Genomic DNA, 57,671 nt, shown 5'->3' on the forward strand with positions numbered 1-57,671 from the left:
AGCTTCTCAGCGCCGATGGTAGTTGGGGGTTCTCCCCCTGTGAGAGTAGGACGCCGCCGGGCAAGGAAGAACATCTGGTAAATTCCAGATGTTCTTTTTTTTTACATAAATATTCTGTATAATTTAACAATCGACAATAAGGATAGATTGCAAGGTTTCAATCCCTCGTAATGAGGAAAACCTTAAACAAGGGTTATTTTATTGTGCAAACAGTATGACGGTGTGTACAGCAAAGACGATAACTAGACAGGGAGTGTACAAATGCTTCATAATAGCTATGCCATGATAGTAATCATTCTACTCATCAATATAGTGTATGTTACGTTCTTTACGATTCGTATGATCCTCACTCTAAAAGGGCAGCGGTATTTGGCTGCGTTTATCAGCATTATAGAGGTAGTGATATATGTAGTAGGTCTCGGCCTTGTGCTTGAGAATCTGAATGAGATACAGAATCTCATTGCGTACGCCATCGGTTATGGGATCGGCGTATTGGTGGGAATGAAAATCGAGGAAAAACTCGCGCTCGGATATATAACAGTTAACGTGATCACAAAGGAGTATGATAAAGAACTACCCAAACTTCTAAGGGAAAAAGGTTACGGAGTCACAAACTGGGCAGCAAACGGACTGGAAGGGGATAGGATGGCCATGCAAATCCTGACTCCAAGAAAGTATGAATTGAAGCTGTACCAGACAATCAAAGAATTGGACCCGAAGGCGTTTATCATTTCTTATGAGCCAAAAACCATCCACGGAGGGTTCTGGGTAAAGACGGTCCGGAAAGGAAAGCTGTTTTCATGAGCAAACCAAAGAAAAAGATATTTGAAGTGCTCGACAATGAAACGATTGATGATTGCCTCGACAGAATTAAAAAAGAAGGCTACATTCCTGTCAGAAGAATGGAAAAGCCCATTTTCAAGGAAATGATAAATGACGGATCTTTAGAGTACGAACCGGCTGGCCGACAGATCGTGTTCGAAGCAAAATTAGACATGAATTGAAAACCCGAACAATAGTTTTTGATTTAGATAAATCGTTCGCCAATTGGTTGACAATCTAATGGAATAGTTGTTAATATGGTTATGTTGATAATAGATGATATTTCCTTCGTATAATAATGGGGATATGGCCCATGAGTTTCTACCCAATAACCGTAAATTATTGGACTATGAGGGAGAGTAGTCGGAATTTTAAAAGGCAACCATTACAATCATTCGGAATCCGGGGTATCCCACAGGATCCGAATGGCTATTGAATGGTATTCCCTTTTTCACGCGCCCGGACAAACTACTTTCTCTTTAAATAGAGACGTAGTTTGTCCGTTTTTATTTTTACAAATATTTGATTCCGGAGGAAATGTAATGAAGGCACAAGTGGCAGTAATCATGGGAAGCAAGTCCGACTGGGAAACGATGAGGCATACATGCGACATGCTTGATCAATTGGCGATTCCATACTTAAAAAAAGTGATTTCTGCACACAGGACACCAGACTTGATGTTTCAATTCGCGGAAACCGCAAGAGGTGAAGGAATTAAAGTGATTGTTGCCGGGGCGGGCGGAGCCGCCCACCTACCAGGAATGGTCGCAGCGAAGACCACACTTCCGGTGATAGGGGTACCAGTTCAATCAAGAGCACTGAATGGGCTCGATTCACTGTTGTCCATCGTACAAATGCCGGGCGGGGTGCCGGTTGCAACGGTTGCTATTGGCAAGGCCGGCGCTACTAATGCGGGGCTCCTGGCCGCTCAAATTTTATCCGTATCTGATGAGCAAGTAGCCAAGAATCTGGAGAAACTAAGAGTTGAAACAAAAGTGTCAGTATTGGAGAGCAGTGATGATCTTGTCTGAGAAAATGATTTTACCTGGACAAACAATTGGTATAATCGGCGGAGGGCAGCTGGGCAGAATGATGGCTATGGCTGCTAAAGCCCGGGGATTCCGGATTGCCGTTTTGGATCCTGTGGACGATTGTCCGTGCGGCCAGGTAGCGGATCAGCAAATCATTGGTGAGTACAATGATTTACAGGCAGTCCAAAAGCTGGCCCAAATCAGCGACGTAGTGACATATGAATTTGAAAATATAGATGCCGACGCACTTTCCTGGCTGGAACTGAACGCATATGTTCCGCAGGGCACATCTTTATTGCGAATTACACAGGATCGGATCAGTGAAAAACAGGCAATACAAAAAGCAGGAATACCGGTCGCTGATTATGAAATCATTGAACATTTAGAAGATGTTTATGTCGGCTTGGCGAAACTGGGTTACCCGGCGGTATTAAAAACCGCCAGGGGGGGCTACGACGGAAAAGGGCAGCTCGTCATCCGTGATGAAGAAGATATAGCGAACGCGGCGGAATTGCTGTACATGGGCAAGTGTGTTCTGGAAAAATGGATACCATTCAAAAAAGAAATCTCCGTCATTGTTTCAAGAAATATGTCAGGTGAAACTACAGTATTCCCGGTTGCGGAAAATATTCATCGAAATAATATCCTTCACCAGACCATTGTCCCGGCAAGAATCAGCAAACAGGCCGAATCGGAGGCAACTAAGTTAGCCACGCAGCTTGCAGTCTCCCTTGACCTGGCCGGTACACTGGCTGTCGAAATGTTTTTGACCGAACAAGATACAATTCTAATTAATGAGCTGGCCCCGCGGCCACACAATTCCGGACATTTTACGATCGAAGCCTGTGTGACTTCACAGTTCGAACAGCATATCCTTTCAGTCTGCAATTGGCCGCTTGGAAGCACTGAACTGTTAACACCTGCGGTGATGGTGAACATCCTTGGCCAGCACCAGGCACCGGTCATCAGCAGGCTAAAAGAACTTAAGGACTGGAAAATCCACCTGTATGGAAAAAAAGAAGCGAAACCGAACCGCAAAATGGGCCATGTGACAATTCTGCGCAGTTCGGTAAGTGAAGCAATTGAAGAGGCTGACCAAAGTGGCATCTGGGAAAGAACGACAGAACAGATCGGAGGACAAAGCAAATGATAGATAGATACACGCGCCCGGAAATGGGAGCGATTTGGACGGAAGAAAACAGGTTTAAAGCATGGCTGGAGGTTGAAATTGTTGCCTGCGAAGCATGGGCTGAGCTGGGCGCAATACCTAAAGAGGATGTCAATAAAATCCGTGAAAAAGCCTCGTTTGATATTGACAGGATCAAAGAAATAGAAGAAGCAACAAGGCACGATGTGGTTGCATTCACAAGGGCGGTTTCCGAAACACTTGGACAGGAACGGAAATGGGTCCATTACGGCCTCACCTCCACTGATGTAGTGGACACAGCTTTATCCTACCTGTTAAAACAGGCAAATACGATACTTTTAAATGACATCGAACGTTTTATCGAGATTTTAAGAAATAAGGCGCAGGAACACAAGTACACCGTGATGATGGGCCGGACGCATGGAGTCCATGCCGAGCCTACAACATTCGGGCTGAAGCTTGCCCTTTGGCATGAGGAAATGAAGCGGAACCTTGATCGCTTCAAACAGGCGGCCGCAGGCGTTGAATTTGGAAAATTATCCGGTGCGGTTGGAACCTACGCGAATATAGATCCTTTTGTTGAACAGTACGTGTGTGAGAAGCTGGGCCTTCAGCCGGCTCCCATTTCGACTCAGACGCTCCAAAGGGACCGCCATGCCTTTTATATGTCGACACTTGCGTTGATCGCAACCTCCATCGAAAAGTTTGCCGTGGAGATCCGCGGGCTGCAAAAGAGTGAAACGAGGGAAGTCGAAGAGTTGTTCGCTAAAGGCCAGAAAGGATCATCGGCAATGCCGCATAAGCGCAATCCGATCGGCTCTGAGAATATGACAGGTTTGTCGAGGGTCATCCGGGGTTACATGTTGACAGCTTACGAAAACGTGCCGCTTTGGCATGAACGCGATATTTCCCACTCTTCTGCGGAAAGGATCATTTTGCCGGATGCAACAATTGCGCTTAACTATATGCTGAACCGTTTTGGCAATATCATTAAAAACCTGACAGTGTTCCCCGAAAATATGAAGCGCAATATGGACCGAACCCTCGGGTTGATTTATTCCCAACGGGTGCTGCTCGCTTTGATCGATAAAGGGATGTCCCGTGAAGAAGCTTACGATACCGTCCAGCCGAGGGCAATGGAAGCGTGGGAAAAACAGATTCCATTCCGGGGCCTTGTTGAGAGCGATCAGATGATCACGAAGCTATTATCACCTGCTGAAATTGAGGATTGCTTTGATTACAACTATCACATCAAGCACGTCGATACTATTTTCAGCCGTTTAGGTTTGTAACATGGCGGGCAAGTCGATCCTTGCCCGCTATGAAGAAAATTCCCAATCTTTTTACATGGAAACGGGGGCTTTAAAAATGGAAAAACTGGAACTGCTCTATGAAGGAAAAGCAAAACGCGTGTACCGGACCGATGACGACAGCACTGTCTGGATTGAATACAAGGATGCCGCAACGGCCTTCAACGGGGAAAAGAAAGCACAGATTGAAGGTAAGGGACGCTTGAATAACGAGATTGCTAGTTTGCTGTTTTTAAAGCTTCAAGAACGGGGAATTACCTCGCATTTTATTAAGAAAATCTCAGAAACAGAGCAGCTTGTCAAAAAGGTGGAGATTATTCCTTTGGAAGTCGTGGTTCGCAATATAGCTGCCGGATCAATGACAAAGCGGCTCGGCATCGAAGAAGGCCGCCCGCTTAGCCGGCCAATTGTTGAATTTTACTACAAAAATGATGAGCTTGGCGACCCGCTTATTACCGAAGACCATATCGTTGAGCTTCAATTGGCAGGTGGGGTAGAACTCGAATTGCTCAAAACAAAAGCACTGAAAGTTAACACTGTTTTAACAGGCTTTTTTGATGAAATTGGCATCCGCCTGGTCGATTTTAAACTTGAATTTGGAAAAGACGATAATGGTGACATATTGCTGGCCGACGAAATATCGCCGGACACTTGCCGCCTCTGGGATAAAAACACCGGCGAGAAGCTTGATAAAGATGTTTTCCGCCGGGATTTAGGAAACCTTACCGATGCTTACAACACAATTTTAGCCAGATTGGGAGGACAACCAGCATGTACAAAGTAAAAGTGTATGTCACGTTAAGAGAAAGCGTACTGGATCCGCAAGGGACAGCCGTAAAAAATTCATTGCAGACACTTGGATATCAAGGCATCAATGATGTCCGCATCGGCAAATATATGGAGCTGACACTTGAAGATACAGGCAGGAGCGTTGAGGAAGCTGTAGAGGAAATTTGCAGCCGCGTCCTGGCCAATACGGTGATTGAGGACTACCGCTACGAAATCGAGGAGTGTGTTGCCAAGTGAGGTTTGCGGTGATTGTGTTTCCGGGATCCAATTGCGATGTCGACATGTACCATGCTGTGAAAGATGAACTTGGTGAAGAAGCCGAATATGCGTGGCATGATGCTGAAAACCTTGATGGGTACGACGGTATCCTGCTTCCTGGCGGATTTTCGTACGGCGACTATTTACGGTCAGGTGCAATCGCGCGTTTCAGCAACGTGATGAAAGAAGTCGTCAAGGCTGCCGAAGCCGGAAAGCCGGTGCTCGGTGTATGCAATGGGTTCCAGATTCTATTGGAAGCGGGCCTCTTGCCGGGGGCTATGCGCCGGAATGAAAGCCTGAAATTTATCTGCCGGACTGTCGGGCTGAAGGTCCAAAACAATGAGACGATGTTCTCCTCAGGATACAAAAAGAACGAAATTATAAACATTCCCATTGCACATGGCGAAGGAAATTATTACTGTGACGAAAAGACTCTTGATAAATTGAAAACGAATAACCAGATTGTGTTTACCTATAACGGCAACAACCCTAACGGTAGCCTTGAGGATATTGCAGGGATTATCAACGAACGCGGAAACGTGCTTGGAATGATGCCTCACCCTGAGCGCGCGGTCGATGCGCTGCTCGGCGGAGCGGACGGGCTGAAGTTGTTTCAATCAATCGTAAAACAATGGAGGGAAACTCATGCGGTTAAAGCTTGAACCAGGTCCGGAGCAAATTAAAGCGGAGAAGATCTATCAACAGATGGGTCTGTCCGACGGGGAATTCAGCATGATTGAAAGCATTCTTGGACGTCTGCCTAATTATACGGAGACCGGGCTTTTTTCCGTCATGTGGTCCGAACATTGCAGCTATAAAAACTCCAAGCCTGTACTGAAAAAATTCCCTGTAACAGGCGAGCGTGTCCTGCAGGGGCCGGGTGAAGGAGCAGGAATCGTTGATATAGGCGATAGCCAAGCTGTCGTCTTTAAAATAGAAAGCCATAACCACCCGTCGGCAATTGAGCCGTACCAGGGCGCAGCGACTGGGGTTGGAGGCATTATCCGCGATGTATTTTCGATGGGAGCACGGCCGATCGCACTATTAAATTCACTTCGGTTCGGCGAGCTTGATTCCCCGCGGGTCCGTTATTTATTCGAAGAAGTTGTAGCAGGCATCGCCGGGTACGGAAACTGTATCGGCATCCCGACAGTCGGCGGCGAAGTCCAGTTTGACGCCGCTTATGACGGCAATCCGCTCGTGAACGCGATGTGTGTCGGCCTGATCGACCATAAGGATATTAAAAAAGGCCAGGCACATGGTGTCGGGAACACGGTCATGTACGTTGGCGCCAAAACTGGACGGGACGGAATCCACGGGGCGACATTCGCTTCTGAGGAATTGACAGAACAGTCGGAAGAAAAACGTCCGGCTGTCCAGGTTGGTGACCCATTTATGGAAAAATTGCTGCTGGAAGCCTGCCTTGAGCTGATCCAGTCCGATGCTCTTGTCGGCATACAGGACATGGGGGCTGCCGGGCTGACAAGCTCTTCGGCTGAAATGGCAAGCAAGGCCGGGTCAGGCATTGAAATGAACCTCAATCTTGTGCCACAGCGGGAGACCGGCATGACGGCATATGAAATGATGCTCTCTGAATCACAGGAGCGGATGTTGATTGTTGTAAAAAAAGGCAGAGAACAAGAAATCGCTGACTTATTTTCAAAATACGGGTTAGAAGCTGTTGCAATCGGCAAAGTGACAGATGATAAAATGCTGCGCTTGACGCATGACGGCGAAACTGTGGCTGAAGTGCCTGCAGACGCGCTCGCTGAGGAAGCGCCAGTGTACAAAAAGCCATCACGTGAGCCTCAATATTTCCGTGATTTTCAGGCAATGGAAAATGAGATCCCGGCAATCGAAAATTATGAAGAAACACTGGTAAAACTGCTCAAGCAACCGACAATTGCAAGCAAGGAATGGGTTTATGACCAGTATGACTATATGGTCCGCACCAATACAGTGGTGTCCCCGGGCTCCGACGCTGCGGTCGTGCGTATCCGCGGTATGGAAAAAGCACTGGCGATGACTACTGACTGCAATTCACGCTATATCTATCTTGATCCTGAAACAGGCGGCAAAATCGCCGTGGCGGAGGCAGCCAGAAATATCGTTTGCTCAGGTGCAGAGCCACTGGCCATCACAGACTGCCTTAACTTCGGGAACCCTGAGAAGGCGGAAATTTTCTGGCAGCTGGAGAAAGCGGCAGACGGCATGAGTGAAGCATGCCGTACCTTGGAAACACCAGTGATCGGTGGGAACGTATCACTTTACAATGAAACAAATGGCACCGCTGTTTATCCAACTCCTGTTGTCGGGATGGTTGGGCTTGTCCATAAGCTAGACCATGTGACGACACAAACATTTAAACAGCCGGGAGACCTCGTTTACATGCTTGGAGACACAGCCGCTGAGTTTGGCGGAAGCGAGCTGCAAAAGCTTGTTTATGGACGGATATTCGGAAAAGCGCCGGCCCTTGACCTTGAGAAAGAAAAAAAATACCAGCAACAGGTGCTTACGGCCATTCAGTCCGGTTTAATCCAATCGGCGCATGATGTTTCAGAAGGAGGAACAGCTGTGGCACTTGCGGAGAGCCTGTTTGGTGGAAACGGCCTTGGAGCGAATATAGAGTTAAATGGCGATAAAGTGTCAGCTCTTTTCAGCGAGTCACAGTCCCGGTTTATTTTATCGGTGAAAAAAGAACAAAAGCAGCAGTTTGAAAGCTTGACAGACGCGGTTCTGATCGGCGAAGTAACGGCCGAGCCGGTCCTGGAAATTTCTGTTGACGGTGATACAGTTGTCTCTGCTGAAATTCAAAAACTGAGAGAAGCCTGGAAAGGAGCCATTCCATGCTTGCTGAAATAAAAGGATTAAACGAGGAGTGCGGAATCTTTGGCATATGGGGCCATACCGATGCAGCGCAAATTACTTACTATGGTTTGCACAGCCTGCAGCACAGGGGCCAGGAAGGAACAGGGATTGTCATTACAGACGGTACCGAACTGAAAGGCAAAAAAGGGGAAGGCCTTGTAACGGAAGTATTTACTGCGGAAGTAATGCAGGAATTATCCGGAAAATCGGCGATCGGCCATGTCCGTTACGCAACTGCGGGCGGCGGCGGGTATGAAAATGTCCAGCCCCTCCTGTTTCATTCACAAAGCGGCAGCCTGGCACTTGCCCATAACGGGAATCTGGTCAATGCCGACGGACTACGGCATCAGCTTGAAGCGCAGGGCAGTATTTTTCAGACAAGTTCTGACACAGAAGTGCTGGCCCATCTGATCAAACGGAGCGGATTCCCGCTTTTGAAGGACCGTGTGAAAAATGCCTTGAGCATGCTGAAAGGGGCTTACGCGTTTTTGATCATGACCGAGACAGAGATGATGGTGGCGCTGGATCCTCACGGCTTGAGGCCGTTGTCACTGGGGAAGTTGGGGGATGCCTATGTTGTGGCATCAGAAACATGCGCATTCGATATTATCGGGGCGGAATTTGTCCGTGATGTCCTCCCAGGTGAGCTGCTGATCATCGACAATGCGGGCTTGCGGTCTGAAATGTACTCATTCAATTCGAACACAGCCATTTGTACAATGGAATATATTTATTTTTCCAGGCCTGACAGCAATATTCATGGCATAAATGTTCATACCGCCCGGAAAAACCTTGGTAAAAGGCTTGCGCTGGAAGTCCCGGTCGAAGGCGATGTTGTAACAGGCGTTCCGGACTCCAGCATTTCCGTTGCAATCGGATACGCTGAGGCATCAGGAATTCCTTATGAAATGGGCTTGATCAAAAACCGGTATGTGGGCAGGACATTCATCCAGCCATCCCAGTCATTAAGGGAGCAGGGTGTGAAAATGAAACTGTCACCGGTCCGCGGGGTAGTAGAAGGAAAGCGGGTCATTATGGTGGATGATTCGATCGTTCGCGGGACGACAAGCAGGCGGATTGTTTCGATGCTGAAGGAAGCAGGGGCAACCGAAGTCCATGTTGTCATTAGCTCGCCGCCGATAAAAAACCCATGCTTTTATGGGATTGATACATCGACAAAAGACGAACTGATTGCCGGAAACCATTCGGTCGAGGAAATAAGGCGAATGATCGGAGCCGACACTTTGACGTTTTTGAGTGTGGAAGGGATGCTTGAAGCAATCGGCAGGCAGGACAACGGAGAAACGCGAGGCCAGTGCCTTGCATGTTTTACCGGAAAGTATCCTACTGAAATATACCCAGGCGCACTCCAAAGTGCGGAAAAATGCTAGATTAGAAACTGCTTAAAATGATTAACAGCGGGGGATGAATGCAAATGGCTAATGCCTACAGGCAAGCAGGTGTCGATATAGAAGCAGGTTATGAGGCGGTTGAACGCATCAAAAAGCATGTAAACAGGACCACCCGCCCGGGAGTATTTGGAGGCATAGGCGGTTTTGGAGGCATGTTTGACCTATCTTCCCTCAGCTTGAAAGAACCGGTCCTTGTTTCCGGAACCGACGGAGTCGGGACAAAGCTGATGGTCGCTTTTATGGCCGACCGCCATGATACGATCGGGATTGACGCTGTCGCAATGTGTGTTAATGATATCGTTGTCCAGGGGGCAGAGCCTTTATACTTTTTAGATTATATTGCATGCGGAAAAGCCGAACCGGAAAAAATCGAACTGATTGTAAAAGGGATCGCCGACGGGTGTGAACAGGCTGGCTGTGCCCTGGTTGGCGGGGAAACTGCCGAAATGCCGGGCCTATACGATACCGATGAGTACGATTTGGCTGGTTTTTCGGTCGGTGCCTGTGAAAAATCAAAAATAATCACAGGGGAAACGATCCGGCCGGGCGACAAATTAATCGGACTGGCATCGAGCGGCATCCACAGCAATGGTTATTCACTTGTACGCAAGCTTTTTTTGGAGGAAGCTGGCTGGAGTCTTGACCGATATGTGGAACAACTTGAAACAACGCTTGGGGAAGAGCTGCTTAAGCCTACAAAGATTTATGTGAAACCAGTGCTGTCAGCCCTGCAGCAATTCGAGGTCAAAGGATTGGCCCATATTACCGGCGGCGGATTTATCGAGAACATTCCAAGGATGCTGCCGGCGGCACTAGGTGCTTTGATTGAAGAAGGCAGTTGGCCTATCCCCCCTGTTTTTGCGTTGATGGAGGACATCGGCAAGCTTGACAGGAAAGAGATGTACAATATTTTTAATATGGGCATTGGCATGGTCGCTGTTGTTTCACCTGAAACCGCTCCGCGTATCCTCGCGCATTTCGAGGCGTGCGGAGAAACAGCTTTTGAAATCGGCGCAGTGACTGAAGATGGGGACATTACGATCGAGCCAGCCGGAGGACGGCCATGAAAAAGATAGCCGTATTTGCATCAGGCAGCGGCAGCAATTTTCAGGCCATAGCCGATGCCATCAAGGCAGGCAAGCTAAATGCAAAAATCGGTTTGCTCGTCTGTGACCGGCCGGAAGCCTTCGTGGTCGAGCGCGCCGGCGTGGAGCAAATTCCCTTATTTGTTTTTACCCCGGGGGACTATCCGGGAAAAAAGGCTTACGAAGAAGTAATTTTGCAGGAATTAAAGGGAAAGGAAATAGACTTTATCGTTCTCGCAGGGTATATGCGTTTAGTCGGCGCCACACTATTGAACGCTTACGAGGGCAGGATTGTGAATATACACCCCTCCCTTTTACCGGCGTTTCCGGGCAGGGACGCGGTGGGACAGGCAATAGCTGCCAAGGTAAAGGTTTCGGGCGTCACTATACATTACGTCGATGAAGGCATGGATACCGGGCCCATTATTGCCCAGCAAGCAGTTCAGATTTCAGATGAAGAGACGAAATCTACACTTCAGGACAAAATTCAGCAGGTAGAGCACCGGCTTTACCCTGAGGTACTTGAACAGATTATGAATAAAAAAATTGGATTTTTACCTAGGGCGTAGAGCCGTTGGGGAGACAATCAGAAAAGCGGAAGCGCCTAAGATACCGGAACGCCGACTAAGAACGCCACGTCATGTGGCAACATCGACGTCAGCACATCCTGTGCAATTCCGACAGGCGTAAGGGGAACGCCGCAGGAAGGCGCTTTTTTGCCTTCTGGAGGATTTTGACTTACGACCTAAGGAGTTAGGCGCTGGAGCTAGACAGGGAGGCAGCAAGATGACGAAGAAGCGGGCATTGATCAGTGTTTCAGATAAAGCAGGGATTGTGGACTTTGCAAAAGAACTGGCAGAACTCGGTTTTGAAATCATTTCAACCGGCGGGACGAAGAAAGCACTTCAGGACGGAGGAGTTCCAGTAATTGGCATCAGTGATGTAACCGGATTTCCAGAAATCCTTGAAGGCCGGGTAAAAACACTTCATCCGAACATCCATGGCGGGCTGCTTGCCAAAGCAGGTGAAGCAGGGCATCTTCAGCAGCTTGAAGAACATGGTATCGTTCCCATTGAGTTAGTATGTGTTAATCTTTATCCATTCCAGGCTACCATAGCGAAACCCGGGGTTTCGGTAGAAGAAGCGATCGAAAATATTGATATTGGCGGTCCGGCCATGCTCCGGGCTTCAGCCAAAAATCATGAGTACATCACTGTGCTGGTTGACCCTGAGGACTACCCGGCTGTACTCGACGAATTCAGGAAACACGGCAAAACAGAGCCTGAAACACGCCGGAGGCTTGCTGCCAAGGTTTTCCGTCATACAGCTGCTTATGATGCGCTGATTGCCGAATACATGACAGGGCTGTCAGGTGAAGAGCAGCCTGAAAAATTGACGGTCACATATGAACTGAAGCAGGCTCTCCGCTATGGAGAAAACCCGCATCAAAAAGCAGCATTTTATCGAAAACCGCTGGGCTCGGCTTTCTCGGTAGCCAACGCAAAGCAGCTTCACGGCAAGGAATTATCGTACAACAACATCAATGATGCGGAGGCAGCCCTGCAGATCGTCAAGGAATTTACGGATCCGGCAGCCGTAGCCGTCAAGCATATGAATCCATGTGGTGTTGGAACAGGTTCAACTGTATATGAAGCATTTTTGAAAGCATTTGAAGCTGACCCGGTATCGATTTTCGGCGGGATCATCGCATTTAACCGGGAAGTGGATGCTGAGACCGCGCGGAAGCTTTATGAAATTTTCCTAGAAATCATTATCGCCCCGTCCTTCAGCGACGAAGCCTTGGCGATTTTATCAGGGAAAAAGAATTTACGGCTGCTGACTGTTCCTTTTAAAGAAGCTGATAAAAAGGAAATGCAGCTCTCTTCAATAGAAGGCGGCCTGCTTATTCAGGAGCAGGACACCTTTGGACTTGAGGATGCAAACGTCACGGTGCCAACACGACGGGAGCCTACCGAAAAAGAGTGGCAAGCGTTAAAGCTGGGCTGGAAAGTCGTAAAACACGTAAAGTCCAATGCGATTGTCGTCGCCGGGAAGGATTCGACACTTGGAATCGGGGCAGGGCAGATGAATCGCGTCGGCGCGGCAAAGATTGCGCTGGAGCAGGCTGGCGATAAAGCAAATGGTGCCGCATTGGCATCTGATGCCTTTTTCCCGATGGACGATACGGTTGAGGCAGCGGCTAAAGCGGGAATTACAGCAATCATCCAGCCAGGCGGATCGGTCCGGGACGAAGACTCCATCAAGAAAGCGGACGAATATGGCATCGCAATGGTCTTTACAGGCGTGCGCCATTTTAAACATTAATACACGGAGGTGCTTCGGATGAAGGTACTGGTTATAGGAAGGGGAGGCCGGGAGCATGCGGTCTGCCGCAAAGTAAGTGAAAGCCCGTTAGTGTCCCGTGTTTACGTGGCACCAGGGAACCCGGGGATGGAGAGCTGCGCGGCACGGGTCAATATTGATGAAGGCAGCCACGGCGATCTTGTTCAATTTGCGAAAGCAGAACAGATTGAATTGACGATCATCGGCCCTGAAGTTCCTCTTTTTGAAGGGCTGGCTGACCAGTTCATCGCCGAAGGACTGAAGGTATTCGGCCCTGGCAGGTCAGCGGCTATCATTGAAGGCAGCAAGTCTTTTGCAAAGGACCTCATGAAAAAATACGATATTCCAACCGCCGAATTCCAGGTGTTTTCGGACTATGCCCAAGCACGGGCCTATGTTGAGAAAAAAGGGGCACCTATTGTTATAAAAGCAGATGGATTGGCTGCGGGAAAAGGGGTTACCGTTGCTTTAACTGACGAGGAGGCCCTGACGGCTCTTGAAGAAATGATGCTTGGTGCTAAATTTGGTGATGCCTCGTCAAGTGTCGTCGTGGAGGAATTCCTGGAGGGGGAAGAATTTTCATTGATGGCGCTTGTCAACGGTGAAACTGTTATGCCGCTCGAAATCGCCCAGGACCATAAGCGTGCATTTGACGGTGATCAAGGCCCTAATACCGGGGGGATGGGCGCCTATTCTCCAGTTCCGCATATCGGAGAACAAACAGTGGCAGAGGCAGTAGAAACCGTTCTTAAACCGGCAGCCAGAGCAATGGTGCAAGAGGGCAGGAGCTTTACAGGCATCCTCTATGCAGGCTTGATCAAAACGGAGCAAGGGCCGAAAGTGATTGAGTTTAATGCTCGCTTTGGCGACCCAGAAACCCAGGTGATCCTCCCGAGGATGAAAACAGACCTGATCGAGGCTATTTTGCAGCTGCTTGACGGCAAAACTCCTGTTATTGAATGGGATCAGGAAGCAATGGTTGGAGTTGTCGTCGCATCAAACGGATATCCGGAGGCATATGAAAAAGGGTATGTACTGGACGGAATCGGCAGTCTTTCTGATGAGGCTTATATTTTCCATGCAGGCACAGCAAGGAACAGCGACGGACAGTTCATAACGGACGGGGGCCGTGTATTGCTGGCTGGCGCAAAAGCTCAATCGCTGAAGGCAGCCCGTGATATAGTTTACCGTGAACTTGAGAAGTTGCACTGCGATGGTGCTTTTTACCGAAAAGACATCGGACATAGAGCCATTAATGATTAATTTCTGTTTCTATCGCCCCCGTAATGGGGGCTTTGTTTTTGGATGTGAATTAGTGTTGACTAAATTCCATGGCCTAATATCGTCCAGCTCATCTTAAAGCGATCATGACCAATTGGACTGGCTGTTATGTTCCTCTTTTGCGCTTCCCCTGCTATAGTGGTTTTCTGCTTTTCCTTCGCCATTTTCCATATCTTTGCCTTTTTCATAAAGGGCAGTTAAAGGGCAGTAGCGGAGAATCCCTTCAGCCACTTTCATTCCGCCGAGAAGCGCGATGATTTTATAGGAACCGCGCCGTGGCTTCTTGGCCATTCTCGCGGTCGTCCAGGATAAAACTGCAAGGCCAATGGTGATCCGAATAAACGCATTCAGGATCCCAATGTTTTGTTTCACTTTCATTTTCTCCAGCTCCTTTCCAATTTTTCATTAATTCTTTAATGCGTTAAACAGTTAATTATGGTAAGATAAAATTTGTAAATGTAAGTGCTTTCTTTACCCTGGTTATAGAATAAGACCGGATTGAACCGGAAAGAGCATCCTGGAGGGGAACATGGTGATGGAACAACGTTACCGCTGGAAAAACAAACAATTGCGCAACCAAGCTGCTGTATTGGACGGTGCCCTGCCTCCCACAATTCTGTTAAAAAATGCAGTCTATTTAAATCAAACATTCCGAAAATGGATGACGGCGAATATTTGGATATATGAAGACCGGATCGTTTATGTCGGGGATCAACTGCCAGCCATGGCAGACAGCTGTGAAATCATTGATTGCAGCGGACAGATGCTGGTTCCCGGCTATATTGAGCCACATGCACATCCATATCAATTATATAATCCCCATACGTTTGCCAGCTATGCATCACAGCATGGCACGACAACACTAATCAATGACAATATGATGCTTGCTTTGCAGCTGAATAAAAAGAAAGCGTTTTCCTTGCTGCGGGAGCTGCAAAATTATCCGGCAACGATGTATTGGTGGTGCCGGTTCGATGCCCAGACAGAAATCCGGGACGAAGAAGTTGTTTTTTCAAATGGGAACATAAAGTCCTGGCTTGAGCATGAAATGGTGGTCCAGGGCGGAGAGCTCACCGGCTGGCCAAAGCTGTTGGCAGGCGATGATTTGATGCTTCACTGGATGCAGGAAACAAAACGGATGCGAAAACAGATCGAAGGACATTTTCCCGGAGCATCGGAAAAAACACTGGCTAAAATGATGCTGTTTGGAGCAGACTGCGACCATGAAGCCATGACCGGAAAGGATGTACAGAACCGCCTCATGCAGGGCTATATGGTGTCATTGAGGCATTCATCCATTCGTCCGGACCTGCCGCGGCTGCTCGATGAAATCCTTGAGATGGATATCGCAGTCTATGACAGATTCCTGATGACAACGGATGGGTCCACGTCTTCGTTTTATGAAAAAGGTGTTTTGGATCAAATGATCAGGATTGCGATTGAAAGAGGCGTCCCGGCCATTGATGCATATAATATGGCAACAATCAATCCGGCCCGCTATTATAATCTGGGCCATCTCCACGGAAATATAGCCACTGGAAGAATGGCGGATATCAACTTTCTTTCAGATGAAAAAAATCCTGAGCCGGTTTCAGTTTTGGCGAAAGGAAAATGGGTCAAGAGGGACGGAAAAGCACTGGACAGTTTTGCAAGCATAGATTGGGATCGTTTTGGCTTTGAACCTTTACAGCTTGACTGGGATCTTGGTATGGACGACCTTCAGTTTTCGATGCCTTTTGGGATAAAGATGGAAAACTCGGTGATCACCAAGCCATATTCTATTTCGATCGATGTTTCACGGGATGAACTGTCGATGGAACATGACCAGTGCTTTTTTATGCTGCTTGACAGAAATGGAAAATGGCGCATCAACACGGTTTTAAAAGGTTTTGCTACTTCTTTGGCGGGCCTTGCCAGCTCCTTTTCCAATACCGGGGATATTATTCTGATTGGGAAAAGGAAAACCGACATGCTTGCTGCTTTTAATCGGATGAAGGAGATGGGCGGCGGGATTGTCACCTGTGAAAATGGGGTGACTGTCAGGGAAATCCCATTGCCGTTAAAAGGCTTGATGTCAAATCAGCCTGTAAACGAATTAATTGAACAGGAGAAACGGCTGCTTGCCTATTTAAAGGAAAAAGGATATCAGTTTTCGGATCCTATATATTCACTGTTGTTCTTCTCATCGACCCACCTGCCGTATATCCGGGTAACCCAGCAGGGGATCTATGATGTCATCAAGAAAATGATACTCTTTCCAACAATAATGCGTTAAACTATAAAAGAACTTACAGAGATAAAATAATTGGGAGTTTTACTGGGGTGTTTTCATGCTAAAAAAATGGGTTGCTGCTTCAGCGGCAGTTATGCTGCTGGTGTCTGGCTGTGCAAAAAAAGAAGAGATAAACAAACATAAGCCACGGGTAGTTGAAAATGCAGTTAAAGAGGTAAAAGAGGAGCCGTTTCCGTATCAGTTTCCGCTTACGGGGATTGGTACAAAGGCAGAAGCTTCCGGCCGGGCTGTTGCCGTCATGGTCAATAACCATCCGCTTGCACGTCCGCAGTCTGGGCTTCACAAAGCTGACATCGTGTACGAAGTGCTTGCCGAAGGCGATGTTACGAGGTTTTTGGCGATCTTCCAGAGCGAAAAGCCGGAAAACATTGGTCCGGTGCGAAGTGCAAGGGATTATTATATGGAGCTGGCGAAGGGCTATGACAGCTTTTTCGTTGCCCACGGTTACAGTCCCGAAGCCCAGGACATGATTAAAAGAGGATTTATTGATAATATTAACGGGATGCAATATGATGGTACCCTGTTTAAAAGGGCGGACTTCCGTAAAGCGCCACACAATTCATATATCACCTATGAAAATATTCTGGCCGGGGCAGAGAAAAACGGTTACGAAATGGCTGATGTACCAGAAGCCTTGCCATTTTTGACGGAAGCGGATGCCGGAAAGCTGGCCGGTGCTGCAGCGAAGTCTGTTAATGTTTCATACACGAGCACTGAATTTGACGTTCAATATCAATATGATGATGAAAAACAAAAATACCGCCGCTATACAGGCGGGCAAGAAACAACAGACCTTGATTCGAAGGAATCGGTGCTGCTGGACAATCTTTTCATCGTTGAGGCGGACCACAGGGTTATCGATGAAGCAGCCCACAAGGAGATCGATTTAACCTCCGGCGGGAAGGGCTGGCTCATTCAAAAAGGCGTTGCGAATGAAGTGCAGTGGAAAAATGTTGACGGCAAAATCCTGCCTTATGTGAATGGGGCGGCAGCGGGATTGCTCCCGGGCAAAACGTGGATCAATGTGATTCCATCCAAGCCGGGGATAAGCCAGCTTGTTACTTTCGGTGCTGAATAAATCGATCATTAAAAGGAGTATTGATACATGCAAATTGACAAGTTAAGAGGAAAAGAATTGGATCAGCTTTTTAAAGCGGTCCTGTCCTTGAAAGATTTAGAGGAATGCTACCGGTTTTTCGATGACCTTTGCACAGTAAATGAAATCCAATCCCTCGCGCAGCGCCTGGAGGTTGCCAGAATGCTCCGTGAAGGTAAAACCTATCATAAAATTGAAACCGAAACAGGCGCGAGCACTGCTACCATCTCCCGAGTTAAGCGCTGCTTAAATTACGGAAACGATGCCTATGAAATGGCACTGGAAAGAGTGAAAGAGCAGGAAACAAGCACAGCGACTGAATAAAACCGAAGCCCGCGCTTCGGTTTTTTTCTTGTTCATTGGCAAGTTAATTTAACATTTAGCTGCTGGTAAAATATCTGAAATTACCGGGATAATAATTCGAGTTACCGGAAAAAACGAACAGTTACCGGAATATATCATTTTTTTAATCAAGACGCTGCCGAGGTACAAGGCAGGAAGGCGAGGATTACACTGCGGTCACGAACTGGAAGTTACTGTTCATGTGAGTTTTCCTTCATAAAAAATGATATAATGGTTAAATGGAATAAAACTGATAGATTTTTGCCTGCAGGAGGACGTTTTCCTTCTGAAAAGCTGCTGAGGCCCCGGTGGCACAAGCGGCAGGGCCGGAGTGAAGAATGGGAGGCATTCTTGAATGTACGATGTGCGCGAGTGGCGGCATGTGTTTAAACTCGACCCGAATAAACAAATTTCGGATCCGGATCTCGAGAGGTTATGTGAATCCGGAACAGACGCAATCCTCATAGGCGGCTCGGACGGGGTGACACTGGAAAATGTCCTCGATTTAATGGCGCGGGTCCGCCGATATACTGTGCCTTGCATACTTGAAGTTTCGACGATTGAATCGGTTACGCCCGGATTTGATTTATATTTTATACCGACTGTTTTAAACAGCCGCGATCCTAAATGGGTGGCGGGATTGCATCATGAGGCCGTAAAGCAGTACGGGGACCTGATGGATTGGGATGAAATTATCGTAGAAGGCTATTGTATTTTAAATGCCGATTGCAAGGCAGCCGTTTTGACGGATGCAAACACTAGTCTCACAACAGAAGACGTTACCGCTTATGCAATGATGGCGGAAAAAATGTTCCGGCTTCCAATTTTCTACCTGGAGTACAGCGGCACATACGGCGACCCCGGCCTTGTTCATGAAGTAAAAAAAGTCCTTAAAGAAACGGCCCTGTTTTACGGCGGAGGAATCCAAACTGCAGACCAGGCCCGGGAAATGTCTGCCGAAGCAGACGTGATCGTCGTTGGAAACGCGGTCTATCAAAACATAGAAGAAGCTATCAAGACAGTAGATGCAGTAAAAATATAATTCTGCCATTGCCGCAGAGTATGAAAATACGATAAAATAAGAACAAATGTTTGTATGGTGGTGACGGTCAATGCAATTTCTTACAGATAAATTATTAAACGGGCTCAACCCCGAGCAGCAAAAAGCAGTGAAAACGACCGACGGGCCGTTATTGTTAATGGCAGGCGCGGGCAGCGGAAAGACCAGGGTACTCACCCACCGGATCGGATACCTGATTGTCGAAAAGGGTGTAAACCCATATAACATTCTCGCGATTACTTTTACAAATAAAGCAGCCCGGGAAATGAAGGACAGGATCGGGAAGTTGATGGGAGGCGCCGCAGAGGAAATCTGGATTTCCACTTTCCACTCAATGTGTGTTCGGATTTTAAGGCGGGATATCGACCGGATTGGATTCAGCCGCAATTTTACCATTCTAGATACGACTGACCAGCAATCGGTGATAAAGGGAATTTTAAAGGATAAAAATATCGATCCGAAAAAATTTGACCCCCGTGCGATCCTTGGCACAATCAGCAGTGCCAAGAATGAACTCATCACGCCCGAGGAGTTCTCAAAAACAGCAGGCGGCTACTTTGACCAGGTCGTCAGCGATGTTTATGAAGAGTACCAGCGGAGGCTGCGCAAAAACCAGGCGCTTGATTTCGATGATTTGATCATGTCCACGATCCTGCTGTTCCAGCGCGTTCCTGAGGTGCTTGAATACTACCAGCGCAAGTTTCAGTATATCCATGTAGATGAGTACCAGGATACAAACAGAGCACAATATATGCTGGTCAAGCTTCTGGCGAACCGGTTCAAGAATCTCTGTGTCGTCGGTGATTCCGACCAGTCCATCTACCGTTGGCGCGGGGCTGATATCGCCAACATCCTTTCTTTTGAAAAAGACTACCAGAATGCAAATGTCATTTTGCTTGAGCAAAACTACCGATCCACAAAAAAAATCCTCCTGGCAGCGAACCAGGTCATCCAGAATAACCTGAACCGCAAACCGAAGAACCTGTGGACCGAAAATCCCGATGGAAATAAAATTGTCTATTACCGGGCTGACAGTGAGCAGGGCGAATCCCAGTTTGTGGTCGGCAAAATCCAGGAGCTTGTCAGAAGCGGGCGCAAATATTCCAATATCGCAATCCTGTACAGGACAAACGCCCAGTCCCGTGTGATCGAGGAAGCGTTCCTGAAATCCAATATTGAGTATTCCATTGTTGGGGGCATTAAATTCTATGACCGGAAGGAAATTAAAGATATTCTTGCCTACCTCAGGCTGATCGCCAATCCGGATGATGACATCAGCCTGCAGAGGGTGATCAATGTGCCGAAGCGCGGCATCGGCGCAAGCTCGGTTGACAGGATTGCCGATTTCGCGGCCATGCATGATCTGTCCATGTACGAGGCACTTCAGAGTCTGGAAATGATCGGCCTCAGCCCGAAAATTGAAAAAGCAGCCGCTGAGTTCAGGGATTTAATTAAAAATTATACGCAGATGCAAGAATTCCTGTCCGTTACCGAACTAGTCGAGGAAGTGCTCGAAAAATCGGGGTACAGGGAAATGCTTAAAGCAGAAAAGTCTCTTGAAGCACAGAGCCGGCTTGAAAACTTGGACGAATTCCTAACTGTAACGCAAAGCTTTGAAGAAAGCAGCGAGGATAAAAGCTTGATCTCATTCCTGACCGATCTTGCCCTGGTTGCCGATATTGACCGGCTGGACGATGACGGGCAGAAAACCGACAGCGTTGTCCTGATGACCCTCCACTCCGCAAAAGGGCTGGAATTTCCGGTGGTTTTCCTGATCGGCATGGAGGAAGGTGTGTTCCCGCATAGCCGTTCATTGATGGAAGAGGCTGAAATGGAGGAAGAACGCCGGCTCGCTTATGTCGGCATCACCCGGGCTGAACAAGAGCTTTATATTACAAATGCCCGGATGAGGACATTATTCGGGCGAACCAGCATGAATCCCGAATCGAGGTTTATTAAGGAGATACCGCAAGAGCTTATTGAAGAGGCGGTTCCGAAACAAAAAGCTCCATCACCATTTGGTTCATCCTCATTTGGTTCGCCATCAGCAAGGCCTGCGCAGCAGCTGCGAAGGGCGGCAGTCCGTCCGGCAGCGGCGGCAACCGGCGGCGACGAAATTGACTGGAAGGTCGGAGACAAAGCTTCACATGGAAAATGGGGTGTCGGCACTGTTGTCAGTGTGAAAGGGCAAGGTGAAGGAACGGAGCTGGACATTGCGTTTCCAAGCCCGACCGGTATTAAACGGCTGCTGGCAAAATTTGCACCGATTCAAAAGGCATAAAAGAGGTTTCCAATACAGTTTTAAACGTTAATCTTTTTTGAAAGGGCTGGGTTTATGGACCTTCAGACGGCTGAAAAAAGAGCCAGAGACTTGCAAAATATCCTTAATCAATATAACTACGAATACCATGTTCTCGATAAACCTTCAGTTCCGGATGCGGAGTATGACCAGTTAATGAGGGAACTGATCGAGCTTGAAAATACATTTCCAGAGCTAAGGACGCCCGAATCACCTACCCTGCGTGTAGGCGGCGACATCCTGGATATGTTCAATAAGGTTGAGCACCGGGTTCCGATGCTGAGCCTCGGCAATGCCTTTAATGAACAGGATTTAAGGGATTTTGACCGGCGGGTCCGGCAGGCGGCAGGCAGAGATGTTTCATATGTTTGCGAACTGAAAATAGACGGCCTTGCGGTTTCGCTAAAATACACCGACGGTCTGCTCGTCCAGGGAGCCACAAGGGGAGATGGAACGATCGGGGAAGATATTACGTCTAATTTAAGGACGATCCGGTCGCTTCCAATCAGGCTGAAGGAACCAGCCAGCATTGAAGTTCGCGGTGAGGCGTTTATGCCGAGGCGTTCATTCGAGGCTTTAAACCGTGCCCGTGCCGAACGGGGGGAAGAGCCATTTGCGAATCCGCGCAATGCGGCCGCAGGTTCATTGCGGCAGCTTGATCCCAAAATTGCCGCCTCCAGGAATCTTGATCTATTTTTATACGGGATAGGCGATGTTGGGGAAACCGGGATCGAATCGCACAGCGAGGGCCTTGATTACCTCGAGAAGCTAGGCTTTAAAACGAATAAAGAGCGCAGGAAAGTTTCTGATATTGAGGGTGTGATTGAATTTGTCAGCGGCTGGGTGGAACGTCGCCCGGACCTGCCCTATGATATTGATGGCATCGTCATCAAGGTAGACTCCCTCAGCCTGCAACGCCAGCTTGGAACAACAGCCAAAAGCCCAAGATGGGCCATTGCCTACAAATTTCCGGCCGAGGAAGTGGTCACCACTTTATTGGACATAGAGCTCAGTGTAGGGAGGACAGGTGTCATCACACCAACTGCCATACTTGAGCCAGTCCAGGTCGCCGGAACAACGGTCCAGCGGGCATCGCTCCATAATGAGGACCTGATCAGGGAGAAAGACATTAAAATTGGTGACCAGGTAGTAGTAAAAAAAGCCGGGGACATCATTCCCGAAGTCGTCAATGTCCTCGCAGACTTCAGAACAGGGAACGAAAAAGAGTTTCACATGCCAACCCACTGTCCGGAGTGCGGAAGCGACCTTGTCCGGATCGAGGGAGAAGTCGCTCTCCGCTGCATTAATCCAAAATGCCCGGCACAAATTCGGGAAGGGCTGATCCATTTTGTGTCACGGGATGCGATGAACATAGAAGGGCTTGGCGAAAAAGTCGTGAGCCAGCTATTTGCGGAACAGCTGATCCAAGACGTCGCGGATATTTATAAGCTGACGAAGGATCAATTGCTCGGGCTGGAACGCATGGGTGAAAAATCGGTGACCAACCTTATGCGCGCAATCGAAAATTCAAAGGGCAACTCCCTTGAAAAATTGCTTTTTGGCCTTGGCATACGACTTGTAGGCTCAAAAGCAGCGAAGACGCTGGCACAGGAATTTGGGACAATGGACAGGCTCATGGAGGCGACAGATGCCGAGCTTACCGCTATCAACGAAATTGGCGGAAAAATGGCCGATTCGATCGTAACATTCTTTGATCAGCCAGAAGTAAAGGAGTTAATCGGGGAACTGAAAGCTGCTGGCGTCAACATGGAATACAAAGGGCCAAGGCCGTCAGCCGCGGCAGAGTCGGATTCATTCTTTGCTGGCAAGACAATTGTTTTGACAGGCAAGCTGGAGCAATTGACGCGCAATGAGGCACAGGAAAAAATCGAGGCACTCGGCGGAAACGTTGCGGGAAGCGTCAGCAAAAAAACGGATCTGGTCGTGGCCGGGGAAGACGCCGGCTCAAAGCTGGCCAAAGCCCAGAAATTTGGCATTGAAGTGTGGAATGAGGAGAGACTGCTTGAAGAATTAAATAAATAAGAGGTGTAAACGCCATGAGGAAGCTCTCAATGGTCGCTCTATCTCTCGTCCTTTTGCTGGCAGCCTGTGCGCCTAATTTTGACAAGCAGGAAGAAATCGTGCAGGAAAAGGATAATGATACAAAAGAAAAAGCGATTATACCAAAGTATAAAATATCCGATAAATACTACCGGACGATCATGCCGTTTGAACCCGGGGAAGCTCGCGGGGCGGTAGTCAATAATTTGAATACCCGCTATGACATTAATGAGCTAGAAACAGGATTGATGAGGCTCGCCCAGAATACCTTTGAAACAGACAGGTACGTCTTTAAGGAAGGACAGTACCTTGATTCGGAGACTGTGGATTCGTGGCTGAACAGGAAGTTCACGAAGGAACAGCTGGAACAGAGGAAAATGAAAGAGTCCGAAAATCTTGGGCTCAATCCTGTCGATCCCGGAACAGGGGATGTACATGAGAGAAATAAGCAAAACCCGGTCTATCTGGCCCATATCCTCGAACACAATTACCTTGTAAAAGCAGAAGGTGAAAAAGAGACGTATCAGCTAGGAGGAGTTGTCATAGGACTTGCGCTTAATAGCAAGCACTATTATCAAAAGGAACAGTTCGGGGATACATTTGAAACCGATATTCCACGCGATGTGCTTGACAGGGAAGGCAAGCTGATTGCCCAGGAAGTGGTCAACAGGCTGCGAAAGGAGAAGGATTTAAAGGAAGTCCCGATTGTTGTAGCACTGTTTGAGCAAAAAAGCCGTTCTTCAGTTGTTCCGGGGAATTTCTTTGCCTATTCCACTGCTTCCCAGGGAAGCGGCAATCTTGGCGGCTGGAAAGAAGTTAAGGAAAAATACGTCCTGTTCCCTTCCGAAGACGCCGAAAAAAACCATCGAGATGACTGGAACGCATTTGACCAGTTCAAACAAGGTGTGGAAGAATACTTTCCCAATTTCAATGGAGTTATCGGCAAGGGTTTTTATGTTGATGGGCAGCTTCAGGAGCTGAGCATCAATATCCCAATCCAATTTTACGGCAAGGCTGAAGGTATCGGCTTCACTCAGTACGTAACTGGCCTTGTGATGAAAGACTTCCCAGACTATATCTCGGTGCAAGTGAGCATCTCCTCCGTTAATGGCCAGGAAGCTCTCATCGTCCGTAAACCGCAGCAGGATGAACCGATCGTCCATGTCTATCATTAACCGAAGAAGGGCCTCCGCGGCTCTTTTTCTTTTTTATAAAAAAGCTCCGTCCCCCATCACACAATCATAGACTTATGGAACTCGAACTGCCAGTTTTCTTTCATTGATGATATGAAAAGAGTCATGGTAAAATGAAGATTGGGTGTAAACGAATACATAGGAGGCGATCGAATGGTACAGCCATATAAACATGAGCCTTTCACAGATTTTTCGGTTGAGGAGAACCGCGAGGCTTATTTAAGAGGCTTAAAGACAGTTGAAGGTTATCTCGGACAGGATTACGATTTAGTAATCGGCGGAGAGCGCATCAGCACTGAAGATAAAATTATTTCTTACAATCCTGCCAACAAAGAAGAAGTGATCGGCCGTGTTTCAAAAGCGGACCGTGACCTTGCTGAAAAAGCGATGCAGGCAGCGGTTGAAGCTTTCAAGACGTGGAAGAAAGTGAAGCCGGAATTCCGTGCGGATGTTTTGTTCAAGGCTGCTACAATCCTCCGGCGCCGCAAGCATGAATTTTCCGCCCTTTTGACAAAGGAAGCTGGAAAGCCGTGGAGGGAAGCGGACGCAGATACTGCTGAAGCCATTGATTTCCTGGAATTTTACGGGCGCCAAATGCTTCGCATCAAAGATGGCGTACCAGTCCAAAGCCGTCCGAATGAATTTAACCGCTACGGATATATTCCATTGGGTGTCGGGATTATTATCTCACCTTGGAACTTCCCGCTTGCGATCATGGCGGGTACAACCGTTGCCGCAATCGTGACTGGAAATACCGTATTGCTGAAGCCTGCTTCAACTACACCGGTAGTAGCAGCGAAGTTTGTTGAAGTAATGGAAGAGGCAGGGCTTCCGAAAGGTGTCCTTAACTTTGTTCCTGGAAGTGGCGCCGAGGTGGGCGATTATTTAGTTGACCATAAAGATACCCGCTTCATCTCCTTCACAGGTTCCCGTGACGTAGGTTTGCGCATATTCGAAAGGTCTTCCAAATTAAATGAAGGCCAGATCTGGATGAAGCGTTTGATTGCAGAGATGGGTGGTAAAGACACAATTGTGGTTGATAAAGAAGCCGATCTTGAGTTGGCGGCACAATCGATTGTCGCCTCAGCCTTCGGATTCTCCGGGCAAAAATGTTCAGCCGGCTCACGTGCAGTCGTTGTTGAGGATGTATATGACCAGGTGTTGCACCGCGCGGTTGAGCTGACAAATGAGCTGGTTTTGGCAAACCCTGAAGAGTACAGCACATATATGGGTCCTGTCATCGACAACAACGCATTCAACAAAATCATGGAATACATTGAAATCGGCAAGCAGGAAGGCAAGCTGATGACCGGGGGCGAAGGGGATAATTCCAAAGGCTTCTACATCAAGCCGACCATTTTTGCTGATCTTGACCCTAAATCCCGCATCATGCAGGAGGAAATTTTCGGGCCAGTTGTCGGCTTCTCTAAAGCAAGAGACTTCGACCATGCGCTTGAAATCGCCAACAATACCGAATATGGCTTAACCGGTGCCGTTATTACAACCAACCGTGAGCACATCGAAAAAGCCCGTGAAGACTTCCATGTTGGAAACCTCTATTTCAACCGGACATGTACAGGGGCGATTGTAGGATATCAGCCATTTGGCGGATTCAATATGTCAGGTACCGATTCCAAAGCCGGAGGACCGGACTACCTGCTGCTTCATATGCAGGCAAAAACAACTTCGGAAATGTTTTAATAAATAGACTTTCAAAATCCCGTTCGGAATGAGCGGGATTTTTTCGCAGCTTGTGAACATCATTGTTTAAAGTATCAAAGCGTTATAATGAATTGTTGTCTGTCTGGTGGAAATAAAGTATTGGAAGGGGTGATACCGTGAAAAAACAATTGCTGTTCATTCATGGATGCGGCAAGGGGCATATGAGGCAGGTCGGGAATTGGCACTAAATCTTATAGATTTACTAGGTACTGAATATGATATTCTTCTTCCTAAAATGCCTAACCCGGTAAGACCTATGAGGCATGGAGAGCTCAGATTGCCAGAAACCTTGCTACCATAAAGGCTGAGGTGGCTGTTGTCGGACATTCTTTGGGTGCTTCATTTCTGCTGAAATATCTCTCTGAAGAAAAGCAAGTACAACCTATTAGCGGAGTGTTCCTCATCGCACCACCCTATTGGGGTGCTGAAGACTGGGAAGTTGATGAATATTTGTTGTGTGAAGACTTTGAGTCAAGGCTGCCCGATAAACAAAATATTATCTTTTATCATAGCCGCGACGACCAATGGGTGCCTTTTACGCACCTAGCAATGTATGCACAAAAGCTTCCAAAGGGCGATAATTCGTCAGTTTGATGGTCGCGGCCATCAGTTGAACAACGATTTGTCTGAGGTTGCACAAGATATTAAAAAATTCTGTTAGTTAGACAAACCTCTCCAGCTATAAAGATATCCCGTTCGGAAAAGAACGGGATTTTTATTAAAAGATAAGAAATTATAAAATTTTCTTCATTCCACAGTACCCGTTGCTGTGGAATTTTTATTAATCCATGATTCGGATCAATTCGTTGACAAACCATCAGGGTAAAATCCGTTCCAAAGTAACGCTATTTTGAGGAGGAAGGCTGATTCGGTCATCTAGCCGGATTCTAGGTGACACAAACAAGTATCGGCGAGCTGGTTCGGTTACCTAGATGGGTTCTAGGTGACGCAAACTGGTTGAGTCGAGCTTCTTAAGGTCATCTAGCCGTGTTCTAAGTGACGCAAACTGGTTGAGTCGAGTTCTTTTGGTCAACTAGCCGAGTTCTCGGTGACGAAAATAGGTATGGGCGAGCTCTTTAGGAAAACTAGCCGGATTCTAGGTGACGCACACAAGTATCGGCGAGCTGGTTCGGTTACCTAGATGGGTTCTAGGTGACGCAAACTGGTTGAGTCGAGCTCTTTCGGTAGTCTAGCCAGGTTCTAGGTGACGAAAACTGGTTGACTCGAGTTCTTTTGGTCAACTAGCCAGGTTCTAGGTGACGCAAACAGGTAGCAGTGGGCTGATTCGGTCGCCAAGGAGTATGTCCGACGGGGACGCAATGACACTGGCAATGTTTTTTGTGCGAGAAATGTGGCGGAAAAATATACTTTGAGTATTTATAAAGGAGTACATAGGAAAGAGTGCACAATTTCGCATGTTCTGTGAACAAAAAGAACCGAGCGGTTTTTGCCCGGTTTTTTTAATACATAAGCCTATTTGTTCTTAATCAAACGATGGATTAAAAACGATGATTCATTTTTAAACAAACGTTTGATTGAATTCAAATAATCACTGGTAAATATAGCTTTCGAGTTTATTAAATAACATGGAGGCTGCTTCTTTTCTGAACCTGTACGTACCAAGGCTTTCCCCCGCAATTTCCACTTCGATCAATCCTGCTGCCCTTAAAATGATCAAGTGATCATGGACGGTGCTGCGGGCAAGCCCCATATGCCTCACTACCTCTATAAAACTGGATTGGCTTCCTGCAAGATATTTAATAATCTTTAATCGGCTTTTGTCTGACAGGGCCTTTGTCATTAATAGCAGTTCAAGTGAGGGTTCCCCGGGTTCTGCGTTTGAAATATAAGGAGAATAGGCGCATATAGTGATTCCTCCGTAATGGAACATATAATGGCTTGGCTGTGAATGATACTGTGGAATAAAGAGGATTTTCTTAAGCCCATCGATCGGCTTGAAAATGATCCCATTTGTAAGCTGTTTGCCAAACTCGATCGGATCCGCCTTCTCCAACAGACTCCTTTGATGCTCCGCTTCCTTTTTAAGTTCATCAATAATTCCTATGTCAAAGTTATTAAAATACTGCTCATTCCACTCTGATAGAACATGCACCATCGTCTGTTTAATTTCCCCTAAATTGCTTGGAACGGTGTCAACCCAGGGAGCAAGGCTTTCATATATGTCTCCTGGTGTCAGCCTTTCCAGCCATTGGATGAATGAAAGCACATCCATGTCCTGTTTTTGGCAGGCCAGCAAGTGTATCGGCATCCAAATATCTTCCTCAAGTACACTTCCTTTAAATTCGGGAGAAAGGGTTTTCTCCACATTTTTAACCCATAAAGCCCCCAGGTCAATCCTTTTATGGGACTTTTTACAAAGGTACGTATATAAACTCATCATTAATTCATTGACGGGCGAAAATGCTACATCCACTATATAAGCCATGTTTCTACTCCAATCTGGAATTTTCCTTCACTTTATTATAAAGCATATAAAAAATTTAAAAAAATAAAAATATCAGGTGACAAATTAAAAGCCACCGTCTATAATTCAAATTAACTAGTTCGGTATTTACCGAACTAATAAATAAATTCCTGTTTTAACGAATTATACAAAAGTTAGTCAAAAAAATCAATTGATAGAGGTGGATAAAGATGGTTAGTGTATGGAAAAACAGAGATTTTACATGGTTGTTTACTGGACAGACGATTTCCCAGTTTGGAGCAGCAATCAGCAATTTTGCAATTCCATGGCTGCTGCTTGAATTGACAGGGTCAGCTGTGCAAATGGGTTTTGCTTTCGCGGTCGGATTCATACCATATCTGCTGGTCTCCTTGCCTGCAGGCGTGTGGGCGGATAAGTATGACCGAAAGAAATTAATGATGATTGCAGATATCGGAAGATTGCTGCTGCTATCCTCCATCCCATTATTTTATTTCATCTTCGACATACATATAATCCAGTTGTATCTAGTACAGGCAGGGATTAGTTTATTTTCGGCTTTATTTGATGCTGCATATGGCGCATGCCTGCCTAATGTAGTTGAAAAAAAACAGCTCCAGCAGGCAAATTCCGTTCTTCAGGCGGGCACATCGTTAAGCCAAATCATCGGTCCGGCACTTGGCGGCGGACTTGTAGGGCTGTTTGGTGTACCGGAAACAATCATTATTTCTGGTGTATCTTATTTGGTTTCGGCCGTGACCCTGTTAAAAATAAAGAAACACATGAAAACAGAAAATATAGCGGGCGCAGATAAGCAAGACATGTTCATGCAGATAAAAGAAGGTCTCCAGTATGTATGGAACAACAAACTTATCAGGCTTACAGGGATTTATGCTACATTTTTAAATTTCGTTATCTTCGCTTCAATTGTTGCCATCATGTACAAAGTGAAAGAGGAACTGGGGTTGGATGCGGCTGCTGCCGGAATCATGACAGCCAGTTTCAGCCTTGGTTCCGTCATCGGATCCGTAATAAATGGGAAAGTCAACAAATACCTTTCCGGAAAAAATCTCATCGTCACAATTCTCATGCTCCAGATTATCCCTCCATTGTTGATTGGATTTAGTGATAATGTGGCAACAATTGCGGTCGCAAATGGAATTGGCGGGGTATTGCTTACGATTTGGAACATTCAGATCATTACACTTAGGCAGTCGCTCATTCCTGATGAGCTGATGGGAAGAGCCACGACTAGTATCAGGCTGATCGCCTGGTGCAGCATACCGCTTGGAAATTCTATTGGAGGAGTTTTAGCCGGCTCCTACGGTACAACATCTGTTTTTGTCATTGACAGTCTCGTTCGTTTTACCCTGCTGGCCATCAGTATTCCGCTATTATTTCAGGGTAAGAGAAAGAGAGATTACGACTTTAGCCTGCTTGAAAACAATCGGGTTCAGCAGGGGGGATAATAGAATGGAACACGACGGAAAACCATTTCTTAATGAAGTGGTTTTTCTTATTCAGGTGGATAAAAAACCAGGTTCAAAAAAATATTCAGAAAGTTGAGGTAAAATAATTGCATTTTGTCTTTTCTGTTATATAATACAGATATAAAGTTAAACTGTATTATAACAAAGAGGTGAGTTCAGCTAAATGTCTACACAAACGACAGGGATTAAAATCGTCGGCACAATGAAAAATGGCTATGAAGAAATCCTGACCCCTGAAGCCTTACAGTTTATTGAGGAACTGGAAAGAAATTTTGGGCAGCGGAGACGGGAACTGCTGGAGATGAGGAAAAAGCGCCAGCATGAAATCAATGAAGGGAAATTGCCGGACTTTTTGCCTGAAACAAAGCATATCCGGGAGAGTCAATGGACGATTGCGCCGCTTCCGGAGGATTTGCAGGACCGCAGGGTTGAAATCACAGGCCCGACAGACAGGAAAATGGTCATAAACGCCCTTAATTCCGGGACAAAAGTTTTTATGGCTGACTTTGAAGACGCCACCTCGCCAGGCTGGGAAAACATCGTCGAGGGCCAGATTAATTTACGGGATGCAGTAAACCGGACAATCGCGTTTGAAAACCCTAACGGCAAGAGGTATGAACTAAACGAACAAACAGCCGTACTGTTTGTAAGGGCAAGAGGCTGGCACCTTGAAGAGAAACATTTATTGCTTGATGGAAAGCCAATTTCCGGAAGCCTGTTTGATTTCGGGATGTACTTTTTCCATAATGTAAAAAATCTTTTGGCGCAGGGAACAGGCCCTTACTTCTATTTGCCAAAGCTTGAAAGCCATCTTGAGGCGCGTTTATGGAATGATGTGTTTGTTTTTGCGCAAGAGAAGCGGGGCATCCCGCAGGGAACCATCAAGGCGACTGTCCTGATCGAAACAATTCTTGCAGCGTTCGAGATGGATGAGATTTTATACGAATTAAAGGAGCACTCGGCCGGCTTGAACTGCGGCCGCTGGGATTATATATTCAGTTATTTGAAAAAGCTCCGCAGCCAGGAAGAAGTAATCCTTCCGGACCGCTCCCAGGTAACAATGACAGTTCCATTCATGAGATCGTATTCATTGCTTACGATTAAGACATGCCACCGCCGAAAGGCACCAGCGATGGGCGGGATGGCGGCTCAAATCCCTGTTAAAAATAATGAAAAGGCCAATGAAGAGGCATTCGCACGAGTGCGTGCCGATAAAGAACGGGAAGCCCGCGACGGCCACGATGGCACATGGGTAGCCCATCCGGGTTTGGTCCCTGTCGCATTGGAAGCATTTAACCGTGAAATGCCACAGCCCAATCAGATCGATTCAGGAAAACAACAGGATGTTGAAGTCACTGCCGCTGACCTGCTTGCGGTACCAGAAGGCACGATTACTGAAGAAGGTGTACGCATGAATATCAATGTGGGCATCCAGTATGTAGCTTCATGGCTGAATGGCCGCGGTGCAGCTCCAATCCATAACCTGATGGAGGACGCGGCGACTGCCGAGATTTCCAGGGCCCAGCTATGGCAATGGATCCGCCATTCAAAAGGAATCCTTGATGATGGCCGGAAAGTGACCATTGAAATGTATGAGCAGCTGAAGGAAGAAGAACTTGTAAAAATCAAGCAGGAAGTTGGAGTAGAGGCGTTTCGCTCAGGCAGGTTCGACCAGGCAACAACGCTGTTCGATGACCTGATTTTACAGGAAGATTTTGCGGAATTTTTGACGCTTTCCGGCTATGAAGCTTTGGATTAATAGATTAACAGAATGATAATTTTTAGGAGGCAATGAAATGACAGATCAAAGAGTAAGACAGTTGCAGGAAAGCTGGGAAATGGATTCACGCTGGGCTGGCATTGAAAGACCATACACCGCTGAGGAGGTTATCAAGCTTCGCGGTTCTCTCGATATCGAACATACACTGGCACGCCGTGGCGCGGAAAAACTGTGGAAGCTTGTGAATGAAGAGGATTTTGTCAACGCACTGGGAGCACTGACAGGCAACCAGGCCGTCCAACAGGTAAAAGCAGGGTTAAAGGCGATCTACTTAAGCGGCTGGCAGGTAGCGGCAGATGCCAACCTTTCAGGCCATATGTACCCCGACCAGAGCCTTTATCCAGCAAACAGCGTTCCAGCAGTCGTGAAAAGAATCAACCAGGCGCTGCAGCGTGCCGACCAGATCACCAATTCCGAAGGCGACAATTCAATAGATTGGTTCGCGCCGATTGTGGCAGATGCTGAAGCAGGCTTCGGCGGACAGCTGAACGTATTTGAATTGATGAAGGGCATGATTGAAGCAGGAGCAGCAGGAGTCCACTTTGAGGACCAATTGTCCTCAGAAAAGAAATGTGGACACCTGGGCGGCAAAGTGTTGCTTCCTACACAGACTGCTGTACGCAATTTGATTGCCGCCCGCCTTGCAGCGGATGTAATGGGAGTGCCGACTGTGCTTGTGGCCCGGACAGATGCGAACGCCGCCGATTTAATCACTAGCGATGTAGACGAATATGATGCACCGTTCATTACCGGGGAACGCACTGCTGAAGGATTTTTCCGCACAAGGGCAGGCCTTGACCAGGCGATTGCACGCGGCTTGGCTTATGCACGGTATGCAGACCTGATCTGGTGTGAAACTTCTGAGCCAAATATCGAAGAAGCACGTCGTTTTGCCGAAGCAATCCATGAAAAGTTCCCAGGCAAGCTGCTTGCCTATAACTGCTCCCCTTCCTTCAACTGGAAGAAAAAGCTTGATGATGAAACGATTGCGAAATTCCAGGTCGAGCTCGGCAAAATGGGCTACAAGTTCCAATTTGTCACACTTGCAGGCTTCCACGCCCTGAACCACAGCATGTTTGAATTGGCTCGCGGCTACAAGGACCGCGGTATGGCAGCGTACTCAGAGCTTCAGCAGGCCGAGTTTGCCAGTGAGCAGTATGGCTATACGGCCACAAGGCACCAGCGTGAAGTAGGTACCGGCTACTTTGACCAGGTTTCCATGGTCATTTCCGGCGGAACTTCTTCTACGACAGCATTAAAAGGCTCGACTGAAGAAGAACAGTTTGTTTCTTAATATCGCTTTGCTTGCACGTGATTTTTTCACCTCCATACTACACTCCTATTTTGTGCCTTCTCTTCTAATGAAGAGGAGGTTTTTTTCGTTTATGGTAGGATAACCTTAAAGTATCACGGTTCAAATTTTCCGACATACATAGTATTAGCATCATGATTGGAGGCGATAAGATGGAGCGGACCAACGTCGATGAGTATTTGCAGCAGGGGATTCACGGGGCAAAACAGACAAAGCCTGACGAACGGAGGAAGTTCCTTGGCACTCTCCGTGAACGGGTAGTGGCGGTGTTGACCCAAGGGCAGGTGAGAAGTGGAGAGGCGGATAAAGAAGTACAAACATTGATACAGGAACATCCAAAGGCCCATTTATATTTGAATGGCAATATGGACTATTCCCATCTGTCTAAATACATTAACATGGCCAAAAAGCCGAATCTGCAATACACACTGGTCACGAACAGAGAGTATGATTCTGAATTCGGGCTGGTACTTGCTTATGATCATGCAATCGATAAAGAGGACATTTATCTGTCCAAACAGCAGTCCGCCCCCAAAACCAAGGAAACATCGGGCGGTGGGGTTTTCACCTTTTTCAGTAAGATATTTAAAAAACAATAAGAGCACCTATTGCATTTTTACACATAACATTTCAAAGTCTATATTATAAAGTCCCCAGCTTAACAGCTACGGGCCTTGATTGATGTCAATATATAACTTAAAACCTGGCAAACAAGATTTATGAGCCATTGTTGGAAGGCAGTCATGCAGAATAGTTTATTATTCTTTTAGCAAACGGCCAGGATCAAGGCTGCCACTTTCAATAATGATGGCTGTCATGCCGGAATCAGACCCGGATTCGTGGTTCTCTCCTTCTTCCCAGAACACTGCAGTACCAGTTTCGACATCAATTGGGTCTTGGCCTTCTACGCGGACCCAGCCTTTTCCGCTAACAACGAGAAGCAGCTGCGGACATGGCGCAACATGCATTCCAAGCACCGCTTCAGGGTCATAATGCATACAGCCGACCTGCATCGGATCTTCATTGCGGATGATCGGTGTGATGCCGGCACCCACGCTGTTAAATATTGTGATTTCTTTCCTGACTTCTTTGCCAAAACGGTAGAATTTCACGAGCGTCCCCTCCTCTGTATGAATTAAGTATAAATAGGCGGGCTGGATAAGAGTAGTCTGTTATTTATTAATTTGTTAGGTTATAATGTATATAGGGATAATGTCATACTTCCGCCTTTGACTCTATGTCGAAGGCTAATTTATTTTACGGATTAACACACTGTTTAAAACATAGGCGAGGATTGGTATTGGCACCCGAAAAGGCATGAGGGGACCAAAACCGGTCGCCAATCCGGCCTACTGGAGGCTGAAAGAGAGCAGCCGGAGAAAGGCTCTGTATTGCTTTGAAGCGCAAAAGTTTGCTATTATCATTATTATTGTCTAATGTTCGAATCATATTGGAGGTGGCTTTATGTCAAGGATTTCTGTTGACCAGGTTAAACACGTAGCCCACCTGGCAAGACTGGCGGTTACAGAGGATCAGGCTGAAATGTTTACAAAACAGCTCGATGCTATCATCTCGTTTGCGGAAGAACTAAACGAAGTTGATACGGAAAATGTTGAACCAACATCCCATGTGCTTGATATCAAGAATATACTGCGCGACGATGTTGCGAAAAAGGGCCTGCCTCGTGAAGAGGTTTTAAAGAATGCACCGGACCATCAAGACGGGCAGATAAAGGTACCATCGATTTTAGAGTAGAGGGGAGCAGGACACATGAGCTTATTTGACCATAAGGCATCAGAGCTTCATGAGCTGTTACATAAAAAAGAAGTAACTGTCTCTGACCTTGTAAGTGAGTCATTTAAACGAATTGGCGAGGTCGACAGCAAGGTCAACGCATTTTTGACACTAGACGAAGAGCAGGCACGGAAAACAGCGAGGCAGCTGGATGAAAAACTGGGGGCTGAAGATTCAGCAGGGATTCTCTTTGGCATGCCGATCGGGCTGAAAGATAATATTGTGACAAAAGGATTGCGCACAACATGTGCCAGCAAAATCCTTGAGAATTTCGATCCGATCTATGACGCGACGGTAGTTGAACGGCTTAAGGATTCCAAAACTGTCGTGATTGGCAAATTAAACATGGACGAGTTCGCAATGGGTTCTTCAAACGAAAATTCCCGCTTTCAAAAAACGTATAATCCATGGGATCTTGAAACCGTTCCAGGCGGTTCTTCAGGAGCGTCAGCCGCCGCGGTGGCGGCCGGAGAAGTTCTGTTTTCCCTGGGTTCAGACACAGGAGGGTCGATCCGCCAGCCAGCCTCGTTTTGCGGTGTTGTCGGAATGAAACCAACCTATGGTCTTGTTTCCCGTTTTGGCCTTGTGGCGTTCGCGTCGTCTCTTGACCAGATCGGGCCGATCACACGGACTGTTGAGGACAATGCCTATTTATTGAACGCAATTGCCGGGCTGGACCCAATGGATTCTACTTCTGCAAATGTTAAAATTCCAGACTATACAGCGCCCCTGACAGGTGACATAAAAGGCATGCGAATTGCAGTTCCAAAAGAATACCTGGGCGAAGGGGTCGGAGAGGAAGCCCGCCATGCAGTCCTGGATGCCCTGAAGGTTCTTGAGAAGCTGGGCGCAACGTGGGAGGAAGTGTCTCTTCCTCACTCAAAATATGCGCTTGCAACCTATTATTTGTTATCGTCATCCGAGGCTTCAGCCAACCTGGCCCGCTTTGACGGCGTCCGTTATGGCTACCGTACTCCAGATGCTGAAAACCTGATTGATATGTATAAAAAAACGCGGGCAGAAGGCTTCGGGGAAGAAGTGAAGCGCCGGATCATGCTTGGCACTTTTGCATTAAGCTCCGGTTATTATGATGCCTACTATAAAAAAGCCCAAAAAGTACGTACCCTCATCAAAAAAGATTTTGACGATGTATTCCAAAACTTTGATGTCATAGTCGGACCGACAACACCGACACCAGCTTTTAAAATTGGTGAAAATATCGATGACCCGCTCACTATGTACGCCAATGACATTTTAACAATCCCTGTGAACCTTGCTGGCGTTCCCGGTATTTCTGTTCCATGTGGATTCGCGGGTCGATTGCCTCTAGGATTGCAAATCATTGGCAAGCATTTCGATGAAAGTACAGTTTATCGCGTGGCCCACGCGTTTGAACAGGCTACAGACTTCCATCAACAAAAACCGCAGCTGTAAAGGGGTGAGAACATTGAATTTTGAAACAGTAATCGGATTAGAAGTCCATGTTGAACTGAAAACCGACTCGAAAATATTTTCGTCCAGTCCAAACCATTTTGGTGCAGAACCGAATGCAAATACAACGGTAATCGACCTGGGCTACCCGGGAGTGTTGCCGGTCCTGAATAAAAAGGCAGTCGAATTCGCCATGAAAGCGGCAATGGCATTGAATTGCGAGGTTGCGGCCCATACAAAGTTTGACCGGAAAAATTATTTTTATCCTGACAATCCGAAAGCATACCAGATTTCCCAATTCGACCAGCCAATCGGTGAAAACGGCTGGATTGAAATCGAAGTGGATGGTGTGAAGAAAAAAATCGGGATTACCAGGCTGCATCTGGAAGAGGACGCAGGCAAACTGACCCATGGCAATGGATATTCACTCGCGGACTATAATCGCCAGGGTACCCCGTTGGTTGAGATCGTGTCCGAACCTGATATCCGGACGCCTGAAGAGGCTTACGCTTATTTAGAAAAGCTGAAGTCAATCATCCAGTATACTGGCGTGTCAGACTGCAAAATGGAAGAAGGCTCGCTGCGCTGTGATGCCAATATCTCCATCCGCCCCGTCGGCCAGGAAAAATTTGGAACAAAGACTGAACTGAAAAACTTGAATTCGTTCAACTTTGTGCGAAAGGGACTCGAGTTTGAACAAAGACGACAAATCGAGGAAGTACAGGCGGGCGGCGTCATTAGGCAGGAAACGCGCCGTTATGATGAAGCGACAAACACGACCATTTTAATGAGGGTAAAGGAAGGATCCGATGATTACCGTTACTTCCCTGAACCGGATTTGCCTGACCTTTATATTGATGAAGAGTGGAAAGCACGGATCCGTGCAGAGATTCCCGAACTTCCTGATGCCCGCAAAAAGCGTTATATCGAAGAACTGGGGCTGCCGGTGTACGATGCGAACGTACTTACAATGTCAAAAGAGATGGCTGATTTTTTTGAAGCAGTTGTAAAAGCTGGAGCAGAGGCCAAACAGGCATCGAACTGGCTGATGGGAGACGTTTCTGCATATTTGAACGCAGAACAAAAGGAGCTGGATCAAGTAGCGCTTACCCCAGAAGGGCTGGCTGGAATGATCAAGCTGATCGAAAACGGCACCATTTCTTCAAAAATAGCAAAGACCGTCTTCAAGGAACTCATTGAACATGGCGGCGATGCGGAGCAAATCGTTAAAGAAAAAGGCCTCGTCCAGATTTCCGATGAGGGTGCGCTCTTGAAAATCATAACAGAAATTATTGATGCGAATCCGCAATCAGTTGAAGATTTCAAGGGTGGAAAGGGCAAAGCAGTAGGCTTTTTGGTTGGACAAGTAATGAAAGCAACCAAAGGGCAGGCAAACCCTCCACTTGTGAACAAGCTGCTTGCAGAGGAATTAAATAAACGATAACTTTCAAAAGCTGACGGTAATCCGTCGGCTTTTTTGCACTTTAAGGAAGTATAAATTGGCAACAGGGCAGAAATTTCGACGTAGGAGCCAATTTTAGGAACAAAGTGTAAGTGCATAAGGAACGCTTCGTGAGCATAAGCTTCGCGGACGGAATTCCGGTGAACTACGCCACTGTCTTCACCTTTAGGGGGCTCGCTAATCGGCGAGTTTTGCTTCTCGAGCACTGTAAAAGAAAATATCGACATATTATTTCCCGGGAAAGCTGGAGAGGCTGTTATTGTCACTTTAACAATAGTTTAAACCTCGACAATCATATTAAGAGTCGCACGAAGAACTACTTTTCTACAAATTTTATGATTTTTCAGATAATATAAAAATTATAGAGGAAAATAGGGCTTGCAATGTTCGAATCTGAATTCTAAAATAGGATTCAGATACATAATACGGGATGTAGCTCAGCTTGGTAGAGCACTAGCATGGGGTGCTAGGGGTCGCAGGTTCAATTCCTGTCATCCCGATAAAATTAATGACAAAAAAGAATCCTTCTCGGTTGAGAGGGATTCTTTTGGTTTGTTAATTATGCTTCAAGCTACGGACGCTCTCATTAAATTCTTTTTCAATGGCGTCATTATGCCTGTAAGTTGCAAGGCTGACAATAACGGAAACGACAAGATTGACCACAAAGCCTGGAACGATTTCGTACAGCGGCTCTCCAAATATCTTTTCACCGAGCTCAAAGTTTTTCCAGACAATAACGGTAACGGCCCCAGAAATCATACCGATCAGCGCACCCCAATTGGTCATTTTTCTCCAGAACAGGCTCAGGATGATGACCGGCCCGAATGAGGCGCCAAAACCAGCCCATGCATACGCTACAAGGCTCAAGATGGTGCTGTCAGGGTTGAGAGCAAGCAACGAAGCCAAAATTGCAACTGCAAGAACTGCCATCCGTCCGAAAAATACCAGCTCTTTGTCACCGGCCTTCCTTTTCAGCAAAATTTTATAGAGGTCCTCTGTCAAAGCACTGGAAGTCACAATGAGCTGGGACGAAATCGTGCTCATGATAGCGGCCAGGATGGCGGCCAGCACGAACCCTGCAAACAATGGATGGAAGAATATTTGTCCCAATTCAATAAAGACAGCTTCGGCATTTGCCAATTCATATTCTGGATTTTGTTCAAAAAAGGCAAGGCCGATGAACGCAGTCAAAATGGCGCCGAGCAGAGTAAAAACCATCCAGCTCATCCCTATTCTGCGCGCGCTTTTCATTTCTTTTACAGAAGTGATCGCCATAAAGCGGACAATGATATGCGGCTGGCCAAAGTATCCGAGACCCCATGCTGCCGCAGAAATAATCCCGATCACTGTGGTTCCCTTAAAGAAATCAAGCAAGGCCGGGTCAATCGCCCGGATTGTATCAAATGTCTCTGCAGGCCCGCCGGTTTTCGCAAAACCGAGAATCGGGACAAGCAGGAGGGCAATCAGCATCATTAAACCCTGGATAAAATCGGTCCAGCTGACCGCCAGGAAACCGCCAAATAATGTATAGGCGACCACAACCGCAGAAACGATCAATAATCCTGTTAAATAATTCAGATCAAATGAGTTCTCAAAGAAAACAGCCCCGGAGACCATTCCGGAAGATACGTAAAAGGTAAAAAAGACAAGAATAACGACCGCGGATACAATTCTTAGCAGTTTGGTTGAGTCCTTAAAACGGTTTTCGAGATAGCTTGGGATTGTAATAGAATCGTTGGCGACCTGTGTATAAGACCGGAGCCGGGGGCCAACCAGCATCCAGTTAAGATAGGCGCCAATTGTCAAACCAATTGCAATCCATGCATCTGCCAAACCGGTAGCATAAATCCCGCCCGGAAGCCCCATCAGCAGCCATCCGCTCATATCGGCTGCCCCGGCACTCAACGCTGTTACCGCCGGGCCGAGAGAACGCCCTCCAAGCATATAATCTGTCAGATTGCTCGTTTTTCTGTAGGCATACCCGCCGATTAACAGCATCCCGGCCATATAAATACAAATCGAAATGAGCTGTAGAACATCATTAGACATACTTTTCCCCCTTGTTATATTGAAATATTTTAAATATAGTTAATATTCTATCATTTATATTATAGTCAATTACTTAGATACCAAGCAAGCAGCAATTTACTATTGACCTAAAATAAAAAACTCTACTAATATACTTTAACAGCGGCGCTAAGGCAAACATATACACCCTGGCAATTTGCACCTGATAAGGAGAATTCATCCTCTGTGAGCCAGAAAAAATGGCCATGCGTTCTTCAGCAGGGCCATTCAAACTGTCAGGATTATTTCGTTTTATATATCCGGTCTTTTTTTATATTTTTATCATTGATTTTTGGCTCTGTCCCATCAAAGAAATTTTGCAGATTCGACCGGTGCAAATAAATTAAAAAAAGCATGAACAAAGCGAAGACGATCTCTTCAGTATGTCCAGGAATAAAAAATGAGTAAACAAATAAAGCTGCCCCGACGGAGATGGATCCTAAAAATACATATTTAGTAATAAAAATAATGGCAAAAAACGTTAAATAAGCTGTGATAAACATCGGGATATCACTTATAATCAGGGCACCTGCAGTGGCTGCGATGGCCTTTCCTCCCCTAAAGCCTGCGAAAACCGGGAAGCAATGTCCGACGACAGCCGCCAATCCAGAATAAAGCGGGTTCAAATCGCTTCCTATGAGCAATGGCAATGCAGCAGCAAGCATTGCTTTTCCTACGTCAATTAACAATACAATAATGGCAGCTTTTTTTCCTAAAACCCTTAGTGTATTTGTTGCGCCGGGATTTTTGCTCCCATGATCCCTGATATCAATTTTAAAAAATAATCGTCCTACAAGCAGCGCGGTCGGGATTGATCCGAGGAGATAAGCCGCTGCAAGGATGAACCAGTCCATTCTCTTCCCCCTTCTTATTTTTGTCGGCAGGGCCATAAAGAAAGATTGTAGTCGAGACCATCTTACCATATAATGGTGACGACGAGATGAATTTTTTAAATATTTTAAATTTAGGGTGGTGTGAACGATGATTCAATCCGATTTTGGCAAAGTGGCTGAACACTATGCCCGCTCACGCAATGACATACCTAACATTTTCTTTGAAAGCCTGCTGCTCAGAAACATTATGCTCGAAGGAAAAAAAACGGTAGATATCGGTTGTGGGACAGGAGTTCTGACGAGGAAACTGAAATTAAGGCACGCTGATGTTGTGGGAGTGGATCCGTCTGTTGAAATGCTGGAGAAGGCGATGGAGGCCAGTGAAAAAGAACGTCTGCAAATCCCTTACTTCTCCGGCACCGCTGAAGCCACGGGGCTGGAATCAGGTACGTTCGACATTGTCACTGCCATGCGTGCGTGGCACTGGTTCAACCGGGAGCCAGCTATCCGGGAGGTTAAAAGAATCTTAAGGCCAGGGGGAACATTCATTGTGGCTGATTCTGCATTTATTCCGTCTCATTCGGTGACGGACGTGACTTTTGAAGTATTGGAAAAGTACACAGAAAACGGATTAGAGCCTGCAGGCTCAAAGGCTGAATCCCGGCAACGGATCAACGGATTTCCTGTTGAATGGTTTGAGGAATGGCATAATCATGGATTTCAATTCCGGGATTTCTACAGGCTCGACTATGAAGTAACATTTACAAATCAATCATGGGTGGAAAGAATAGCATCCGTTTCCTGGCTTGCCGATATGGACAAAGAAACCCGGCTGGCTGCCCTGCAAGAGTTGAAAAACCGGCTAAACGAGCAGTATGCTGAAGATGCGGTCCATACCATTGATCATTATTGCAGTGTTTGTATTCTCCGACTTAGTAAATAAATACAGAATTCATCACAAAAGTTGAGAATAATGTATTTCCACAAAATTGAAGGCCTTGTTTTCCGCTTTAAAAGGATATGCGCAGCCGAGATGTGCTCCCGTTTCCCTCGCCAACAGCGCAAATAGTTTCATTGATTTCAGCAAGGCCCTGTGCATATCTTCTTTTTCATAGGTTGCAAAAAGATGTATAAAAGCCTGGACAGCCCTTGGATCGGCCCACTTTTCAATGAACCTGCCGTTATGCCACGGCTCGGTTTGATTCACTGCTTTCGCATGCCACTCAATCATCTGCAGGAGAAGGCTTTTCATGTTATCATCAAGGCAATCCTTTGCGACCCATAACTCGCCCCTGAGCATTTTTTTCATTGTCCATACAGCATGATAATAAAAGTCCTGGACAACGTTGTCGTATTGTTGTGCGGCAGGCTGGACTGAAGATTGGTTCTCCTTTGCAAAATCGATGACTTCTATTCTCTTATGAATATGAATCTTATCAATGAGAACTTTATAGCCTCTTTTGAAAACAAGCTTTACTTCGTCTAGAGAAAGCATGTTGGTAAAGTGTTCATGTGTAAATACCGCAAAATCTACGTCCAGATCCGGTTCAAACAGGACACGCCTTTCAAGCGAACCTCCGACAGCCGTTTTTTCAAGAAACGTTATGGAATAAGCTCCTATATGGCCGAGCCATTCCTCTGAGTCTAATAAAAGTCCAGGGGTATCCGTAATCAGGAGGATATCAAGATCTGACCAGCGATCAGCAGGGACGTCCGTTCTTGCTCTTGAACCGATCATAATAGCGGCCTGGACGGCTTCCTCTGTTTTCGCCCAGCTTAAAAAATTATCGACCAGATTTTCATATTCCATTATTTGTCCTCCCTTCTCTCTAGAACATTCCATTTAATTTCAACAGTGGACAACACGATGTGTGTGACTGTGCCGGCGTAAGCGGTAATTTCATTGATGAACTCTTCAATTTCATCAAGGCTTTTTAATCGAAGTTTGACCAGATAACAGGCCTGCCCGGCGATCCGGTAGCAAAATTCCGCTTTCGGATACTCGGAAATTTTCTTGCGGAATTTTTCGTAGTCCCCGCTCCGCAACGTTACCTCGATAATGCAATCGACCCCGTAGCCGAGCTTTTTATAGTCGATATCAATGGTATATCCTTTAATAATCCCTTCACTTTCCATCCTCCTGACCCGTTCTGTGACGGAAGGCGAGGACAGATTGACTTTTTTGGCAAGCTCCCTTAATGACTGCTTGCCATTCTCCTTTAATTCAACGAGGATTTTCCTGTCTATTTCATCAATAATCATTTAAAAGGCACATCCTTTAAAAATGGTTTCAAACGAAAGTAATTTATCTGATTATCAATTCATATGGAATTCAAATCAAACACTTCTCCTTTTATTATAAAAGAAAGAAGGAGGAATGGAAATGCCAAGAATCTTATTAAGTGAAAATGGAAACACAAAATTCGAAAAGGCACTATCACTTGTGCCGGAAGTCAAAACGCAATATGACCGGCTCTATGATTTTTTATGGGAGGAACAGGAATTGTCCGGTGAAGTGAAAGAAAAAATCCGTCTTTATTTGGCGAATCTAAATGGCTGTGCTACATGCATGAGCCTGTCATATTTGGGAAGGACCGACTGGAATGAGGAGATTTCTGGTGCAATTAGGACTGGTGATTTCAGAGGGTTTCCTGAGCTATACCAAAAGCTGTTTGCGTTTATTAGCCAATACAGGACTGAGCCCCATTCCCTGGCAGACGAGCAAATTACCGGGTTAAAAGAATATTTTACAGATAGGCAGATTATAAAGCTGCTTGCTCTAATAAATCTCTTTGACGGATTCCATAAAATCATCGTCAGTCTGGACCTGTATGATTTTTGTTCAATAGGAAAGGAGAATGTCAGATGATGACAGCCCTGTTGTTAATAGATTTTCAAAAGGCATTTGAAGACTCGTCATGGGGGCAGCGGAACAACCCGGAAGCGGAAATGCGGGCGAAGGAGATGCTGGAGGCTTGGCGGGCATCAGGCCAGCCAGTGATCCACACCCAACATACATCTGTAAAGCCTTCATCTTTATTTTATAAAGGAAGTCATCGGCATCAATTCATTGATGAACTTGCCCCGTTATCAACAGAAACGGTATTCCAGAAGCAAGTGAACAGTGCATTTATCGGGACAAAGCTTAAAGAGCATCTTGAAAATGAGGGAATAACGGCCATTGTGGTTGCAGGGCTGATTACCCCCCACTGTGTGTCTACTTCCGTCAGGATGGCAGGGAATTATGGCTATGAGACGTACGTTGTAGCGGACGCCAGCGCCGCATTCGACAGGGAAGGCATAGACGGGACGCACTTCACGGCAGAGCAGGTCCACAAGGTGGAGCTTGCTATCCTGCATGAGGAATTCGCGACCGTCATCAACTCAAAAGAGGCCATTAAATTAATAACGAACTAAACTACTGAACATGCCCTGTGCATGTTTTTTGTTTTGGAATTTTGTAGAGAGTCATTTTGGCAAAATCCCTCGAAAAAGGTTATGATAATGTACGGAGATAGCTATGTAAGATAATAAAGATTTCATAGTCCAATGGAATGATCGAAGAAATTGCCTGGATGAAAAATTTGAGTTATGATGTTAAAAGATGGAATTCATGATTTATAAATAGGATGATGAAGCATGAAAAGAGCAAGAATAATTTATAATCCTACTTCAGGGCGTGAAGTTTTCAAACGCAGCCTTGCCGATGTTTTAGAACGGCTTGAAATTGCGGGATATGAAACTTCCTGCCATGCGACTACAGGTGAAGGGGATGCCACAAGAGCAGCGAGGGCAGCCGTTGAGCGCCGCTATGACCTGGTCATCGCTGCAGGTGGAGACGGAACGATAAATGAAGTTGTAAACGGTATTGCCGAGCAGGAGTACCGGCCGAAAATAGGCATCATTCCGACAGGCACGACGAATGATTTCGCACGCGCAGTCCAAATCCCCCGCGATATACATGCCGCGGTGGACATTATTGTAAAAGGCGAATCAATCCCGGTTGATGTCGGCAGGATTAATGATAAATACTTTATTAACATCGCTGGCGGAGGAAGGCTGACAGAGCTAACCTATGAGGTGCCGAGCAAGCTCAAAACGATGCTTGGCCAGCTTGCCTATTACTTAAAAGGAATGGAGATGCTGCCATCACTTCGTGCGTCAGAGGTAAGCATTGAGTACGATGGCAAGCTGTTTGAAGGGGAAGCGATGATGTTCCTTGTCGGCCTGACGAACTCGGTCGGCGGTTTTGAAAAGCTCGCGCCGAATGCTTCGATAAATGACGGCCTGTTCTCGTTGTTGATCTTGAAAAAGACAAACCTCGCTGATTTTATCCGGATTGCGACACTGGCAATCAGGGGTGAGCATATCAACGACCCTTGCGTCATATATACACAGGCAAACCGCATTAAAGTCCATTCAAAAGAAACGGTCCAGTTAAATCTTGACGGCGAATACGGGGGGAACCTGCCCGCAGAGTTTGAAAATCTGTTCCGCCATATTGAAGTGCTTGTGCCGCTCGACCAAATCCGGCCCGAAGACCGACCGGAAAATCTTCATGCTGCGGCAGAATAAGCTTGTTTAGTCCACTCTATATTAGGGTGGATTTTTTTAATGGGCTGAAAGTGTTGATGACTCCTTTTTAGGGTGGATTTTTTAGCGGGCCGAAACTGTTAATGGCTCCTTTTTGTTCCAAATAAATACAGCTCCCGGGAATATAATCGAGGTTACCGGGAATAAATAGACACTTACCGGGATAATAAATTGAGTTAGTGGGATTATCTTTTGAGTTACCAGGATTAAAAGTGAAGTTAGCCTCCATTTGAACTGAAATTATGACGTTATTCCTTATTAAGAGGGCCGAAAACCTCATTATTTTTCTTCCCCACGAAAAAATGGAATTTTTTTTGAGCAAAAATTTGCCTTCTCCCCTTCGTTTGAAGAAAATGAAAGTAAATAATAGGATGGGAGCTGAGTACTTAATGAAAAACAAGGCTTTAATCAACATCGATTATACCCACGATTTCGTGGCAGATGCCGGTGCTTTGACATGTGGGCAGCCTGGACGGGAAATTGAAGGGAAAATCGTAAGCCTGACGGATCAATTCATCAACAATGGTGACTATGTTGTGTTCGCGATTGATGTCCATGATGAGGGGGATGAGTTCCATCCGGAAACAAAGCTGTTTCCGCCCCACAATATCAGGGGAACAGAAGGCAGGGACCTGTATGGCAGCCTGGAGGAGCTCTATCAAAAGAATAGGCATCTTGAAACGGTACATTATATTGATAAAACGAGATACTCAGCTTTCGCGGGAACCGACCTTGAAATAAAACTGCGTGAACGCGGAATTACAGAAGTGCACCTGGTGGGTGTCTGCACCGATATTTGTGTATTGCATACAGCCGTTGATGCCTATAACAGGGGATTTAAGATCATTGTTTATAAAGATGCGGTCGCTTCTTTTAACCAGGCTGGCCATGAATGGGCACTTGGCCACTTCGAAGGGGCAATTGGTGCAGAGGTCAGGTAACGCTGGCCGGCCAATTTTGATTGGGCAAGTGGTATCGAGGTAATCTGACCGGCAAATATGGAGGTAAAGCTCATGAACGGGAATTACAAAGACAACAGCTTAATGCTGCATACGGACCTTTATCAGATTAATATGATGGAAACTTACTGGCGGGATGGTATCCATAACCGAAAGGCTGTTTTCGAACTATTTTTCCGAAAACTTCCTTTTGGCAACGGTTATGCGGTCTTTGCCGGATTGGAGCGAATTGTCCACTTCATGCAAAATTTTGGATTCACCGAAGACGATATCACCTATTTGCGGGAAGAAGGATATGAGGCAGACTTTCTTGAGTATTTGCGAAACCTGCGCTTTACGGGGACAATCCGATCGATGCAGGAAGGGGAGGTTGTCTTCGGCAGCCAGCCATTAATCCGGGTGGATGCGCCGCTTGCGGAGGCACAGCTGATCGAGACTGCGTTGTTAAACATCGTCAACTACCAAACCTTGATCGCCACAAAGGCATCACGGATTAAGCAAGTAGTCGGCAATGAAGTCGCGATGGAATTTGGGACAAGGCGCGCACAGGAAATGGACGCAGCGATTTGGGGAACACGGGCAGCCTACCTCGCCGGATTCGATTCGACGAGCAATGTCAGGGCAGGGAAGCTGTTCGGCATTCCGATTGCTGGAACGCACGCCCATGCGATGGTTCAGGCATATAGGGATGAATATGAAGCCTTCCTCAAGTATGCCAAGTCCCATAAGGACTGTGTGTTCCTCGTCGATACGTATGATACGCTCAGGTCAGGTGTGCCAAATGCGATCCGGGTCGCAAAAGAGCTGGGTGATAAAATCAATTTTATCGGCATCCGCCTGGACAGCGGCGACCTGTCCTACCTTTCAAAGGAAGCCCGGAAGATTCTTGATGAGGCTGGTTTCCCAAATGCGAAAATCGTCGCATCCAGTGATTTGGACGAGTATACGATCATGAACCTGAAAGCCCAGGGAGCAAAGATCGATACCTGGGGTGTCGGGACGAAGCTGATCACCGCGTTCGACCAGGCAGCGCTTGGCGCGGTTTATAAACTAGTGTCGATTGAAGATGAAAACGGAGAAATGGCTGATACGATAAAAATTTCCTCCAATCCCGAAAAAGTGACAACACCAGGGAGGAAAAAGGTCTACCGGATCATTAATAATTCGAATCTGCGTTCCGAAGGGGATTATATAGCCCTGGAGGAAGAAAATCCCCAGAATGAAGAACGGTTGAAAATGTTCCATCCGACCCACACATATATCAGCAAATTTGTGACAAATTTTACCGCACAAGAATTGCACCATGCTATCTTCGTGGATGGGTCGCTCGTGTATAAGCTCCCAGAGCTTGATGAGATCCGGCGGCATGTAACAGTTAGCCTCAGCCTGTTATGGGACGAGTATAAACGCTCGCTCAACCCGGAGGAATATCCGGTTGACCTGAGCCAAAAATGCTGGGACAACAAAATGCGAAACATCGAGGAAGTAATAGACAAAGTTGCGGAAATAACCCGGGAATAAATAGGATTCCATGGGGATTGAGGAAGGCTTGTACTGGTAATTCGGGTGCAAAGCCTTCTTTTATTTTGTTGGGTTTTCTGCCCGCTGCTGCAACAGTGGGCCTGATTATGCTAAAATAATACTGATAAGTTAATTCCACGTTTCATGCCTCACAACCCATCCCTCATCAACAAATTCAAACAGGAAGGAGCCCTCCACATTGCTTCAAAAAGCCACTGAACTTTTGCAATCCCATTTTGGTTATTCGTCATTCCGCAGCGGCCAGGAACAGGTGATCACGTCCGTCCTGGAAGGAAAGAATACGGTTTGTGTTATGCCGACAGGCGGAGGCAAATCGATTTGCTATCAAATACCGGCGCTGATGATGCCTGGTACAACCCTTGTCATATCACCGCTCATCTCGCTCATGAAAGATCAAGTCGATACGCTGCTCCAGCATGGAATCCCAGCGGCATTCATCAATAGTTCCCTTAGTGCCCGAGAGGCAGCAGAGCGGATGGAAAACGCGGTTCAAGGCAGGTACACGCTTCTATATGTTGCCCCGGAACGCCTTGAATCCCGGGATTTTATGGACATGCTGACACGTATCAATATTCCGCTTGTTGCGGTAGATGAGGCGCATTGTATATCGCAATGGGGCCACGATTTTCGCCCGAGCTATTTGCACATTGCGAACATGGTGGACAGCCTGCCAGGCAATCCTGTTGTACTAGGGCTGACAGCAACTGCGACACCAAGGGTCAGGGAGGATATCTGCGATTCTCTTCAAATTTCATGCGCCGATTCGGTTCTGACCGGGTTTGAACGGGAGAATTTATCATTTTCCGTCATTAAAGGCCAGGATAGGCTCGCTTTTTTAAAGAATTACGTAAAAAAGAACAGTAACGAAGCAGGAATTATCTACGCAGCTACCAGAAAAACGGTCGACCAGCTTTATGAGTGGCTGTGCAAGGAAAACATTCATGCCGCCCGTTACCATGCCGGAATGAATGATGACGACAGAGCCGCAGAACAGGAACGGTTCCTTGCCGATAAAGCATCTGTCATGGTCGCTACTTCTGCTTTTGGGATGGGCATCGATAAATCCAATATTCGGTACGTCGTCCACTACCAACTTCCGAAGAACATGGAGAGCTATTATCAGGAAGCGGGGCGTGCCGGCCGGGACGGGCTCGCCAGCGAGTGCATCCTGCTTTATTCCTCGCAGGACATCCAAATCCAGCGGTTTTTAATAGACCAGTCAACAGAACAGGCCCGGATGGGGCAGGAACTGGAAAAGCTGCAATTGATGGCCGATTACTGCCATACCGAAAACTGCCTTCAGGCTTATATCGTCCAGTACTTTGGCGAACATGAAGCAGAACCTTGCGGGCGTTGCGGCAATTGCACGGATTCCCGTTCAAGCGTGGATGTCACTAAAGAAGCACAAATGGTACTGTCATGCATTATCCGGATGGGCCAAAAATTCGGGAAATCCATCACTGCCGGGGTGCTGACCGGATCAAAAAATAAAAAAATCATCGACCTTCATTTCAACCAGCTGTCCACGTATGGAATAATGAAGGAACAAAGTGCCAAGCAGGTGAGCGAGCTTATCGAATTTCTCATCTCACAGAACCTGATTGGTGTTGAGCACGGCGCATACCCGACCATTTTTGTTGCGCCGCCAGGCAGGGAAGTGCTGACCGGAAAACAGCAGGTTTTCCGGAAAGAAGCCGTTCAAATCAGCCAGGTTTCTAATGATGATCCATTGTTTGAAGAATTAAGAATGCTAAGGAAATCCATCGCGGAAGAGGAAAAAGTGCCGCCGTTTGTAATTTTTTCAGATACTTCATTAAAAGATATGTGTGCCCGCCTTCCACTCACAACAGGGGAACTCCTTCAGGTCAGCGGGGTAGGCCAGCATAAGCTTGAGAAATACGGGGAAGCGTTTCTTAAGGTAATTATTTCATATTGCCATGCCCATCCTGAAAGGGAAGCGGTTTTGGCACCGGCCAAGGCTCCTGCCAAACCAGCTAAAAAGGCAGTCACCGATTCACATCTTGAGACTTACAAGCTGCACCAGGAGTCTTTATTGGTAAAAGAAATTTCGGCAAGGAGGGAACTTGCCGAGAGTACCATTGAAAATCATTTAATCCAATGCATCCAAAGCGGTATGGAGGTGGATTTTTCACTTCTCATCCCTGCTGAACATTTGCCGCTGCTCGAAAAAGCGGTTGCTGAAGCTGGTCGGGACAGGCTGAAGCCGATAAAAGAACTGCTTCCGGATGAAGTTTCATATTTTATGATCAAATCCTATCTATATTTGTCCCGGAGGAAGGTTGCAGTGGAAGAATAATGATAAGATTTATCATGCTGCAGAGAAGAGTAACGATTAGGCGGGATCCCAGGGGATTCCGTCTTTTGCTGTGAACAACCAAATGAAAGGGCGCCGAGCAAGGCGCCAATGGCTTGCCTCTGCAACATAGGGAGTCACTATTGTTTCTAAACGAGAATTTGGCTTTTTCGCATTGGCCTGGACTTTGTGTTACAATTTTTCCTAACCAAAACGTTAAGTGCAAAGGACGGACCGTATGAGCAAAACAATACCAGTAAAGAAGAATGATTACATAGATGTGGTGTTTGAAGATTTAACCCATGATGGAGCGGGTGTGGCCAAAGTCGATGGATATCCCATTTTTGTGCCCGGGGGGCTCCCAGAAGAAAAAGCTAAAATAAAAGTCGTCAAGGTAAATAATGGATACGGGTTCGGCCGGTTGATTGAAATCCTGGAAAGAAGCCATTTCCGTGTTGATGTGGAGCCGGGTGATACCCACAAATATGGGGGCACCCAGCTTCATCACATCAGTTATGAGGGCCAGTTGAAGTTTAAAGAAAATCAAGTACGGCAAGTGCTCTCCAGGATTGGAAAGCTTGAGGACGTCAAGATCCATCCGGTTTTAGGCATGGAACACCCATGGCATTATAGGAACAAGGCACAGGTACCTGTAGGTGACAAGGACGGCAAGCTCATTGCCGGTTTCTTCAAACCGCGCAGCCACGAAATCGTCGATACGAACGAAAGCCTGATCCAGCTTCCCGAAATAAATGAAGCCGTGCAGGCAGTGAAGGAGATTTGTAGCGAGCTCGGCATACCGGCTTATCATGAAGAAACCCACAAAGGTGTGCTTCGCCACATCATGGCACGTTATGGAAAACAAACAGGGGAGCTCATGGTCGTCATTGTCACCAGAACCGCCGACATTCCCCATAAAAACAAATTGGTGGAGGAAATCGCCGCCCGCCTGCCAAAAGTGAAATCAATTGTGCATAACGTAAATTCGAAACGGACGAACGTCATTTTAGGAGATAAAACAAAGGTGCTTTGGGGGAATGAAGTCATCTATGATTACATTGGTAATGTGAGGTTTGCAATCTCAGCCATGTCGTTTTACCAGGTAAACTCCGACCAGACGAAAGTACTTTATGATAAAGTACTCGAATACGCAGGATTGACAGGAGAAGAAACAGTCATTGACGCCTACTGCGGCATCGGGACGATTTCCCTGTTCCTCGCCCAGAAAGCAAAAAAAGTGTACGGCGTTGAAATCGTCCCTGAAGCAATCGAGGACGCTAAACGGAATGCTGAACTAAATGGAATCGCCAATGCCGAATTTGCAGCTGGTGCGGCGGAAGCAGTTATCCCGAAATGGTATAAAGACGGCATTAAAGCCGGCGTCCTCGTCGTAGATCCTCCGCGGAAGGGCTGTGACGAAGCACTGTTGCAGACGATTATCGAGATGAAACCGAAGAAGGTTGTTTATGTCTCATGCAATCCTGCAACACTAGCCAGGGACTTGCGGATCCTTGAAGACGGAGGGTACAGAACGGTTGAAGTGCAGCCTGTGGATATGTTTCCGCAAACCACGCATGTGGAAGCGGTCAGTAAACTGATTTTGAAAGAAGGCAACTAATCCTTTTGGGGAGTTGCCTGTTTTCTTTTATCCGATTTTACGAAAAAGTATTGGATTAATCGAATGTCCTTGTGGCTTTGTTGGCACTGTATTAGGGTGCTAGGCATCAATAGTACAAGCTGCAATAAGGGAGTATATAGGATTATAAAAATAAAAGCGTGGAATTTCTAACTGCATGTGCGTATTATTATCATGAACAAGATGCAAGATTGAAATATAATCCTTTTTCTTAGAAAGGACAGGCACTCATTTTAAGATAGGAGGTATATTGTGGATAATAATGATATATTAATTCGACTAAGATATGCAATGGAAATAAAAAATAAAGAAATGGCAGAGATATTTAAACTTGGCGGCGTGGATGTAACCGTGCCAGAAGTAATAAACATTCTCACAAAATCAGACGAGTATGATGTAGAAAGTAGCGAACAAATAAAATGTAATAACAGTATGTTGGATTCATTTTTAAATGGTTTTATTATTTTTAAAAGAGGAAAACAAGAGCCTAAACCAGGACAGCCTGATACGCCAGAACCGTCCACTAATAAAAGTGCAAATGTTAATAATCTCCTGTTAAAGAAAGTGAAAATAGCATTAGCATTAACTACTGAGGATATGCTGGATATATTCGAACTAGCAGGAATCACGGTTTCAAAAGGAGAACTTGGCGCTTTACTAAGAAAAGAGGGGCATAAGAATTATAAAGAGTGCGGAGATAAATACGCCAGGAATTTCTTAAAAGGGTTGGCTGTCAAATACAGGGGATAATGCATTAAAGAAGCTCACAGGTGATCACATGATACATACCTACTTCGGTGAAACAATACGCTTTGAAATCAAGTACAAAAATCGAACATCTATAGGAATTACGGTAGATAGTTTTAGAAATATTGAGATTCAGGCTCCAAAAGAGACACCTGATGATAGAGTGGTTCAGATAATAGAGGTAAATTGGGATCTTATTCAGCAAAAATTAAAAGAAATGAAAGATAGACTGCTTGGGCCACAGGAAAAGGTTTATGAGTATAGTGACAGTTTTCTTTATTTAGGAAACACCTATCCAATACAGATCTTACAAGATATCAATATAACGCAAGAACATGTAGTGTTTAAAGATCTCGGATAGCAAAACCACCTGGGGGACCTGTGATTCAAAACTGCAGTTAACATTTAATTGGAGACTGGCAACGGCACCACGGGAGGTAATCGACTATGTAGTTGTTCACGAAATATGTCATATGGTTCATCTGAACCACGACCGATCCTTCTGGCGCCTTGTAGGAAAAATAATGCCTGATTATAAGGAAAAGGAAAACTGGTTAACTTTATCAAGTTGGAAAATGACTGTTTAGCAATCCCATTATGCAAATTTAACAAAAAAATAGATTGAAAATGGTACCTTCCCTTTACACAAAAGTATTTTTGAGAGGCACCTTTTTTATCAGAACAGTTAATCATTGCCGGAAGGAATAACTCACCAGCACCCTTTGTGTTTCCACATACACTCTGGACATTGTGAAGTGGTAGCGAAAATCGTATTGCAAATAGTCAAAGAGAAGTGCCTGTACTCCTAAATGTTGAACAACTTTCAACAAATCATGGGAGTGGTAGGGTACTTTTTTGTTTGCCTCTGGAAAAAATTTGTAGTTTAAAATAGGTAATTTATTAAAAATTCAAACGAAAATATCCGATATAATCTTTACGGGGTTGGGTCTTAATTCTTAGGGTCTAACGTCTATGATTGCCGGGTTATCGAAAAGCCCTTGCAATAAACAACATAGTTAGCGCGACCCGGCAAGGGCCCTTATTTTCTCGAAAGGATAAGCTTTATTACTAACAAAAACATTAGAAGAACGAGATGATGTGGACTTTAACAACTTTATAAACCGAATTAGGCGGCACTAAATGTTATTATTTGTCACAAAAAAAGAACCAGTGTTATTAGTCGCAAAAATCTATGAAGTAAATATTTATGAGGATGCTTATAGCCATAGAGCAAAATTTAAAGGAGTTTATTTATGAGCCATTCAAGGAAACAGATAAAGAACATTATAAATTTTAACTTTGGTACTAAAATAGCCGTGATAACGATTGTAATTATTATCGCAACAGTTTTCAGTTTATCTGCTTTCAGTTATAAAGCTCAAGAGTCGGTGATACATAACCAAATGACATTGGAAGTAAACGAAAATGTGGCCAAACTAGTATCTGATTATGATTCTTACCATCAAACCGTCGAAATTTTAAAAGAAAGCTTGAAAAACAATAATTTGAAATTGGCCCAATCTGTCAGGGAAATCCTTAAAGGCCGCGATAGCTATTCTACAGGGGAGCTTTCTGCTTTAGCGAAACAAATTGGTGTTTCGGAAGTGAATGTTATGAATGATAAAGGAATTATGCAATTTAGCAGTAATCCTGATCTTATCGGTTATCAATATGATTCATCCGACCAATCCAAACCCTTTATAGAGGCAATAAAAAACAAAGGTTTTGAACTTGCGCAAGAACCTTCTGTTCGTGGTGCGGATAAAAAAATGTTCATGTATATTGGTGTTGCACGTCAGGATAAACCGGGAATGTTTCAAATCGGCATGGAACCTCTGGAATTCCAGAAAGTTGTTGATTCCGTAAATCTACAGGATACAGTAAAAAAATATTCTTTTCAAAAGACAGGGTTAACTTTTATTGCCAACCCCCAAGGAGTTATAATCGCTCATCCACAAAAGGATTATATCGGAAAAAATCTAGACAATCTATCTTTTGGGGGGCTCATTGCTTCAGATGGTAAGGGAGATTTTCAGTATGAAGACGAGGGGAAAATAAAATATTTGGCCTTCGATCGCACTTCTGATGGAACTCTTATTGCGGCTGCGGTGGAAACCGATGATTACTTGGCCTCTTTAGATAAGTTAATGTTTAACCTGATTCTTACTGGATGTATTATTCTTCTGATTTCAATGTTCTTTATTTTGTATTATTCACGGAGGAACATTACAAAACCGATAACAGAAATTCAAAGTGCCATGAAAGAAATCGCAGAGGGCAATTTAAGACAGGAATTTCAGTCGAATCGAAAAGATGAAATTGGCAAGATGTTCAATTACTTGAATGAAATGACTAATAGTCTTCGTGAATTAATTAGCAAGATTGCGGATAACTCAGATCAAGTCGCAGCTTCAGCAGAAGAATTATCTGCAAGTGCTGAACAGACAGGAAAAGCAACAGAACAAATTGCCACTACAATTCAGGAAGTTGCTGCTGGTTCTGATAAACAAATACAAGGGGTAGAAGAAGGTTCTAAAATCATCAGTCAACTGGCCGTTGGTGTTCAACAAATTGCTGATAATGGCCATAGCATTAATCTTGCTGTAGCTGATACTCTGGAAAAGGCGACAGGCGGAGAAAAGAGTATTCAATTGGCAATCAAACAAATGAATACAATTAGTGATACGGTTAATAATCTTTCACAAACAGTCAAAGTATTAGGAGAACGTTCAAATGAGATCAGCAAAATTGTACAGGTAATTACAGATATTTCTTCCCAAACGAACCTTCTTGCTTTAAATGCTGCTATTGAAGCTGCCAGAGCAGGAGAACACGGTAAAGGATTTGCAGTTGTTGCTGATGAGGTGCGTAAATTAGCAGAACAGTCCTCAAGCTCAGCCCAGCAGATTGCTCAACTGATCATAGCAATTCAGGAAGAAACGAACAAGACGACCCAATCTATGGAATATGCTACGAAAGAAGTGAATGAAGGGATAGGAATTGTAAACATAGCTGGAGAATCATTTGAACAAATTCAGCATTCTGTAAACGAAGTAGTCGCTAAAATTGAGCAGGTACAATCTGTTATTGAACAAATTTCAGAGTCGACAGAGCAGGTTGTTGAATCGATTAATATTATTGCAGAAGTAGCAGAAATTTCTGCTGCTGGCACGCAAAATGTATCAGCAGCCACGGAAGAACAATTAGCTTCTATGGAGGAGATTTCTGCTTCTGCAGCTTCATTAACAGATATGGCTGAAGAATTACAAAAAACCATAGGGAAATTTCAAGTTTAAAAGAAGAAGTTGTAAATCGGATTTAATTAAAAAAATTGACGTGCCTACCCTCTAATGCTCAACAAGTGTCTATGAATCCGGCATTGAACAAGGGGAAGCCAGATAAACTCATCAACATCCCTGGTGTTGCCACATAGATTCCACACGTATTGAGTGTGTCTCGAACATGATTTTAAACTGTGTTAAGACAAAAAGATATAGCAGGAACCCGATAAGAGGTTACCTGCTTCTTTTAACATGTTGGGGCAGCGATTTGACAGTGCAATGGGTATTTGAAGAAACATAACTAAAATATACGACCTAAAAACAATTGACAAATTAAATAATAAATCATAGAATTTTTCTTTATCTTAATAGAGAATCTAGCAAAGAGCGTATGCATAGCAAAGGCCTATTAATTTATTCGATCTGGTTATAAGTCGAAATATAAAAAGTTTTAGCTAGATAAAGAGCTATCTTGTGCTGGTTTTTTATTTATTTACGATATCAGGGGGTTAAAATGTCTTATCATACACCACAGAAAATTGCGGAATTGTCAATTGAATCAGGTTTTAGAAAAGCAAAAATGTCTATACCAACTATGCTTATCTTAGGTTTTCTTGCCGGGGCTTTTATTGCAATGGGGTTTCTTCTTTACGTCCGATTAACAGGGAATATGCCTAAAGACTGGGGTTCATTTACTACTTTTTTAGGTGCTGCGGTCTTTCCAATTGGAATTGTGCTCGTGTTACTTGCAGGCGGTGAGTTATTAACAGGTAACATGATGACTTTACCAATGGCGTGGTTTGCAAAAAAAATTACTTTCACGGAGATTGTCAGGAACTGGTTCTATATATTAATTAGTAATTTTATTGGTGCTGTCTTTGTTGCTTACTTTTTCGGCCATGTCGTTGGTTTAACTGAAACTGGGCCATATTTAAATCAAACTGTTACTATTGCACAAGCAAAGCTTAACGATACTTTTATGCAAGCCTTCATTTCCGCAATTGGCTGCAACTGGCTTGTTGCATTGGCTATATGGATAGCAACTGGAAGCCAGGATTATGCAGGGAAAATTATGGGTGTATGGTTTCCGATCATGGCTTTCATAGTCATTGGCTTTCAACACGTTGTTGCGAATATGTTTATCATACCGGCTGCGATCTTTGCAGGGGAAGTCACTTGGATGGAATACACGCCCAACTTTGTTGCCGTACTTCTGGGAAACATAGTTGGCGGTTCAATTTTTGTTGGACTTGCATACTTTACGGTCTATAATTCCCATTTACATAGACATGTGGTAGCTAAGCAAAAACATCCTGAAAAACGGATAATTAATCTTTAATAACTACCCCTTTGTACTGCAATTTATATAAAAATATTATTAATTACACAACTAACATCCAATTAACTCGCAATCCCTCTTGTTGCCATGTTGAGTGTGCCTCCCATTTATGATAAAAGAAGGTAACTGACCGTAAATTCTTCACCAGCACCCCTCTGCGTTGACCAATACACTCTGGACATGTGGAAGCTGTGAGTTGCTTAGTCAAGCGGTGATATATTACCGTTTCTTATAAT

Annotated in this window: 47 protein-coding genes, 1 tRNA gene, 3 pseudogenes and 1 riboswitch; of the genes and pseudogenes, 44 read left to right on the plus strand and 7 right to left on the minus strand. The window is 45.7% G+C overall.

Going from position 1 to position 57,671, the window contains the following annotated elements:
- Positions 1-261 precede the first annotated feature (261 nt).
- The 14 genes from CVD19_RS02430 to purD all read left to right on the plus strand — a co-directional run bounded on the left by CVD19_RS02430 (position 262) and on the right by purD (position 14,328).
- Positions 262-804, plus strand: coding sequence for a DUF2179 domain-containing protein (locus CVD19_RS02430; protein WP_101580290.1), 543 nt, complete (start codon positions 262-264; stop codon positions 802-804).
- Positions 801-1,004, plus strand: a complete 204-nt coding sequence (locus tag CVD19_RS02435; RefSeq protein ID WP_101580291.1) for an NETI motif-containing protein — start codon at positions 801-803, stop codon at positions 1,002-1,004. Before CVD19_RS02430 ends, CVD19_RS02435 begins: the two co-directional genes overlap by 4 nt.
- 86 nt (positions 1,005-1,090) lie before the next feature.
- A riboswitch (purine riboswitch) is annotated at positions 1,091-1,192 on the plus strand.
- Between the two features lie 172 nt (positions 1,193-1,364).
- On the plus strand, positions 1,365-1,853 hold the full coding sequence (gene purE, locus CVD19_RS02440; RefSeq protein ID WP_101580292.1) for a 5-(carboxyamino)imidazole ribonucleotide mutase: 489 nt from the start codon (positions 1,365-1,367) through the stop codon (positions 1,851-1,853).
- Entirely contained in the window at positions 1,840-3,003 is a 1,164-nt protein-coding gene (gene purK, locus CVD19_RS02445; protein ID WP_180953481.1) for a 5-(carboxyamino)imidazole ribonucleotide synthase, read from the plus strand. The genes purE and purK overlap by 14 nt, the downstream gene beginning before the upstream one ends.
- Positions 3,000-4,292 (plus strand): adenylosuccinate lyase, encoded by a 1,293-nt coding sequence (gene purB, locus CVD19_RS02450; protein ID WP_101580293.1) that lies wholly within the window; start codon positions 3,000-3,002, stop codon positions 4,290-4,292. The genes purK and purB overlap by 4 nt, the downstream gene beginning before the upstream one ends.
- 76 nt (positions 4,293-4,368) lie before the next feature.
- Complete coding sequence (purC, locus tag CVD19_RS02455; RefSeq protein ID WP_101580386.1) at positions 4,369-5,094, plus strand: phosphoribosylaminoimidazolesuccinocarboxamide synthase; 726 nt, start codon at positions 4,369-4,371, stop codon at positions 5,092-5,094.
- Complete coding sequence (purS, locus tag CVD19_RS02460) at positions 5,082-5,336, plus strand: phosphoribosylformylglycinamidine synthase subunit PurS (RefSeq protein WP_101580294.1); 255 nt, start codon at positions 5,082-5,084, stop codon at positions 5,334-5,336. The genes purC and purS overlap by 13 nt, the downstream gene beginning before the upstream one ends.
- Complete coding sequence (purQ, locus tag CVD19_RS02465) at positions 5,333-6,019, plus strand: phosphoribosylformylglycinamidine synthase subunit PurQ (RefSeq protein ID WP_101580295.1); 687 nt, start codon at positions 5,333-5,335, stop codon at positions 6,017-6,019. The genes purS and purQ overlap by 4 nt, the downstream gene beginning before the upstream one ends.
- Complete coding sequence (gene purL / locus CVD19_RS02470; RefSeq protein ID WP_101580296.1) at positions 6,003-8,219, plus strand: phosphoribosylformylglycinamidine synthase subunit PurL; 2,217 nt, start codon at positions 6,003-6,005, stop codon at positions 8,217-8,219. Before purQ ends, purL begins: the two co-directional genes overlap by 17 nt.
- Positions 8,204-9,616 carry an amidophosphoribosyltransferase gene (gene purF / locus CVD19_RS02475; RefSeq protein ID WP_101580297.1) on the plus strand — a complete coding sequence of 471 codons (1,413 nt, stop codon included), beginning with the start codon at positions 8,204-8,206 and terminating at the stop codon, positions 9,614-9,616. Before purL ends, purF begins: the two co-directional genes overlap by 16 nt.
- Positions 9,617-9,660: 44 nt before the next feature.
- Positions 9,661-10,704, plus strand: coding sequence for a phosphoribosylformylglycinamidine cyclo-ligase (purM, locus tag CVD19_RS02480; protein WP_101580298.1), 1,044 nt, complete (start codon positions 9,661-9,663; stop codon positions 10,702-10,704).
- On the plus strand, positions 10,701-11,291 hold the full coding sequence (gene purN, locus CVD19_RS02485; RefSeq protein ID WP_101580299.1) for a phosphoribosylglycinamide formyltransferase: 591 nt from the start codon (positions 10,701-10,703) through the stop codon (positions 11,289-11,291). The genes purM and purN overlap by 4 nt, the downstream gene beginning before the upstream one ends.
- A gap of 217 nt (positions 11,292-11,508) precedes the next feature.
- Positions 11,509-13,047, plus strand: coding sequence for a bifunctional phosphoribosylaminoimidazolecarboxamide formyltransferase/IMP cyclohydrolase (purH, locus tag CVD19_RS02490; protein ID WP_101580300.1), 1,539 nt, complete (start codon positions 11,509-11,511; stop codon positions 13,045-13,047).
- Positions 13,048-13,065: 18 nt separating this feature from the next.
- Positions 13,066-14,328 carry a phosphoribosylamine--glycine ligase gene (gene purD, locus CVD19_RS02495; RefSeq protein ID WP_101580301.1) on the plus strand — a complete coding sequence of 421 codons (1,263 nt, stop codon included), beginning with the start codon at positions 13,066-13,068 and terminating at the stop codon, positions 14,326-14,328.
- Between the two features lie 102 nt (positions 14,329-14,430).
- Here purD and CVD19_RS02500 read toward each other — a convergent pair whose 3' ends face one another.
- Positions 14,431-14,724, minus strand: a complete 294-nt coding sequence (locus CVD19_RS02500; protein WP_101580302.1) for a YgaP family membrane protein — start codon at positions 14,722-14,724, stop codon at positions 14,431-14,433.
- Positions 14,725-14,878: 154 nt separating this feature from the next.
- On the opposite strand from CVD19_RS02500, the gene CVD19_RS02505 reads away from it, so the two are divergent.
- The 9 genes and pseudogenes from CVD19_RS02505 to CVD19_RS02545 all read left to right on the plus strand — a co-directional run.
- On the plus strand, positions 14,879-16,621 hold the full coding sequence (locus CVD19_RS02505; protein ID WP_180953482.1) for an adenine deaminase C-terminal domain-containing protein: 1,743 nt from the start codon (positions 14,879-14,881) through the stop codon (positions 16,619-16,621).
- 55 nt (positions 16,622-16,676) lie between these two features.
- Complete coding sequence (locus CVD19_RS02510) at positions 16,677-17,717, plus strand: DUF3048 domain-containing protein (RefSeq protein ID WP_101580304.1); 1,041 nt, start codon at positions 16,677-16,679, stop codon at positions 17,715-17,717.
- A 27-nt stretch (positions 17,718-17,744) separates the two neighbouring features.
- Positions 17,745-18,059, plus strand: coding sequence for a YerC/YecD family TrpR-related protein (locus tag CVD19_RS02515; RefSeq protein ID WP_101580305.1), 315 nt, complete (start codon positions 17,745-17,747; stop codon positions 18,057-18,059).
- Between the two features lie 373 nt (positions 18,060-18,432).
- Entirely contained in the window at positions 18,433-19,119 is a 687-nt protein-coding gene (locus CVD19_RS02520; RefSeq protein WP_101580306.1) for a heptaprenylglyceryl phosphate synthase, read from the plus strand.
- A 70-nt stretch (positions 19,120-19,189) separates the two neighbouring features.
- Complete coding sequence (gene pcrA / locus CVD19_RS02525) at positions 19,190-21,418, plus strand: DNA helicase PcrA (RefSeq protein ID WP_101580307.1); 2,229 nt, start codon at positions 19,190-19,192, stop codon at positions 21,416-21,418.
- Between the two features lie 54 nt (positions 21,419-21,472).
- Positions 21,473-23,479: an NAD-dependent DNA ligase LigA gene (gene ligA, locus CVD19_RS02530; RefSeq protein WP_101580308.1), complete on the plus strand. Its 2,007-nt coding sequence runs from the start codon at positions 21,473-21,475 to the stop codon at positions 23,477-23,479.
- A 14-nt stretch (positions 23,480-23,493) separates the two neighbouring features.
- Positions 23,494-24,672, plus strand: a complete 1,179-nt coding sequence (locus CVD19_RS02535) for a CamS family sex pheromone protein (protein WP_101580309.1) — start codon at positions 23,494-23,496, stop codon at positions 24,670-24,672.
- 171 nt (positions 24,673-24,843) lie between these two features.
- The gene (pruA, locus tag CVD19_RS02540; protein ID WP_101580310.1) at positions 24,844-26,391 is read left to right on the plus strand and encodes an L-glutamate gamma-semialdehyde dehydrogenase; all 1,548 of its coding nucleotides are present in this window, start codon (positions 24,844-24,846) and stop codon (positions 26,389-26,391) included.
- 288 nt (positions 26,392-26,679) lie between these two features.
- Positions 26,680-27,006, plus strand: a pseudogene (locus CVD19_RS02545) (alpha/beta hydrolase); the annotation flags it as partial.
- Between the two features lie 955 nt (positions 27,007-27,961).
- On the opposite strand, the gene CVD19_RS02550 reads toward CVD19_RS02545, so the two are convergent.
- A complete protein-coding gene (locus tag CVD19_RS02550; RefSeq protein WP_101580312.1) occupies positions 27,962-28,858 on the minus strand; it encodes an ArsR/SmtB family transcription factor in 897 nt (298 codons plus the stop codon).
- Between the two features lie 209 nt (positions 28,859-29,067).
- Here CVD19_RS02550 and CVD19_RS02555 point away from each other — a divergent pair, with 209 nt between their 5' ends.
- From CVD19_RS02555 to CVD19_RS02570, 4 genes are all read left to right on the plus strand, one after another.
- Positions 29,068-30,324, plus strand: coding sequence for an MFS transporter (locus CVD19_RS02555; RefSeq protein WP_101580313.1), 1,257 nt, complete (start codon positions 29,068-29,070; stop codon positions 30,322-30,324).
- A gap of 184 nt (positions 30,325-30,508) precedes the next feature.
- The gene (gene aceB, locus CVD19_RS02560; RefSeq protein ID WP_101580314.1) at positions 30,509-32,104 is read left to right on the plus strand and encodes a malate synthase A; all 1,596 of its coding nucleotides are present in this window, start codon (positions 30,509-30,511) and stop codon (positions 32,102-32,104) included.
- A 37-nt stretch (positions 32,105-32,141) separates the two neighbouring features.
- Positions 32,142-33,419 carry an isocitrate lyase gene (aceA, locus tag CVD19_RS02565; protein ID WP_101580315.1) on the plus strand — a complete coding sequence of 426 codons (1,278 nt, stop codon included), beginning with the start codon at positions 32,142-32,144 and terminating at the stop codon, positions 33,417-33,419.
- 170 nt (positions 33,420-33,589) lie between these two features.
- Positions 33,590-34,036 (plus strand): YueI family protein, encoded by a 447-nt coding sequence (locus CVD19_RS02570; RefSeq protein WP_101580316.1) that lies wholly within the window; start codon positions 33,590-33,592, stop codon positions 34,034-34,036.
- A 159-nt stretch (positions 34,037-34,195) separates the two neighbouring features.
- On the opposite strand, the gene CVD19_RS02575 is transcribed toward CVD19_RS02570, so the two are convergent.
- Positions 34,196-34,549, minus strand: a complete 354-nt coding sequence (locus tag CVD19_RS02575; RefSeq protein WP_101580317.1) for a cupin domain-containing protein — start codon at positions 34,547-34,549, stop codon at positions 34,196-34,198.
- Between the two features lie 352 nt (positions 34,550-34,901).
- Here CVD19_RS02575 and gatC point away from each other — a divergent pair, with 352 nt between their 5' ends.
- The 4 genes from gatC to CVD19_RS02595 all read left to right on the plus strand — a co-directional run bounded on the left by gatC (position 34,902) and on the right by CVD19_RS02595 (position 38,624).
- Positions 34,902-35,192: an Asp-tRNA(Asn)/Glu-tRNA(Gln) amidotransferase subunit GatC gene (gene gatC, locus CVD19_RS02580; RefSeq protein ID WP_101580318.1), complete on the plus strand. Its 291-nt coding sequence runs from the start codon at positions 34,902-34,904 to the stop codon at positions 35,190-35,192.
- A gap of 15 nt (positions 35,193-35,207) precedes the next feature.
- Positions 35,208-36,665, plus strand: a complete 1,458-nt coding sequence (gene gatA / locus CVD19_RS02585; RefSeq protein WP_101580319.1) for an Asp-tRNA(Asn)/Glu-tRNA(Gln) amidotransferase subunit GatA — start codon at positions 35,208-35,210, stop codon at positions 36,663-36,665.
- Between the two features lie 13 nt (positions 36,666-36,678).
- Complete coding sequence (gatB, locus tag CVD19_RS02590; RefSeq protein ID WP_101580320.1) at positions 36,679-38,106, plus strand: Asp-tRNA(Asn)/Glu-tRNA(Gln) amidotransferase subunit GatB; 1,428 nt, start codon at positions 36,679-36,681, stop codon at positions 38,104-38,106.
- A 444-nt stretch (positions 38,107-38,550) separates the two neighbouring features.
- Positions 38,551-38,624, plus strand: a tRNA-Pro gene (locus CVD19_RS02595).
- A gap of 55 nt (positions 38,625-38,679) precedes the next feature.
- Here the strand turns inward: CVD19_RS02595 and putP are convergent.
- On the minus strand, positions 38,680-40,173 hold the full coding sequence (gene putP, locus CVD19_RS02600; protein WP_101580321.1) for a sodium/proline symporter PutP: 1,494 nt from the start codon (positions 40,171-40,173) through the stop codon (positions 38,680-38,682).
- Between the two features lie 260 nt (positions 40,174-40,433).
- Complete coding sequence (plsY, locus tag CVD19_RS02605) at positions 40,434-41,045, minus strand: glycerol-3-phosphate 1-O-acyltransferase PlsY (RefSeq protein ID WP_101580322.1); 612 nt, start codon at positions 41,043-41,045, stop codon at positions 40,434-40,436.
- A 127-nt stretch (positions 41,046-41,172) separates the two neighbouring features.
- Between plsY and CVD19_RS02610 the strand changes: the two genes are divergently transcribed.
- Positions 41,173-41,967, plus strand: a complete 795-nt coding sequence (locus tag CVD19_RS02610) for a class I SAM-dependent methyltransferase (RefSeq protein ID WP_101580323.1) — start codon at positions 41,173-41,175, stop codon at positions 41,965-41,967.
- A gap of 12 nt (positions 41,968-41,979) precedes the next feature.
- Here the strand turns inward: CVD19_RS02610 and CVD19_RS02615 are convergent, their stop codons facing one another.
- Together CVD19_RS02615 and CVD19_RS02620 are read right to left on the minus strand one after the other, a co-directional pair.
- Positions 41,980-42,834 (minus strand): aminoglycoside 6-adenylyltransferase, encoded by an 855-nt coding sequence (locus tag CVD19_RS02615; RefSeq protein ID WP_180953483.1) that lies wholly within the window; start codon positions 42,832-42,834, stop codon positions 41,980-41,982.
- Positions 42,834-43,286, minus strand: a complete 453-nt coding sequence (locus CVD19_RS02620) for an Lrp/AsnC family transcriptional regulator (protein ID WP_101580325.1) — start codon at positions 43,284-43,286, stop codon at positions 42,834-42,836. Before CVD19_RS02620 ends, CVD19_RS02615 begins: the two co-directional genes overlap by 1 nt.
- Before the next feature lie 121 nt (positions 43,287-43,407).
- On the opposite strand from CVD19_RS02620, the gene CVD19_RS02625 reads away from it, so the two are divergent.
- The 12 genes and pseudogenes from CVD19_RS02625 (at position 43,408) to CVD19_RS02675 (ending at position 57,435) form a co-directional block, all read left to right on the plus strand.
- The gene (locus CVD19_RS02625; RefSeq protein WP_101580326.1) at positions 43,408-43,893 is read left to right on the plus strand and encodes a hypothetical protein; all 486 of its coding nucleotides are present in this window, start codon (positions 43,408-43,410) and stop codon (positions 43,891-43,893) included.
- Positions 43,890-44,441, plus strand: a complete 552-nt coding sequence (locus tag CVD19_RS02630; protein ID WP_257985002.1) for a cysteine hydrolase family protein — start codon at positions 43,890-43,892, stop codon at positions 44,439-44,441. The genes CVD19_RS02625 and CVD19_RS02630 overlap by 4 nt, the downstream gene beginning before the upstream one ends.
- 222 nt (positions 44,442-44,663) lie before the next feature.
- Complete coding sequence (locus CVD19_RS02635) at positions 44,664-45,599, plus strand: diacylglycerol kinase (RefSeq protein ID WP_101580327.1); 936 nt, start codon at positions 44,664-44,666, stop codon at positions 45,597-45,599.
- 407 nt (positions 45,600-46,006) lie between these two features.
- On the plus strand, positions 46,007-46,558 hold the full coding sequence (locus CVD19_RS02640) for a cysteine hydrolase family protein (RefSeq protein WP_101580388.1): 552 nt from the start codon (positions 46,007-46,009) through the stop codon (positions 46,556-46,558).
- 72 nt (positions 46,559-46,630) lie between these two features.
- Positions 46,631-48,097 (plus strand): nicotinate phosphoribosyltransferase, encoded by a 1,467-nt coding sequence (locus tag CVD19_RS02645; protein WP_101580328.1) that lies wholly within the window; start codon positions 46,631-46,633, stop codon positions 48,095-48,097.
- Positions 48,098-48,296: 199 nt separating this feature from the next.
- Positions 48,297-50,435, plus strand: coding sequence for a DNA helicase RecQ (gene recQ, locus CVD19_RS02650; RefSeq protein WP_101580329.1), 2,139 nt, complete (start codon positions 48,297-48,299; stop codon positions 50,433-50,435).
- 235 nt (positions 50,436-50,670) lie between these two features.
- Complete coding sequence (rlmD, locus tag CVD19_RS02655; protein WP_101580330.1) at positions 50,671-52,050, plus strand: 23S rRNA (uracil(1939)-C(5))-methyltransferase RlmD; 1,380 nt, start codon at positions 50,671-50,673, stop codon at positions 52,048-52,050.
- 270 nt (positions 52,051-52,320) lie between these two features.
- Entirely contained in the window at positions 52,321-52,818 is a 498-nt protein-coding gene (locus CVD19_RS02660) for a DUF1456 family protein (protein WP_101580331.1), read from the plus strand.
- 28 nt (positions 52,819-52,846) lie between these two features.
- Positions 52,847-53,402 (plus strand): annotated as a pseudogene (locus CVD19_RS02665) (M48 family metallopeptidase).
- Between the two features lie 1,605 nt (positions 53,403-55,007).
- Positions 55,008-55,172 (plus strand): annotated as a pseudogene (locus CVD19_RS25775) (HAMP domain-containing protein); the annotation flags it as partial.
- Positions 55,164-56,111 carry a methyl-accepting chemotaxis protein gene (locus CVD19_RS25780; protein ID WP_374702859.1) on the plus strand — a complete coding sequence of 316 codons (948 nt, stop codon included), beginning with the start codon at positions 55,164-55,166 and terminating at the stop codon, positions 56,109-56,111. The pseudogene CVD19_RS25775 and the gene CVD19_RS25780, both read left to right, overlap by 9 nt.
- A gap of 499 nt (positions 56,112-56,610) precedes the next feature.
- Positions 56,611-57,435 (plus strand): formate/nitrite transporter family protein, encoded by an 825-nt coding sequence (locus tag CVD19_RS02675; RefSeq protein ID WP_101580333.1) that lies wholly within the window; start codon positions 56,611-56,613, stop codon positions 57,433-57,435.
- Positions 57,436-57,671: the final 236 nt, after the last annotated feature.

Source organism: Bacillus sp. T33-2 (assembly GCF_002860205.1).
GTDB lineage: Bacteria > Bacillota > Bacilli > Bacillales > Cytobacillaceae > T33-2.

Bases quoted from the DNA above. Each gene is read 5' to 3' on its own strand.
- CVD19_RS02430 (WP_101580290.1), top strand. From the start codon at position 262: ATGCTTCATAATAGCTATGCCATGATAGTAATCATTCTACTCATCAAT.
- CVD19_RS02435 (WP_101580291.1), top strand. From the start codon at position 801: ATGAGCAAACCAAAGAAAAAGATATTTGAAGTGCTCGACAATGAAACG.
- purE (WP_101580292.1), top strand. From the start codon at position 1,365: ATGAAGGCACAAGTGGCAGTAATCATGGGAAGCAAGTCCGACTGGGAA.
- purK (WP_180953481.1), top strand. From the start codon at position 1,840: ATGATCTTGTCTGAGAAAATGATTTTACCTGGACAAACAATTGGTATA.
- purB (WP_101580293.1), top strand. From the start codon at position 3,000: ATGATAGATAGATACACGCGCCCGGAAATGGGAGCGATTTGGACGGAA.
- purC (WP_101580386.1), top strand. From the start codon at position 4,369: ATGGAAAAACTGGAACTGCTCTATGAAGGAAAAGCAAAACGCGTGTAC.
- purS (WP_101580294.1), top strand. From the start codon at position 5,082: ATGTACAAAGTAAAAGTGTATGTCACGTTAAGAGAAAGCGTACTGGAT.
- purL (WP_101580296.1), top strand. From the start codon at position 6,003: ATGCGGTTAAAGCTTGAACCAGGTCCGGAGCAAATTAAAGCGGAGAAG.
- purF (WP_101580297.1), top strand. From the start codon at position 8,204: ATGCTTGCTGAAATAAAAGGATTAAACGAGGAGTGCGGAATCTTTGGC.
- purM (WP_101580298.1), top strand. From the start codon at position 9,661: ATGGCTAATGCCTACAGGCAAGCAGGTGTCGATATAGAAGCAGGTTAT.
- purN (WP_101580299.1), top strand. From the start codon at position 10,701: ATGAAAAAGATAGCCGTATTTGCATCAGGCAGCGGCAGCAATTTTCAG.
- purH (WP_101580300.1), top strand. From the start codon at position 11,509: ATGACGAAGAAGCGGGCATTGATCAGTGTTTCAGATAAAGCAGGGATT.
- purD (WP_101580301.1), top strand. From the start codon at position 13,066: ATGAAGGTACTGGTTATAGGAAGGGGAGGCCGGGAGCATGCGGTCTGC.
- CVD19_RS02500 (WP_101580302.1), bottom strand. From the start codon at position 14,724: ATGAAAGTGAAACAAAACATTGGGATCCTGAATGCGTTTATTCGGATC.
- CVD19_RS02510 (WP_101580304.1), top strand. From the start codon at position 16,677: ATGCTAAAAAAATGGGTTGCTGCTTCAGCGGCAGTTATGCTGCTGGTG.
- CVD19_RS02515 (WP_101580305.1), top strand. From the start codon at position 17,745: ATGCAAATTGACAAGTTAAGAGGAAAAGAATTGGATCAGCTTTTTAAA.
- CVD19_RS02520 (WP_101580306.1), top strand. From the start codon at position 18,433: ATGTACGATGTGCGCGAGTGGCGGCATGTGTTTAAACTCGACCCGAAT.
- pcrA (WP_101580307.1), top strand. From the start codon at position 19,190: ATGCAATTTCTTACAGATAAATTATTAAACGGGCTCAACCCCGAGCAG.
- ligA (WP_101580308.1), top strand. From the start codon at position 21,473: ATGGACCTTCAGACGGCTGAAAAAAGAGCCAGAGACTTGCAAAATATC.
- CVD19_RS02535 (WP_101580309.1), top strand. From the start codon at position 23,494: ATGAGGAAGCTCTCAATGGTCGCTCTATCTCTCGTCCTTTTGCTGGCA.
- pruA (WP_101580310.1), top strand. From the start codon at position 24,844: ATGGTACAGCCATATAAACATGAGCCTTTCACAGATTTTTCGGTTGAG.
- CVD19_RS02550 (WP_101580312.1), bottom strand. From the start codon at position 28,858: ATGGCTTATATAGTGGATGTAGCATTTTCGCCCGTCAATGAATTAATG.
- CVD19_RS02555 (WP_101580313.1), top strand. From the start codon at position 29,068: ATGGTTAGTGTATGGAAAAACAGAGATTTTACATGGTTGTTTACTGGA.
- aceB (WP_101580314.1), top strand. From the start codon at position 30,509: ATGTCTACACAAACGACAGGGATTAAAATCGTCGGCACAATGAAAAAT.
- aceA (WP_101580315.1), top strand. From the start codon at position 32,142: ATGACAGATCAAAGAGTAAGACAGTTGCAGGAAAGCTGGGAAATGGAT.
- CVD19_RS02570 (WP_101580316.1), top strand. From the start codon at position 33,590: ATGGAGCGGACCAACGTCGATGAGTATTTGCAGCAGGGGATTCACGGG.
- gatC (WP_101580318.1), top strand. From the start codon at position 34,902: ATGTCAAGGATTTCTGTTGACCAGGTTAAACACGTAGCCCACCTGGCA.
- gatA (WP_101580319.1), top strand. From the start codon at position 35,208: ATGAGCTTATTTGACCATAAGGCATCAGAGCTTCATGAGCTGTTACAT.
- putP (WP_101580321.1), bottom strand. From the start codon at position 40,173: ATGTCTAATGATGTTCTACAGCTCATTTCGATTTGTATTTATATGGCC.
- plsY (WP_101580322.1), bottom strand. From the start codon at position 41,045: ATGGACTGGTTCATCCTTGCAGCGGCTTATCTCCTCGGATCAATCCCG.
- CVD19_RS02610 (WP_101580323.1), top strand. From the start codon at position 41,173: ATGATTCAATCCGATTTTGGCAAAGTGGCTGAACACTATGCCCGCTCA.
- CVD19_RS02615 (WP_180953483.1), bottom strand. From the start codon at position 42,834: ATGGAATATGAAAATCTGGTCGATAATTTTTTAAGCTGGGCGAAAACA.
- CVD19_RS02620 (WP_101580325.1), bottom strand. From the start codon at position 43,286: ATGATTATTGATGAAATAGACAGGAAAATCCTCGTTGAATTAAAGGAG.
- CVD19_RS02625 (WP_101580326.1), top strand. From the start codon at position 43,408: ATGCCAAGAATCTTATTAAGTGAAAATGGAAACACAAAATTCGAAAAG.
- CVD19_RS02630 (WP_257985002.1), top strand. From the start codon at position 43,890: ATGATGACAGCCCTGTTGTTAATAGATTTTCAAAAGGCATTTGAAGAC.
- CVD19_RS02635 (WP_101580327.1), top strand. From the start codon at position 44,664: ATGAAAAGAGCAAGAATAATTTATAATCCTACTTCAGGGCGTGAAGTT.
- CVD19_RS02640 (WP_101580388.1), top strand. From the start codon at position 46,007: ATGAAAAACAAGGCTTTAATCAACATCGATTATACCCACGATTTCGTG.
- CVD19_RS02645 (WP_101580328.1), top strand. From the start codon at position 46,631: ATGAACGGGAATTACAAAGACAACAGCTTAATGCTGCATACGGACCTT.
- rlmD (WP_101580330.1), top strand. From the start codon at position 50,671: ATGAGCAAAACAATACCAGTAAAGAAGAATGATTACATAGATGTGGTG.
- CVD19_RS25780 (WP_374702859.1), top strand. From the start codon at position 55,164: ATGACTAATAGTCTTCGTGAATTAATTAGCAAGATTGCGGATAACTCA.
- CVD19_RS02675 (WP_101580333.1), top strand. From the start codon at position 56,611: ATGTCTTATCATACACCACAGAAAATTGCGGAATTGTCAATTGAATCA.